The sequence below is a fragment of the Labrenzia sp. THAF82 genome (assembly GCF_009363435.1).
Lineage (GTDB): Bacteria > Pseudomonadota > Alphaproteobacteria > Rhizobiales > Stappiaceae > Roseibium > Roseibium porphyridii.
This window is the reverse complement of sequence record NZ_CP045354.1, coordinates 3,676,081-3,733,751: the sequence shown is the minus strand read 5'-3', so window position 1 is coordinate 3,733,751 and position 57,671 is coordinate 3,676,081. Positions and strand designations below refer to the sequence as shown.

The 57,671-nt window shown below is 53.8% G+C and carries 52 protein-coding genes, 2 tRNA genes and 1 riboswitch (2 of these 55 only partly in view); of the genes, 35 read left to right on the top strand and 19 right to left on the bottom strand.

Going from position 1 to position 57,671, the window contains the following annotated elements; all coding sequences use genetic code 11:
- Both FIV00_RS17245 and FIV00_RS17240 read left to right on the top strand, forming a co-directional pair.
- On the top strand, positions 1–309 hold the end of the coding sequence (locus FIV00_RS17245; protein ID WP_152501904.1) for an ABC transporter permease subunit. It extends 828 nt beyond the left edge of the window; 309 of the gene's 1,137 nt are visible here — the last part of the coding sequence; its start codon lies off the left edge, out of view; the stop codon is at positions 307–309.
- 1 nt (position 310) lies between these two features.
- Positions 311–1,399, top strand: coding sequence for an amino acid ABC transporter permease (locus tag FIV00_RS17240; protein WP_152501903.1), 1,089 nt, complete (start codon positions 311–313; stop codon positions 1,397–1,399).
- 129 nt (positions 1,400–1,528) lie between these two features.
- Here FIV00_RS17240 and FIV00_RS17235 read toward each other — a convergent pair whose 3' ends face one another.
- Together FIV00_RS17235 and FIV00_RS17230 are read right to left on the bottom strand one after the other, a co-directional pair.
- The gene (locus FIV00_RS17235; RefSeq protein ID WP_152501902.1) at positions 1,529–3,265 is read right to left on the bottom strand and encodes a sulfatase-like hydrolase/transferase; all 1,737 of its coding nucleotides are present in this window, start codon (positions 3,263–3,265) and stop codon (positions 1,529–1,531) included.
- Positions 3,266–3,871: 606 nt separating this feature from the next.
- A tRNA-Asn gene (locus tag FIV00_RS17230) sits at positions 3,872–3,947 on the bottom strand.
- A gap of 323 nt (positions 3,948–4,270) precedes the next feature.
- A riboswitch (cobalamin riboswitch) is annotated at positions 4,271–4,483 on the top strand.
- Between the two features lie 33 nt (positions 4,484–4,516).
- Between FIV00_RS17230 and cobU the strand changes: the two genes are divergently transcribed.
- The 7 genes from cobU to FIV00_RS17195 are packed head-to-tail and all read left to right on the top strand — an operon-like array spanning position 4,517 to position 12,869.
- On the top strand, positions 4,517–5,068 hold the full coding sequence (cobU, locus tag FIV00_RS17225; RefSeq protein WP_152501901.1) for a bifunctional adenosylcobinamide kinase/adenosylcobinamide-phosphate guanylyltransferase: 552 nt from the start codon (positions 4,517–4,519) through the stop codon (positions 5,066–5,068).
- Positions 5,065–6,162: a cobalamin biosynthesis protein CobW gene (gene cobW / locus FIV00_RS17220; RefSeq protein ID WP_152501900.1), complete on the top strand. Its 1,098-nt coding sequence runs from the start codon at positions 5,065–5,067 to the stop codon at positions 6,160–6,162. The genes cobU and cobW overlap by 4 nt, the downstream gene beginning before the upstream one ends.
- A 32-nt stretch (positions 6,163–6,194) precedes the next feature.
- Positions 6,195–9,953, top strand: coding sequence for a cobaltochelatase subunit CobN (cobN, locus tag FIV00_RS17215; protein WP_152501899.1), 3,759 nt, complete (start codon positions 6,195–6,197; stop codon positions 9,951–9,953).
- Complete coding sequence (gene cobO, locus FIV00_RS17210; protein ID WP_152501898.1) at positions 9,950–10,588, top strand: cob(I)yrinic acid a,c-diamide adenosyltransferase; 639 nt, start codon at positions 9,950–9,952, stop codon at positions 10,586–10,588. The genes cobN and cobO overlap by 4 nt, the downstream gene beginning before the upstream one ends.
- Positions 10,589–10,600: 12 nt before the next feature.
- Positions 10,601–11,083, top strand: a complete 483-nt coding sequence (locus FIV00_RS17205; RefSeq protein ID WP_152501897.1) for a GNAT family N-acetyltransferase — start codon at positions 10,601–10,603, stop codon at positions 11,081–11,083.
- A gap of 2 nt (positions 11,084–11,085) precedes the next feature.
- Positions 11,086–11,394: a YrhK family protein gene (locus tag FIV00_RS17200; RefSeq protein WP_152501896.1), complete on the top strand. Its 309-nt coding sequence runs from the start codon at positions 11,086–11,088 to the stop codon at positions 11,392–11,394.
- Positions 11,395–11,429: 35 nt separating this feature from the next.
- Entirely contained in the window at positions 11,430–12,869 is a 1,440-nt protein-coding gene (locus tag FIV00_RS17195) for a cobyric acid synthase (protein ID WP_173006031.1), read from the top strand.
- A gap of 22 nt (positions 12,870–12,891) precedes the next feature.
- On the opposite strand, the gene cbiB is transcribed toward FIV00_RS17195, so the two are convergent.
- Both cbiB and cobD read right to left on the bottom strand, forming a co-directional pair.
- A complete protein-coding gene (gene cbiB, locus FIV00_RS17190; RefSeq protein WP_152501894.1) occupies positions 12,892–13,869 on the bottom strand; it encodes an adenosylcobinamide-phosphate synthase CbiB in 978 nt (325 codons plus the stop codon).
- Positions 13,870–13,878: 9 nt separating this feature from the next.
- Entirely contained in the window at positions 13,879–14,880 is a 1,002-nt protein-coding gene (gene cobD, locus FIV00_RS17185) for a threonine-phosphate decarboxylase CobD (RefSeq protein WP_152501893.1), read from the bottom strand.
- A gap of 184 nt (positions 14,881–15,064) precedes the next feature.
- On the opposite strand from cobD, the gene FIV00_RS17180 reads away from it, so the two are divergent.
- A complete protein-coding gene (locus tag FIV00_RS17180; protein WP_152501892.1) occupies positions 15,065–15,316 on the top strand; it encodes a hypothetical protein in 252 nt (83 codons plus the stop codon).
- Positions 15,317–15,348: 32 nt separating this feature from the next.
- Here the strand turns inward: FIV00_RS17180 and FIV00_RS17175 are convergent, their stop codons facing one another.
- From FIV00_RS17175 to FIV00_RS17165, 3 genes are all read right to left on the bottom strand, one after another.
- On the bottom strand, positions 15,349–16,482 hold the full coding sequence (locus FIV00_RS17175; protein ID WP_152501891.1) for a carboxylate-amine ligase: 1,134 nt from the start codon (positions 16,480–16,482) through the stop codon (positions 15,349–15,351).
- Positions 16,483–16,586: 104 nt separating this feature from the next.
- Positions 16,587–17,018, bottom strand: a complete 432-nt coding sequence (locus FIV00_RS17170) for a hypothetical protein (protein WP_152501890.1) — start codon at positions 17,016–17,018, stop codon at positions 16,587–16,589.
- A gap of 116 nt (positions 17,019–17,134) precedes the next feature.
- Positions 17,135–17,208: transfer RNA gene (locus FIV00_RS17165), tRNA-Cys, on the bottom strand.
- Positions 17,209–17,459: 251 nt separating this feature from the next.
- Between FIV00_RS17165 and FIV00_RS17160 the strand changes: the two genes are divergently transcribed.
- The 3 genes from FIV00_RS17160 (at position 17,460) to FIV00_RS17150 (ending at position 20,756) form a co-directional block, all read left to right on the top strand.
- The gene (locus FIV00_RS17160; protein WP_152501889.1) at positions 17,460–18,122 is read left to right on the top strand and encodes a protein-L-isoaspartate O-methyltransferase; all 663 of its coding nucleotides are present in this window, start codon (positions 17,460–17,462) and stop codon (positions 18,120–18,122) included.
- 209 nt (positions 18,123–18,331) lie between these two features.
- Positions 18,332–19,720, top strand: coding sequence for a TolC family outer membrane protein (locus FIV00_RS17155; RefSeq protein WP_371419536.1), 1,389 nt, complete (start codon positions 18,332–18,334; stop codon positions 19,718–19,720).
- A 286-nt stretch (positions 19,721–20,006) separates the two neighbouring features.
- The gene (locus FIV00_RS17150; RefSeq protein WP_152501888.1) at positions 20,007–20,756 is read left to right on the top strand and encodes a PopZ family protein; all 750 of its coding nucleotides are present in this window, start codon (positions 20,007–20,009) and stop codon (positions 20,754–20,756) included.
- A gap of 22 nt (positions 20,757–20,778) precedes the next feature.
- Here FIV00_RS17150 and FIV00_RS17145 read toward each other — a convergent pair whose 3' ends face one another.
- Positions 20,779–21,207 (bottom strand): DUF1284 domain-containing protein, encoded by a 429-nt coding sequence (locus FIV00_RS17145; protein WP_152501887.1) that lies wholly within the window; start codon positions 21,205–21,207, stop codon positions 20,779–20,781.
- Positions 21,208–21,391: 184 nt separating this feature from the next.
- On the opposite strand from FIV00_RS17145, the gene FIV00_RS17140 reads away from it, so the two are divergent.
- Both FIV00_RS17140 and FIV00_RS17135 read left to right on the top strand, forming a co-directional pair.
- Positions 21,392–24,322, top strand: a complete 2,931-nt coding sequence (locus tag FIV00_RS17140) for a valine--tRNA ligase (protein ID WP_152501886.1) — start codon at positions 21,392–21,394, stop codon at positions 24,320–24,322.
- Between the two features lie 107 nt (positions 24,323–24,429).
- Positions 24,430–24,978 carry a DUF2155 domain-containing protein gene (locus FIV00_RS17135; protein WP_173006029.1) on the top strand — a complete coding sequence of 183 codons (549 nt, stop codon included), beginning with the start codon at positions 24,430–24,432 and terminating at the stop codon, positions 24,976–24,978.
- A 22-nt stretch (positions 24,979–25,000) separates the two neighbouring features.
- On the opposite strand, the gene FIV00_RS17130 is transcribed toward FIV00_RS17135, so the two are convergent.
- Together FIV00_RS17130 and FIV00_RS17125 are read right to left on the bottom strand one after the other, a co-directional pair.
- On the bottom strand, positions 25,001–25,549 hold the full coding sequence (locus tag FIV00_RS17130; protein ID WP_152501885.1) for a GNAT family N-acetyltransferase: 549 nt from the start codon (positions 25,547–25,549) through the stop codon (positions 25,001–25,003).
- Entirely contained in the window at positions 25,536–26,204 is a 669-nt protein-coding gene (locus FIV00_RS17125) for an alpha/beta hydrolase (protein ID WP_152501884.1), read from the bottom strand. Before FIV00_RS17125 ends, FIV00_RS17130 begins: the two co-directional genes overlap by 14 nt.
- Before the next feature lie 293 nt (positions 26,205–26,497).
- Between FIV00_RS17125 and FIV00_RS17120 the strand changes: the two genes are divergently transcribed.
- From FIV00_RS17120 to tenA, 8 genes are all read left to right on the top strand, one after another.
- Positions 26,498–27,667: a cysteine desulfurase family protein gene (locus FIV00_RS17120; RefSeq protein ID WP_152501883.1), complete on the top strand. Its 1,170-nt coding sequence runs from the start codon at positions 26,498–26,500 to the stop codon at positions 27,665–27,667.
- A 112-nt stretch (positions 27,668–27,779) separates the two neighbouring features.
- Positions 27,780–29,252 carry a Fe-S cluster assembly protein SufB gene (gene sufB, locus FIV00_RS17115; RefSeq protein WP_152501882.1) on the top strand — a complete coding sequence of 491 codons (1,473 nt, stop codon included), beginning with the start codon at positions 27,780–27,782 and terminating at the stop codon, positions 29,250–29,252.
- A gap of 66 nt (positions 29,253–29,318) precedes the next feature.
- Positions 29,319–30,074, top strand: a complete 756-nt coding sequence (gene sufC, locus FIV00_RS17110) for a Fe-S cluster assembly ATPase SufC (RefSeq protein WP_152501881.1) — start codon at positions 29,319–29,321, stop codon at positions 30,072–30,074.
- A gap of 14 nt (positions 30,075–30,088) precedes the next feature.
- Entirely contained in the window at positions 30,089–31,408 is a 1,320-nt protein-coding gene (gene sufD / locus FIV00_RS17105; protein ID WP_152501880.1) for a Fe-S cluster assembly protein SufD, read from the top strand.
- A gap of 37 nt (positions 31,409–31,445) precedes the next feature.
- The gene (locus FIV00_RS17100) at positions 31,446–32,702 is read left to right on the top strand and encodes a cysteine desulfurase (protein ID WP_152501879.1); all 1,257 of its coding nucleotides are present in this window, start codon (positions 31,446–31,448) and stop codon (positions 32,700–32,702) included.
- A gap of 14 nt (positions 32,703–32,716) precedes the next feature.
- Entirely contained in the window at positions 32,717–33,112 is a 396-nt protein-coding gene (locus tag FIV00_RS17095; protein ID WP_152501878.1) for an SUF system Fe-S cluster assembly protein, read from the top strand.
- 104 nt (positions 33,113–33,216) lie between these two features.
- On the top strand, positions 33,217–33,591 hold the full coding sequence (gene sufA, locus FIV00_RS17090) for a Fe-S cluster assembly scaffold SufA (RefSeq protein ID WP_152501877.1): 375 nt from the start codon (positions 33,217–33,219) through the stop codon (positions 33,589–33,591).
- Between the two features lie 41 nt (positions 33,592–33,632).
- Complete coding sequence (gene tenA / locus FIV00_RS17085; protein ID WP_152501876.1) at positions 33,633–34,295, top strand: thiaminase II; 663 nt, start codon at positions 33,633–33,635, stop codon at positions 34,293–34,295.
- Positions 34,296–34,353: 58 nt separating this feature from the next.
- On the opposite strand, the gene FIV00_RS17080 is transcribed toward tenA, so the two are convergent.
- The 4 genes from FIV00_RS17080 to parE form a co-directional block, all read right to left on the bottom strand.
- Positions 34,354–35,412 (bottom strand): GGDEF domain-containing protein, encoded by a 1,059-nt coding sequence (locus tag FIV00_RS17080; protein ID WP_152501875.1) that lies wholly within the window; start codon positions 35,410–35,412, stop codon positions 34,354–34,356.
- Positions 35,413–35,533: 121 nt separating this feature from the next.
- Positions 35,534–36,982, bottom strand: coding sequence for a DEAD/DEAH box helicase (locus tag FIV00_RS17075; RefSeq protein WP_152501874.1), 1,449 nt, complete (start codon positions 36,980–36,982; stop codon positions 35,534–35,536).
- A 305-nt stretch (positions 36,983–37,287) separates the two neighbouring features.
- On the bottom strand, positions 37,288–38,019 hold the full coding sequence (locus tag FIV00_RS17070) for a sulfotransferase family 2 domain-containing protein (protein WP_152501873.1): 732 nt from the start codon (positions 38,017–38,019) through the stop codon (positions 37,288–37,290).
- Between the two features lie 100 nt (positions 38,020–38,119).
- Entirely contained in the window at positions 38,120–40,168 is a 2,049-nt protein-coding gene (gene parE, locus FIV00_RS17065; protein ID WP_152501872.1) for a DNA topoisomerase IV subunit B, read from the bottom strand.
- Positions 40,169–40,776: 608 nt separating this feature from the next.
- Here parE and FIV00_RS17060 point away from each other — a divergent pair.
- Positions 40,777–41,616 (top strand): tetratricopeptide repeat protein, encoded by an 840-nt coding sequence (locus FIV00_RS17060; RefSeq protein WP_209006590.1) that lies wholly within the window; start codon positions 40,777–40,779, stop codon positions 41,614–41,616.
- Here FIV00_RS17060 and FIV00_RS17055 read toward each other — a convergent pair.
- The 3 genes from FIV00_RS17055 to FIV00_RS17045 all read right to left on the bottom strand — a co-directional run bounded on the left by FIV00_RS17055 (position 41,610) and on the right by FIV00_RS17045 (position 43,313).
- On the bottom strand, positions 41,610–41,801 hold the full coding sequence (locus tag FIV00_RS17055; protein ID WP_152501870.1) for a hypothetical protein: 192 nt from the start codon (positions 41,799–41,801) through the stop codon (positions 41,610–41,612). The genes FIV00_RS17060 and FIV00_RS17055 overlap by 7 nt on opposite strands.
- A gap of 324 nt (positions 41,802–42,125) precedes the next feature.
- Entirely contained in the window at positions 42,126–42,908 is a 783-nt protein-coding gene (gene xth / locus FIV00_RS17050) for an exodeoxyribonuclease III (RefSeq protein WP_152501869.1), read from the bottom strand.
- A 63-nt stretch (positions 42,909–42,971) separates the two neighbouring features.
- Positions 42,972–43,313 (bottom strand): iron-sulfur cluster assembly accessory protein, encoded by a 342-nt coding sequence (locus FIV00_RS17045; RefSeq protein ID WP_152501868.1) that lies wholly within the window; start codon positions 43,311–43,313, stop codon positions 42,972–42,974.
- A gap of 156 nt (positions 43,314–43,469) precedes the next feature.
- On the opposite strand from FIV00_RS17045, the gene FIV00_RS17040 reads away from it, so the two are divergent.
- The 3 genes from FIV00_RS17040 to FIV00_RS17030 all read left to right on the top strand — a co-directional run bounded on the left by FIV00_RS17040 (position 43,470) and on the right by FIV00_RS17030 (position 49,242).
- Positions 43,470–44,687, top strand: coding sequence for a deoxyguanosinetriphosphate triphosphohydrolase (locus tag FIV00_RS17040; protein ID WP_152504305.1), 1,218 nt, complete (start codon positions 43,470–43,472; stop codon positions 44,685–44,687).
- 97 nt (positions 44,688–44,784) lie between these two features.
- Positions 44,785–46,554: an arginine--tRNA ligase gene (argS, locus tag FIV00_RS17035; protein ID WP_152501867.1), complete on the top strand. Its 1,770-nt coding sequence runs from the start codon at positions 44,785–44,787 to the stop codon at positions 46,552–46,554.
- Positions 46,555–46,626: 72 nt separating this feature from the next.
- Entirely contained in the window at positions 46,627–49,242 is a 2,616-nt protein-coding gene (locus FIV00_RS17030; protein WP_152501866.1) for an SPOR domain-containing protein, read from the top strand.
- 58 nt (positions 49,243–49,300) lie between these two features.
- Here FIV00_RS17030 and FIV00_RS17025 read toward each other — a convergent pair whose 3' ends face one another.
- Positions 49,301–50,218 (bottom strand): LysR family transcriptional regulator, encoded by a 918-nt coding sequence (locus FIV00_RS17025; RefSeq protein ID WP_152501865.1) that lies wholly within the window; start codon positions 50,216–50,218, stop codon positions 49,301–49,303.
- Positions 50,219–50,351: 133 nt separating this feature from the next.
- Between FIV00_RS17025 and FIV00_RS17020 the strand changes: the two genes are divergently transcribed.
- Positions 50,352–51,266: a DMT family transporter gene (locus FIV00_RS17020; protein ID WP_152501864.1), complete on the top strand. Its 915-nt coding sequence runs from the start codon at positions 50,352–50,354 to the stop codon at positions 51,264–51,266.
- Positions 51,267–51,289: 23 nt separating this feature from the next.
- On the opposite strand, the gene FIV00_RS17015 is transcribed toward FIV00_RS17020, so the two are convergent.
- Entirely contained in the window at positions 51,290–52,303 is a 1,014-nt protein-coding gene (locus FIV00_RS17015) for an alpha/beta hydrolase family protein (RefSeq protein WP_152501863.1), read from the bottom strand.
- A gap of 116 nt (positions 52,304–52,419) precedes the next feature.
- On the opposite strand from FIV00_RS17015, the gene nagZ reads away from it, so the two are divergent.
- From nagZ to tatC, 7 genes are all read left to right on the top strand, one after another.
- On the top strand, positions 52,420–53,439 hold the full coding sequence (gene nagZ, locus FIV00_RS17010) for a beta-N-acetylhexosaminidase (protein ID WP_152501862.1): 1,020 nt from the start codon (positions 52,420–52,422) through the stop codon (positions 53,437–53,439).
- A gap of 11 nt (positions 53,440–53,450) precedes the next feature.
- Positions 53,451–54,290 (top strand): ScpA family protein, encoded by an 840-nt coding sequence (locus tag FIV00_RS17005; RefSeq protein WP_152501861.1) that lies wholly within the window; start codon positions 53,451–53,453, stop codon positions 54,288–54,290.
- On the top strand, positions 54,280–54,984 hold the full coding sequence (gene scpB, locus FIV00_RS17000) for an SMC-Scp complex subunit ScpB (RefSeq protein ID WP_152501860.1): 705 nt from the start codon (positions 54,280–54,282) through the stop codon (positions 54,982–54,984). The genes FIV00_RS17005 and scpB overlap by 11 nt, the downstream gene beginning before the upstream one ends.
- Positions 54,984–56,117: an ABC transporter ATP-binding protein gene (locus tag FIV00_RS16995; protein WP_152501859.1), complete on the top strand. Its 1,134-nt coding sequence runs from the start codon at positions 54,984–54,986 to the stop codon at positions 56,115–56,117. The genes scpB and FIV00_RS16995 overlap by 1 nt, the downstream gene beginning before the upstream one ends.
- A 129-nt stretch (positions 56,118–56,246) precedes the next feature.
- Entirely contained in the window at positions 56,247–56,471 is a 225-nt protein-coding gene (locus FIV00_RS16990) for a twin-arginine translocase TatA/TatE family subunit (protein ID WP_152501858.1), read from the top strand.
- Between the two features lie 41 nt (positions 56,472–56,512).
- Positions 56,513–56,959, top strand: coding sequence for a Sec-independent protein translocase protein TatB (tatB, locus tag FIV00_RS16985; RefSeq protein ID WP_152501857.1), 447 nt, complete (start codon positions 56,513–56,515; stop codon positions 56,957–56,959).
- Positions 56,956–57,671 carry the 5' portion of a twin-arginine translocase subunit TatC gene (tatC, locus tag FIV00_RS16980; RefSeq protein WP_152501856.1) on the top strand. 79 nt of this gene lie beyond the right edge of the window, so 716 of the gene's 795 nt are visible here — the first part of the coding sequence; it begins with the start codon at positions 56,956–56,958; its stop codon lies beyond the right edge, outside the window. Before tatB ends, tatC begins: the two co-directional genes overlap by 4 nt.

Below are 57,671 nucleotides of genomic sequence, written 5' to 3'. Positions count from 1 at the left end.
CTGACCGAAGCCGGCAAGGCTCTCGGTCTGTCATCTCGTTCCATCTGGTTTCACGTTAAAATGCCGATGGCATTGCGAACAATCATGCCGCCTCTGGGCAACCAGTGGATTTTCATCATGAAGGCGACCACGCTCGGTGTCGCGATTGGTTTCAGCGATCTCTTCTATATCGTGTCAACGTCAATTACCCAGTCCGGACAAACGCTTGAGCTCATGGGATTGTTGATGCTGTCCTTCTTGCTGATCAATTATTCGCTGGCTCAAATCGTCAACTTCATCAATGCGCGCCTTGCGCTGAAAGGGCACTGATATGGCGATCGCGAGCGAAGTCACCGGCACGTCTGACAGATGGGACCAATTGGTCAGAACCTTAAAGAAACGTGCTTTCCGAAGTCCAAGCGACTCGCTAACCAGCGTCTTCATTTTTGGTCTGATGCTTTACATGGCCTGGATGCTGCTGGACTGGGCACTCTTCAGCGCTGTCTGGCGGGCTGAAGACGTTGAACACTGCGCTGAAGCAGGCGGGGCGTGCTGGTCGGTCATTGCCGCGCGACACCGTTTGATACTCTTCGGACTTTATCCTTACGACCTTCATTGGCGTTCGACGCTGGCATGCATAGCAATCGTGGCAACGGTCGTACTGTCTTGCCTGCCTCACTTCTGGAGCACCAGCAAACTGGTTACACTCTGGATTGTTGGTTTTGGAACTTACGTCCTTCTGATGGATGGCAGCCTTCTTGGGCAGGCTCAGGTAACCACCGATCAATGGGGTGGCTTGGCACTCACCCTGTTCATGTTCTCAGCGGTCGTTTTGCTTGGCATGCCGATGGGGCTTTTGTTGGCGCTTGCGAGACGATCACGATTGCCGGCTGTCAAAGGCGCGGCATCGTTGTTGATCGATTTCATTCGCTCGCTGCCTTTGCTGACAACTCTGTTTGCTGCTGCCGTCGTGATACCGCTGCTTCTGCCAGACTGGTTGAATGGCGACAAGATCTGGCGGGTGATCGTCGGTTTTGCGCTGTTTTTCGCGTGTTATCAGGCAGAGGTTTTTCGTGGTGGCTTCCAGGCGATCCCGAAAGGACAGTTTGAGGCAGGCAAAGCGCTTGGACTGACATCGTTTCAGATCCTGTCCCGCATCGTCATGCCGCAGGTTTTCCGCCATGCGTTGCCCTCAACGATCAACATGGTCGTGGTAACGTTCAAGGAGACCGCGATTGTGATCATCATCGGTTTCTTTGATGTCCTGGCATCTGCCAATGCGGCCTTCGGCACCGTCGAATGGGCGCCTTACTATATCGAGGTCTACGCGTTTGTCGGTGCGATCTATTGGATCTTCATCTTCTCGCTCAGCCAATATGGAGAGTATTTGAAGGCACGGATGTCCGTCGCCAAACGCTAGGTCGGCAAAGGACATTCTTCCATTGTCGAATGAAATCTGCAGGGGTCGTACGTTCGATCTCTGCTTTTTTCGTTGTGAAGCGGCCCGAGAAGTGCATTTACGACGGGCGATACCCCGATCTGCATGTGTCTAATTGACGTTTGCCGCTTCGGTCCGCGCATACTCGTGTTTACGCGCGCCGCTTTGTTTGAATTTGACGCGTGCATTGGAGCAGACACGCTGGTTGGCGCGGCAATCATAGTGAGCATCCAGACGCCCCTCGATTCCACATGTTTGAAAGAGACCCATGCACTCGTCGCGCATGTTGCGAAGATCTGTCTGGATAGGCGTCATGGGGAGCCCTGCTGTTTCAAGAAGAGTGACACCAAGAAACTGTAGGTCCAGACGCTCGAAAGACGGTACTGGTGCGGCAAGGTCTGTCTTTAGGGGTCGAACCTGGAAAGAAGTCATGTAGGCACCCGACTCTTTGTTGGCGAGCGGGGCTGGACCTTCCCGGCGACGCCAGAAATCCAAAGTCAGACCAGGCTGGTGATCGCCGAATTCAAGAACGACGGTTGGTTGGCTAAGGGCTTCAACCTGTTCGATGAATTGTCCCAGGTCTTCGCGGCTTATGGCAAGGCGTCTGAAGTACTCATTGATCTCGCTGTCCGGACTAAATGGCTCTCCGGCGACAGTCCGGTCTGGTTCCATTCTGTAGTTCCAAGGTGAATGGGCAGACATGGTCAGAACAAACATAAAGATCGGTCGGTCGTCGTTTTCCCGATGGTCCTTAAGAACGGTGAGCGCTTTGTCATAGTAAAAGGAATCGGATTCTTGCGTCGACGGCGCTTTCATGTCGTGCTGATCGATAAACGTCTCAAATCCAATCGACTCCATAAAACGACCTTCATTGACGAAGGAGTAGTGGAGTGGCGACAGGAAAACCGTGTGGTATCCGCAATCGGAAAGATACTGGACAAGAGACTGCCCGATTCGCCCTTCCAGAATGAAATTTGAGTAGCTGGTCAACCAACCAAGGTCGGTTATCGGCAAGCCGGAAACGAAACCTGCTGTTGTAATCCAGGTCCCACCTGAAAAGGTCTCGACTTTTAGGGGCCGAAGTGTTTCGTCCGGACCGTTGAAGGCTCCTTTCAACTCTTCTGGAATTTTTCCGTCATAAAATATTTCGGGTGGAACGATCGACTCTGACTGAACAACCAGAATGTCGGGCTTCGACACAAATTGTTTGCAAACACCGTGCGTTTCAGCGCTGCTGTCCAAAGCGGCTGTTTCCCGGTCTAGAAGTTCCAGAAGCGGAATTGGGTCTCCCAGGTTTGCCAGATGCTTCATGGATGTGAACACGGAAGTGATGTAGCGAAAGCGCATCAGGTCTTCGACGCCGCTGAAGGTGCGCGGTTGAAATGCGATTGCAAGCGCGACGCACAGGGGAAGCGCAATCAGCGCTCTCCATCTGCTTTTCGAAGAAGGTGTCTCGAACCAACCAAAAACGATAAGTGCTGCCAACGCCCCCAAAAACAACACGATCACGCCGATCACAAGTGGCAGGAAACCATCGAATAGGAATGCCAGTGTGCCGGGATTGAATGCGAAGTAATAGAGATCCACGACATTCGGAGCCACGGACATCCATTTGATTTTGGCGTAGGAGATAAATGCGATCAGTGCCACGACGGCCAAGCCGAAATAGATTGATGTCTTGATCCGCCCGGTCAGCAATACCGAAAAGGCGATGATCGCAAAAGTGATGAAATATGCCATAGGCAGGGTCACGACCATACGTTCTGCCAACGCAACACCTGCCATCCCGAGGAGCAACGTAAGTCCAATAATTCTTCGGTCAAAAAAGAAATCTATTAGCCGTCGCATCTAACCCTCTGCAGGTGATTTTCGTTCTTTTGTTAGCCTGCTAATCGCAACTTAGGAGTTAACTTGAATTGTCAGGTTTTCAATGCCCATTTCAGGCAATTGTTCTCTTAGGGTTAACCGTGTTGTTCGGATCAGGTCGCCTATCACGCGATCCATCTATCAATTGAACTGCTCGTTCGTCTATAAATTAATGTATTAAATTTTCTTAATTAATAAAATGTCGCGTGAAGGAAAACAAAATAATAGTAAAAAATTCGAACGGTAGAAATGTATAACTTGGAGCATCGTAATTATTTTGTTTGTGAACTGCACTTATAGATCGCAAATGCAAAGTAATCGCAACTTGAACGCCACATGGTGGCTCAATTTTTGATTGTCCGGTTTCTCCCGTTAAACATCAAACTCGAGAGGCTAACTGAGAAGTCCCGGTTTCGCGCAGTAAAGTTCACTCGTCGGCAGGTGTTTCTGCCTCCAAATGGAGCAGAGCTTGCAGCTGAGCGAATGACTCTGAAATCGCCTGCATCCATAGCGAGACAAGCCAAGCACCACCTGACCCATGCACAAGTTCGGAAGCTAAAATTGATCTATTTTCAGGAAAAAGGTGGATGGCTCCCCAGGCCGGACTCGAACCAGCGACCCAGCGATTAACAGTCGCTTGCTCTACCAACTGAGCTACTGGGGATCACCACGCTCGGGGCCAGCAACGATGCCCCGTCGGTGGAGATGCGTATATCAAAGGCTTGCTCCGTTTGCCAAGCCCCAAAGGCCTATTTTTTCATCGAGCCGACATTTTTTTGTTGCTCGTGTGGAAAACCTTATATTTTTCAGACAAGTAATCGCTGTAGCCAGCTTTTCATTCTCCAATCTAGGATGGCCTTGCAATGTTCTTTTGGTCCCGTGAAGTCAGCGATGTTCACGAAGGTGGGGACATAAGGTGCCGCGCTGACTGGAATTGATCATTTTGCTGAAGCGATAACACCAGTGCTTGTGCCGTGAACCGGATAAGGTTAGGAAGGATCTGACGGTTCCGGAGAAGGTCAGGCCTGATCCGGATGAAACGGGAATCCGGTGCCGGCTAATTGCCATAAACCGGAGCTGCCCCCGCAACTGTAAGCGGTGAGCGTTTGCGCGAAAACCCACTGGTCGAAGAGACCGGGAAGGGGCGCAAAACGCGCCGAGCCGCAAGCCAGGAGACCGGCCGTCGATCATGCAACCCTTTTGTGCTGTCGGGCGGACGGCTGGGAGACTGGATTGACGCACAAAGATACTTCCCGGGCCACCCTTGTCCTTGGCGGAGCACGCTCTGGAAAAAGCCGATTTGCCGAGCATATTGTGGCAGGCGCGGGCCTGGACAAGATTTATGTCGCGACAGGCGCGGCGTTCGACGCCGAGATGGAAAGCCGGATCGATGCTCATCGTAATCAGCGCGGACCATCTTGGAAAACGATCGAAGAACAGACTGACCTGTCCTCCGTGCTTCAAAGAGAATGCCTCCCGAACACAGTCGTCCTTGTGGATTGCCTGACGCTTTGGCTTTCCAATCTTTATTTTGCTGAAAAAGACGTCGTCGCCGAAACCGCACATTTGTGCGAGGTCGTTGCGTCGCTGCAAGGACCGTGCGTCTTTGTCTCAAATGAAGTCGGCATGGGAATCGTGCCGGAGAACCGACTTTCCAGGTCGTTTCGAGATGCACAAGGCCGTCTCAATCAGGATATGGCGAAAGTCTGTGAAACAGTCGTTTTCGTAGCGGCTGGTTTGCCAATGATATTGAAACCTAACTCTCAACCGGACATCAAACTATGACCGCCTCCTTTGGAACTCCGGGCACAAAAATCCCGGCTACAATCGTCACCGGGTTTCTGGGTGCCGGGAAAACCACGCTTATTCGCAATCTGTTGCAAAATGCTGGCGGCAAGCGAATCGCTCTGATTGTCAATGAGTTTGGCGACATGGGCTTTGATGGGTCGTTGGTGAATGGCTGCGCGGACCCCGATTGTGAGGCTGAAGAAGTGGTCGAGCTGACCAATGGATGTATTTGCTGCACAGTTGCAGACGATTTCCTCCCAACGATGGAAATGTTGCTTGCGCGCGAGACGCCGCCCGAACATATCGTCATCGAGACTTCTGGTCTGGCGTTGCCTCAACCGCTCGTACGGGCGTTTTCCTGGCCAAGTGTGAAGCCAAAGGTGACTGTCGACGGTGTTGTCACCGTGCTTGATGCCGCGGCCTTGGCAGAAGGACGGATTGCGCTGGATGAAGACGCTCTGGAAGCGCAGCGCGCGGCTGATGAGGCCCTCGATCATGAAAGCCCGGTCGAAGAACTCTTTCATGATCAGCTACGTTGCGCGGATCTGGTCGTGCTCAACAAAGCCGACCTCGTTTCTGAAACTGCCTTGGACAGCGTGCATGGTCGAATTGCCAAAGATGTGCGTTCGGCGGTTCACATTGTATCGTCGGAAAAAGGTACTCTTCCGATTGAAGTGCTGCTCGGCCGTGGATCTGCAGCAGAAGATGACATGTCCGGACGACACGAGCATCACCACCATCACCACGACCATGCCCATGACCACGAAGATGGGGACCACCATCATCATGATCATCACCACCATGATGATTTCGAAAGCCATGTCCTCCCGGTTTCCGCATTCGCCAGTTTGAAGCAAGCCGAGGACAAAGTCCTGGAAGCAATGTCGTTGAAGGGTGTACTCAGGATCAAAGGTGCCGTCGAAATTGATGGAAAAGCAGCACCTGCCATGGTGCAAGCCGTTGGGCCAAGGGTTGAGACCTGGTTTGCTGCGGGTGCAGAAAGTTCAGGCCGTCTGGTTGTGATTGGTCTGAAGGGACTGGATCTTGATGCTGTCAGATCTGTTCTCGGTGGTTTGAAGGCCGCCGCCTAAAGGCCAGGAAAGCACAGGCACAGCCAAAAGACATGCATATCTTAGCCAGCCAGACACGCCGGATTGACGACGGTGGAGACGCAGTCGACCTTGGTCAGTCTCCAGCCGATATACTCTTTCTCTCCGCAGCAGATACGGAATTGGGCAGCTTTGCAGCTGCCCACGCAATGCTAGGGACGGACAGGGCAACCTTGCGGCTGGCGAATCTGATGGCGCTGTCGCATCCCTACTCGGTTGATCTTTATGCCGAGCAAACAGTCCGCGACGCGCGCCTTGTTGTCTTGAGAGTCCTGGGTGGTGTCGAATATTGGCGCTATGGTCTTGAAAGGTTTGAAGAAGAAATACGCGCGAGCGGCATTGAACTGATTGTTGTTCCCGGTGACGACAAATGGGATGCCGATCTCAGTGGGCGGTCAACAAGGCCTGTTGAAGACGTTCATCGGTTTTGGCGGTATTGTGTTGAGGGCGGATCTGAAAACTATGCCAATGCTCTGCGCTTTTGTGCATTCCTGATCGGAGATTCTGAAGAACCCGCCCAGCCAGTTCCTCTTCCGCGTGCCGGTCTTTATCTTCCCGGACACGCATCCCCGGATCTGAGCACCTTGAAGTCGACCTGGCATGATCAGGCCAGGCCGCTGGCTGCCATCACCTTCTACCGCGCACTTGTACAAGGTGCCCAGACTGCTCCGGTCGACGCCCTGGTTGATGCCCTGGACAAAGCAGGCGTCAACGCGATGCCGGTTTTTGTTTCGAGCCTGAAGGAAGCAGAATCCGTTGCCGTGCTGGAGAGCCTCTTCGCCGACGCGCGACCGGACGTCGTTCTGAACGGCACAGCATTCGCCGTTTCGAAGGCAGGGGCGCCGCATCAGCCCACGCCATTGGATCGACCGGGCAAGCCCGTATTGCAGGTCGTCTTTTCGTCTTCCTCAAAGGAGGGATGGGAAGAAAGCGATCAAGGTCTTTCCATTCGTGACCTCGCCATGCATGTGGTGTTGCCGGAAATAGACGGGCGTATCTTGAGCCGAGCCGTGTCGTTCAAGGAAGAGGGCGTTTTCGACGAGGCGACGCAATCAACACCCGTCAAATTCACACCCGTGCCTGATCGAATCACCTTTGTTGCGGACTTGGCGGCAAATTGGGCGAAGCTTGGCAAAAAGCCTAAGGCAGAGAAAAAGACCGCACTGATCCTGGCAAATTACCCCAACAAGGACGGTCGTCTTGCCAATGGAGTTGGCCTGGACACACCCGCATCCTGTGTCAAAGTTCTGGAAGCATTGAACAATGCCGGATTTGATACCGGCGAAGCCCCAAAAAGTTCCGCTGCCCTGATGGAGACACTGACAAGTGGGGTCACCAATTCTCTTGATAAACGTTCTGACAAAATGGCGTTTCAGGAAATTGACCTGAACGACTACCAATCGGCCTTTGCGCGGCTGTCTGATGATGTGAGGCGTTCAGTTCTTGAGCGTTGGGGACAACCTGAAGACGACCCACACGTAGCAGACGGCAAATTCCGCTTGGGTCTACACAGGTTTGGCAATCAGGTTGTCGGTATTCAACCGGCGCGTGGTTACAACATTGATCCAAAGGAAACGTATCACGATCCGGACCTTGTACCGCCGCATAACTATTTCGCCTTCTATTTCTGGCTGCGATGTTCCTTTGGCGTGGATGCTGTCATTCATCTGGGCAAACATGGAAATCTGGAATGGTTGCCCGGAAAGGCGCTAGCTCTTTCGGCAAACTGCTTTCCCGAAGCAGTGCTTGGGCCGGTGCCAAACATCTATCCATTCATTGTCAACGATCCGGGTGAGGGGGCGCAGGCAAAAAGACGGGCATCTGCCGTCATTGTCGATCATTTGACGCCAGCTTTGACGCGGGCTGAAAGCCACGGCGTTGCGGAAGAGATGGAGACACTCCTGGATGAGTATTATCTCGCCAGCGGCGTGGATCCGCGCCGCTTGAAAGCACTGACCGGCGACATTCTGGATGCCGCAGCACGTCATGGGCTCGACAAGGATATCGGCCTTTCTGACGAAATGGACGAGGAAACGCGTTTGGCGCGTTTGGACGCGCATTTGTGCGACTTAAAGGAGCTGCAGATCCGAGACGGACTTCATATTCTTGGAGTAAGCCCGGACGGAGAACAGTTGACCGATCTCCTGGCAGCACTTGCAAGAGTGCCACGCGGGGCCAGCCCTGCAGACGAGAGCCTTCAGAGAGCCATCGCAAAAGACCTTGGGTTTGGCGACTTTGATCCCCTCGACTGCGACTTTTCCGAGGCCTGGACCAACTTTAGGCCCAAACTGCTTCAAGATGTGCTTGCCTCCGCCTGGCGTTCCAACGGTGACACTGTCGAGCGAATTGAGGTGCTAGCCCAGCGACTGATATCCGGCAATTCGGATGCGCCAGAAGACTGGATATCGACGAACGCGGCTCTTCGTGAGGTCAATGAAACCCTTCGGCCTTCGGTTTGCGGGTCTGGGAATGCCGAAATCGCCGCGGTGTTAACGTCGCTCTCTGGAGGGTTCGTAGAGCCAGGGCCGTCTGGTGCACCTTCGAGAGGCCGGCCGGACGTTCTGCCGACAGGCAAGAATTTCTACTCCGTCGATGTTCGGGCCGTTCCAACCGAAACTGCCTGGCGGCTTGGTCAGAAGTCCGCTCAGTTGATTGCGGAACGCTATTTTCAGGAGGAGGGCGAGTGGCCCTCATCCCTGGTGTTGACTTGTTGGGGCACTGCGAACATGCGCACCGGAGGAGACGATATCGCGCAGGCATTGGCTCTGATTGGAGCAAAACCCGTTTGGGAGACCGGCTCGGGTCGCGTTACGGGATTTGAAATTCTCAAACTGTCAGAACTCGGGCGTCCACGTATCGATGTGACATTGAGAGTTTCAGGCTTCTTTAGAGACGCATTTCCGCACCAAATGGATCTGTTCGACAGCGCGGTTAGAGCGGTTGGTGCACTCAATGAACCAGAGGTCGCAAACCCCGTCGCTTCGCGTATGAAAGATGAGACGAGACGCCTCGTTGAAGACGGTCTGGACGAGAATACGGCGGCTCAACGAGCGGGCTTCAGAGTGTTCGGGTCCAAACCAGGGGCTTATGGTGCAGGTCTTCAAGCGCTTATTGATGAGGGCATTTGGCAGAAACGAGCAGATTTTGCAGACGTGTTTCTGAGCTGGGGCGGATATGCTTATGGCGGCGGCGCCGAAGGGACAGGCGCGCGCCCAGATTTGGAAAAGCGCCTGCGGTCCGTTGATGCCGTTCTTCACAATCAGGACAACCGGGAGCATGATCTGCTCGACAGCGATGACTATTACCAGTTCGAAGGTGGGCTGGCCGCGACGGTTGAAACGCTGTCTGAAAAAGACCCCAAGATTTATCACAATGATCATTCCCGGCCCGAACGTCCGGTGGTTCGTTCATTGACGGAAGAGTTGGGCCGTGTCGTCCGGGCCCGTGCCGCAAACCCGAAATGGATTCGTGGTGTCATGCGCCACGGTTACAAAGGGGCATTTGAGATGGTTGCCACGCTCGATTATCTCTTCGCGTTCGCAGCCACAACACATGCTGTTGGGGACCATCACTTTGATCAGCTTTACGACGCATACCTGGATGATGAAACCGTTCGAGATTTCCTTAAAGATGCCAATCCTGCAGGTTTCAATGAAATGCTCGACCGATTTCAGGACGCAATTGAGCGCGGCCTCTGGACGCCGCGTCGCAATTCGACCCATTCTGCCTTGAGTGACATGAAATCCAATCTCGTGGAGACACCAGCACCGTGACCGAAGAAAACGACAAGCCAGGGTTGACCGAAGAAGAACTGAATGCCCGTCACGCCGAGAAGATGCGCAAGAAGAAGGCGGCGCGCGACAAGATCATGGCGACCAAGACCATCGAAAAAGGTCTTCTGATTGTGCATACCGGCAAGGGAAAGGGAAAATCGACCGCCGGTTTCGGTATGGTTTTTCGCTCTCTCGGTCATGGCCACAAAGTTGGCGTTGTGCAGTTTGTCAAAGGCCGTATCGAAACTGGCGAGCGTGCAGCACTCGAACGATTTTCAGATCTGGTGACCATAAAGCGCATGGGCGAAGGTTTTACCTGGGAGACACAGGACAGACAGCGCGACATAGACGCCGCCCAACAAGCCTGGGATGCGGCGAAAGAGATGATTACATCCGGTGATTATCGGCTGATCCTTTGCGACGAACTCAACATCGTTTTGCGCTACGACTATCTCGACATTGCTGAAGTGGTCGACTTTCTGAAGAACGAGAAGCCCGATGATGTGCACGTTGTCATCACAGGCCGAAATGCCAAAGACGAACTGATTGAGATTGCCGATCTTGTGACCGAGATGACGCAAATCAAGCACCCGTTCCGATCAGGCGTTAAGCCACAAGAGGGTATAGAGTTCTAAAGGTGAGTTCCGGTGCAGGGTTCATGTGTCGTAACATCGGCACAAGCTGCTGATGTTGAAGAGATTACAAAGGTTCTGAGACGTTCAATCGCGGAACTCTGTGTTGCCGATCATCTCGGCGAAACTTCGAAACTCGAACCGTGGTTGGCCAACAAGACGGCGGAGAATGTGCTTCAATGGATTGAAGGACCGGATCTGGTCGTGGCCGCTCACCTTCAAACAGATAGTACCCGGTTCATAGCTGGTGTCGGGATGGCGTCAAAGGTGGGCGAGGTTTTGTTGAACTATGTGCATCCGGACGCTCGGCTGGGTGGTGTCAGCAAGACAGTCATGCTCTCGCTGGAGGATCATCTTAGAAAGCTTGGCCTCACAAAGGCGCGATTGACGAGCACGGTTACCGCTGAGCGGTTTTACAGATCGATTGGCTATATCGAGACTGGCGGCACCAGATCGCACAGGGGCGTGGTGGTGCGGGATTTTGAGAAGGTGTTTTGATAATGAACAGGCTCTTTGATCATTCGTTACGGTCCGCGTCGGCAGATCATGCCGAGATTGTCCGCAAATATGAACTTTATCGAACCATTGTCGAATTTCTGGCGGCGGTGTTGTTCATCATTGGCAGCATATTTTTCTTCTATGAGCGTCTCGTATTCGCAGGCACCTGGCTGTTTCTGATCGGATCAGTGTTCTTTGCTGTCCGTCCCACCATTCGGCTGTTGCTGGAGCTTCGACTTGCAAATCTGCCGGTGCCAAAGGAATTTCGACCTTACGGAGCCGCTCCCGTGTCAGAAGACACCGCACAATGATTGAAAGCAAGTTCGCCAGGAGTTGCCCGGCGATAATGGTGCAGGGAACCGGCTCAAATGTGGGCAAAAGCCTAATCGTTGCAGGCTTATGCCGTTTGTTCGCCAATCGTGGGCTTTCGGTAAATCCGTTCAAACCGCAAAACATGTCCAACAATGCGGCCGTGACTGTCGATGGCGGTGAAATTGGCCGGGCACAAGCGCTTCAGGCTTTGGGGAGCCGAGTGCCTGCGACGGTCCACATGAATCCCGTGCTGCTTAAACCCGAAACCGATACCGGAGCACAGGTCATCGTGCAGGGAAACAGATTTGGCACGATGCGAGCTCGAGAATATGGAAAACAAAAAAGTGCACTCCTACCGAGGGTTCTTGAGAGTTTTGAAAAAATTACTTCAAGCTCAGACCTTGTGATTGTCGAAGGAGCAGGCAGCCCGGCCGAAATCAACTTGAGGGCAGGAGACATTGCAAATATGGGGTTCGCAGAAGCGGCGAACCTGCCGGTCGTCTTATGCGCAGATATCGACCGTGGTGGCGTCATAGCATCCGTGGTTGGGACCCACGCGGTGCTGCTTCCTGAGGAGAGAAACCGTATCAAGGGCTTCTTCATAAACCGCTTCAGGGGCGATCCGAGCCTTTTTGAGGAGGGCATGCGCGAGATTGAAAGCCGTACAGCATGGCGTGGCCTTGGTGTTGTGCCGTGGTTTTCCGACGCTGCGAAACTGCCGGCGGAGGATGCCCTCGGACTGGCAGACGGCTTCGGCACAGGCAAAGTCAAAATTGTCGTGCCCGTTATGTCCCGGATCGCAAATTTCGACGATCTGGATCCCCTTCGATTGGAACAGGATGTCACCCTTGAACTGGTGCAACCCGGTGCGCCGTTGCCTGCCGACGCGGATATCGTTCTACTTCCAGGCTCCAAATCCACCATCGGCGATCTTGCGTTTTTCCGGGCGCAGGGTTGGGACATCGATCTGAAAGCACACCATCGCCGTGGTGGGCATATTCTTGGCGTCTGTGGAGGATACCAGATGCTCGGCAAGACGATCTCAGATCCGGATGGTATTGAAGGGACACCCGGCACGGTCGAAGGGCTTGGATTTTTGGACGTGACGACGATACTGACACCGCAAAAATCAACGGTATCAGCGTCCGGAAATCACATCGCAAGCGGTGCTGCTGTGAAAGGGTACGAAATCCATATCGGGGTTACATCGGGACCGGATTGCGAGCGACCCATGATGATGCTCGAAGACGATAAGCCTGATGGCGCGATTTCTGCGGACGGGCGCGTCTATGGAACCTATGTGCACGGGCTTTTTACGGGCGATGATTTCCGAACGGCTTATCTCGACGGTTTTGATGCCAGGGCACTGGTTGCGTATGACAGGCGCATCGACGAAATTCTGGACGACCTTGCAAGTCACCTGGGTGAAGTGATGGATATAGATGCGATTTTGGATATTGCACAGCGCAGATGACTGCAGTTGGCGTTCAGATAGGCTAAGCCACAAAAAGGATAGCCAGGCTGACAACCAGCACGGCTTGAAGCCAGCAAGCACCAACCAGTAGGACGAGTGCCTTCGCGATATCATCAGATGACGCTTGCTTGCGTCCGGTTTCGTTCAGATAGCTGTCCTGGGCGGTGTATTCGGCATAAACGCGTGGGCCAGCCAGTGCCAGATTGAGCGCTCCCGCCATGGCTGCTTCCGGCCAACCCGCGTTTGGAGAACGGTGTTTGCCAGCGTCTGAGCGAATGCACTTGAGGCTATCGGCGATGTTTCCCTTTGCCATTGGCGCTGCAAACGCGATGAAGAGGCCCGCAAGGCGCGACGCTGGCAAATTGATCAGGTCGTCAAACCTTGCCGATGCCCAGCCGAACTCGCCGTATTTTTCATTTTTATGGCCGATCATACTGTCTGCGGTGTTGATGGCCTTGTAGGCAAGCAGCCCGGGAAGTCCCAGCACGGCAAACCAGAACGCGGGAGCGACGACCCCGTCCGAGAAGTTTTCAGCGCAAGATTCAATCGCAGCACGCGAAACGCCGGCTTCATCCAGCTTGTCCGGGTCGCGCCCAACGATCATTGAAACCGCTTTTCGCCCGCCGGAAAGGCCATGCTCTTTAAGCCCATCCCGAACCGCGGCAACATGCCGGTAAAGACTGTTTTGTGCCAAGAACACAGCAGCGATGACAACTGTGAGTATGTCTCCAAAAGGCAACTTAGCTGTCAGCGACTGAAGACAAAAACCTGCCACCAACGACAGCAAGATGATTGTGATCAGAACCAGAATGCCATTTTGCTTTCTTTTAACATCCGACAAAGTCGGCTGGTTGAAACGGTGATCGAAGGCTGAAATCAGTTTGCCGAACCAGACGACAGGATGAGGCAAACGGCGCCACAACCAGTCGGGATCACCTACAATCGCGTCCAACAAAAGTGCTGCCACCAACAGCCATAAAGCATTGTCCAACACCAGCATCGTTGTAGATCAACTCTCGGCCTGAATTTCAGTGAGCGCGTCGGAAAGGCGTTCCAGATTTTCTGCGCTTCCCGGCAATCCGAACCGGATCCAGGTTGGAGCATAGTCAAATATCCGCGTCCAGATATGTCGGCGCGCCAGTGCCTGATGCAGTTTCGAAGCGTCCCGCAGTCCTGCCAGCGCGTAAAGCGGCGTTCCACCAAAAACACTCAAGTTGTTCTGGGAGAGGCAAAGCGTCAGATCGGCCATCTCATCTGCCAGTTGACCTGACATTTTTTTCTGCCAGTCGGTGTCTTTGAGCGCAGATGTGCCGATTTCGATCGCTGGACCGCTCAAGCTCCAGCTCTCCAGGATCGACGACATGTTTTCTGTCACGGTCTTGGTACCCGCAAGAAATCCGAGACGAAGTCCGGCGAGGCCGAAAAACTTGCCGAATGATCTTAGCACCACAACGTTTTCGCCAGCGACGTGGGGCAAGATGCTGGAACCGGGCACCACATCCGCAAAGGCTTCATCCACGACCAGGAATCCGCCCTTGTCTGTCAGCGATCTTGCGATCTCCAAGAGGCTCTTCACGTCAATCAGTTGACCATCGGGGTTGTTCGGATTGACCAGCACCACAATTTTAGCGCTTTCCGGAACCGCATAGATGCTGGACAACTCGACCAAATCGCATTTCTCGCGAACCCAGACGGCTTTGTGGCTGGTGTAACTGGGGGAGGTGAGCGCGACGGGTCCGTCCGACAGCACGGATGGCAACAGGGAAATAAGAAGCTGTGTGCCAGGTGCGGCGACGACGCCCAGATGATCCGGAATGGCATAGGCGCGCCGCGCAGCGGTGATCAGTCGTTCCTGACCTGCCCTGGCCGGCAGATCCGTCCATGCCGTCTTGGTGACCGAGCCAGGCAATGGATAGGAATGTGGGTTGATGCCGGTTGACAGATCCAGCCAGTCGGCGCGTGTGCCGCCATACTGTTCCATCGCGCGCGTAAGGTCCCCGCCGTGTTCCATCAAATTGTCCCTCGCCAATCGCTTCGGATTTGAGCATCAGAGCGAAACGCGTAACCGATTTGCAGCGACAGGTCACCGACGGAAACGACATGCCCTTGTCAAAAGCACAGATTGACAGCAAGAACACTCGGTCGCTAAAAAGAACAAATAGCGAACAAATGCATCTCTTTGTCCGGAGAGTTTTATGACGACAGGCCGACGCAGCCAATCAAAAGCCAATGAAATTGAACGAGAAGACCTCTTGTCGGCGCTTTCGGCTGCCAGGGCGTCCTTGATCGAAGCGCAGCGATGCATGCGTCCAAGGTCCGGTTTGGCCAGATCCGCAAAAGCCGTCATTTCCGAAATCGACGAGTTTGCCTTTGTCCTGACTGGAAAGGAGAATTACTTTTACACCAAAGCACATGGCACGCCGCCAAGAAGCGTTTCAACGCGGTGAAGGGAATTGGATTGCACCTGCCACCTGTTGAACTAGGTGAGTCCTGCCTGGGTTTCCTCAATCAGATGATCAACCATCCTGTCCAGTGTTTCCTGAGGCAGTTGGCTGTCTTCTGAAATTTCTCCGGCAAGCGCCAGCTGTTTATCCGCTGATGTTCCCCTGGTCGCAATTTCCCGGATGTGCATGAGGTCGCTCTCGCAGCCAAAATGTTCTGCGTCGGGCCAGACCAGTTCAATCATTTCGTCAATCAGATCAATGAATGGAACGGTTTCGTTGCGGCCGAAGTCGATCAGTCGCACCGCCGTACCGTGACGTTGGGCCTGCCAGCGATTCTCCGACAATAGAAAGCGTGAGTACCTGCGCCAGCTTTGGTTTGCACGGCGAAGCCGAAACAGCATTCTGCACAAGCATCGATAGAGAGCGGCAATGGCAATGGCATCGTCCAAACGCGGGCAGACATCCGTTACGCGCATTTCCAAAGTGGGAAACCGGTCTGACGGGCGAAGGTCCCACCAGATTTTGGTGGCATCCTCGATTACGCCGGCATTCGTCAGAATGTCGACCGTGTGCCGGTACTCGTAGTTGCTCTCAAAACGTGGCGGCAGACCGGTCCTTGGCAACTCGTTGAAAACGGACAGGCGGTAGGACTTCAATCCCGTCCTGCGTCCGCGCCAAAAGGGTGACGAGGTGCTGAGTGCCAGAAGATGTGGCAGAAAATAGGAAAGTTGATTGAACAGTTCGATCCGAAGTTCTTCATCTTCTATCCCGACATGCACGTGCATGCCGCAAATCAACATCCGTTTGGCGACCACCTGCATGGTTCTGGCGATTTCGTTATAGCGTTCCTTGTTGGTGTGCGGCTGATCTGTCCATTCCGCAAACGGGTGCGTGGAAGCGGCAATCGGGGCCAAATTGAATTGGGACGCCTCCTGAGTGATTGTCTTGCGGAAATAGGAAAGTTCAGCACGAACCTCAGCCAGTGTCATGCAAACCGGTGTGCCGACCTCGATCTGGCAGCGCAGAAACTCCGGACTGACCCGGCCCTCCAACGCGCTCTCACAGGCCTGAAAGAGCTCAGGAGGCGGGCTGCTCGCCAGTTTGCGGCTCGACTTGTCTACGAGAAGATATTCTTCTTCGACACCAATGCTGAAACTTGGTTCTTTCATCAAGGAACCTTCCGAATATTTGTTTTGCCTCATCAAGGCAGAAAAACTGCCTATTTGGCAAACAAAGTTTCGGACTTAAGCAATCTGCGATGCATATCAAAAGGTTACCAGATGTTTCCAGCTCCAGGCGTATAGGCAGCTCCCATAACGGTGTTGGCCTTAAGGACGTCGCATTCCACGATGCCGGAAAATTTGGCGATAGCAGTGCTGCTCTCTGAAATTGAAGCCGCGAACTTGAGCTTGCTTCCAGCAGAGATTTCGACTGTATCAAGGCCCTGAATGAGAACGCTTTTCGGCGCGCTGATGATAACGTCCTGATTTTGCAGCGTGATGATGCTTTCAAGCTCGCCCAGCCTGGCTTCGAGATCGTTGACCCGCTGACGAATAGCCTCAACTACCTGATCGCTGTTGCCGGACTGAGATACGACTTGAGGGGTTTTCCTGGGGCGGGGCGGTTCCACGCGTTTCATCGTCGATGTAGTCACAGCGCGAGCGGGCTTTTTCAAAGCGGCGGCTGGATTGGAAGGCGGTTTCATTGGCTTTCCTCAATGTTTGGGAACAGAGGGAAAACGCTAACATGCCGTAAGGGAAATGCACAATCAGCCGCAATGCTGAAGCATTTTGAACCAGCAGGTCGAACAATGAGAATAAATGGAGGCCCCGACCGGAATCGAACCGGTGTACACGGATTTGCAATCCGCTGCGTCACCACTCCGCCACAGGGCCTCTTGGTGGTGTGCCGCGCCTTATCAAACAGTTGTACGCGTTGGTCAAGTCCTGAATTCCGGCAGCAGAAAATATCCACCGGTCGCCGATTTGAAATCTTGGAGGCAAATGTTCACCGTGTGAAAAGCACCCAAAACCTGGAAATGGCGGGGCATCCGCAGTTTCTGATACTTGTCAGGGCGCTTCCGCATCGCTAATGAACGTCACTTGAGAGGCGCCGGACGCTCGGCGAGTCAAATATGAGGGCCGATATGACGGACTTTAGCCAGTCGCGCCGCAAGATGGTGGACAACCAGCTGCGCACGAACGACGTGACCGACCACAGGATCCTGGACGCAATGGAACTGGTTCCTCGGGAGCGTTTTGTACCGGCCTCAAAAAAAGCCGTCGCATATATCGATGAAGACCTGCCAGTCGGTCCGACTGACAGCGGCCGGGTCGTCATGAAACCGCATATTTTTGGCAAGCTGGTGCAGCTGTCTGAAATCCGGGAAGGCGATGTGGTCCTCGTCGTGGGCGCAGGGACAGGCTACAGTGCTGCGGTCGTTTCCAAGCTGGCAGCTTCCGTGGTTGCACTGGAAGAAAATGAAGAACTTGCAAAAACAGCGACTGAAATCCTCGTTGAGCTTGGGATCGAAAACGCCGTGGTGGTTGAAGGCGCACTGAACAAAGGGTTTGCATCCGAAGGACCTTACGATGTCATTCTGATTGATGGCGCTGTTGAGGTTCTGCCCGATGAACTGACCAAGCAGCTGAAGCCCGGTGGGCGGCTGACGGTTGTCGAAGGACAGGGCGGTTCAGGAACTGCCAAGCTCTATCGAAATTCCGACGGTGTTATCGGCAGCGTGTTCGGCTTCAACGCTTCGGTCAGCCTGCTGCCCGGATTTGAGAAAACGGAAGAATTCGAATTCTAGGTTTTTCTGCGCTTCTTAAGTTATTTGGCCCGCCTTTTTTGGCGGGCTTTTTTGTTGCAGAACGAATTGATCAGTCGTTGGACGTCCGACTTGTTGCACCAATGCCTCACTCGTCGAAAAACGGATTTTCTTGATCGCAAACAGTTGAAGAATAACACCCATCAGTTTACTCAACACTGTCGAGTAGGGTGACCCGGAAGGAGTACGGCGTGTCTGGTCGTTCAACACTGAAAGCAGTGGCCATAACTGTTGGGCTTATGGCGAGCGTTTCCAGCGGATCCTTGACGGGGGGCATGTCTGCCGCGCAGGCAGAAACGATTCGCGAATCTTTAGCGCTAGCATATTCCAACAATCCGACGCTGAACGCCGCTCGCGCGCAGCTTCGCGGAGTTGATGAGAATGTGCCTCAAGCGCTGTCGGGGTGGCGTCCGACAATTACCGCGTCAGGTTCTGCCGGACGCCTTGCCAATGGAACAGATGGCAACATCGATTACCGCAACAATGCCTCGATATCTCTGACGATCAGTCAGACATTGTTTCGCGGGTTCCGGACAATCAATTCCACGCGTCAGGCCGAGGCCGTTGTGCGAGCACAGCGCGAAAGCCTGAGTTCAACGGAGCAGGACACGCTTTTGAGCGCTGCAACTGCTTATGTTGACGTCATCCGTGATACCGCGCTCGTGTCGCTTCAACGCAGTGACCTGGCCTTCCTTCAGGAACAGGTGCGCGCGGCACGTGACCGTTTTGACGTAGGCGAGGGAACACGGACCGATGTCAGCCAGGCTGAAGCGCGGGCGGCGGAAGCGCGCGCAAGTCTGAACACCGCACTTGCCAACCTGAACACCAGCCGGGCCATTTATCGTCAGGTCATAGGGATCGAAGCCCGCAGTTTGTCAGCGGATACCTCGATCAACCGTGTTGTGCCGAAGTCGCTTGATCAGGCCATGCAGCTCAGTGAAACGCACCAGCCGCTGATCCGGCAGGCCCAGCATCTGGTTGACGCCGCACTTTTCAACATCAAGGCAATTGAAGGTGAGCTGCTGCCGACAGTGACGTTGGATGGTAGTATTTCAAGAACCTGGAACCCCTCCGCATTTGCGGATGAAAGCGACAACGCACAAATATTCGGAAATGTCAGCATCCCCATCTATCAGGGCGGTGGCGTTTCCTCTCGGGTACGTCAGGCAAAAGAAGAATTGGGGCAGACCCGTCTTCAGCTGGATGTCACCCGAGATCAGGTGCGCGCGAACGTGATTTCAGCCTGGGGCGTCTATCAAGCTGCCGAAGCGTCGATTGTTGCGGCTCAAGCGGCGGTCGAAGCACAGCAGTTGGCTCTTGAAGGTGTCATTGAAGAACAGCGTGTGGGTCAGCGGACGACATTGGACGTTCTGGACGCGCAGCGTGAACTCGTGACACAGCAGTCCAATTTGGTAACCGCGCAGCGCAATCGGATCATCGGCGGATATCAGCTTGTTTCTGCTATCGGGCGTCTCGATGCGGACAGTCTCGGGCTGAGTGTTGCCCGCTACAATCCCAAGCAGCACTACAAGGCGGTTCGTGACCAGTGGATTGGTCTTCGCACACCTGACGGTCGCTAGGCTTTTCGGCAAATCTTATTGATAATGCAGTGAAAGCTGCACTGTAGTTGAAGCGTATGGGCAGACAGCTCATACGCTTCATGTCGTTGAAATTGCGATTTTCAGATGTGAATTTCTTGAGAAATGGTCTCTTGCAACGCCTAAATCCGACTTAAGAGGGGAAAAGGCGTTGGTAATGGGTGCGCTTGCTTTGCGCGTTTCTTATTGACCCGCATAATTTCGATTAACGAATCATTCAGCATTGGCTGAGTGTTCGGTAGCGTAGCCGGCAAGTACGGGGGAAGGCATGGCACAGGCGAAAAAGGCTGACGAGCCGTCGATGGAGGAAATCCTCGCATCGATCCGCCGTATTATATCCGACGAGGATTCCCAAGGTGCTGACTCTGGCGAAGCCGATGCAAGTGAAGAAGTTGAAACCCCAGTAGCAGAAGAGGCGGCTGACGATATGGGCGATGCCTCCGAAATGTCCCAGGACGATCTCGACAAGCTGTTCGATATGAGCAGCGATGACGATGACATTGAAAGTGAAGACGATACTGGCGGTGAAGACGTCGACGACATGGCTGCGGCCATGGAAGCAGACGCAGCCGAAGACGAAGAAGAAGAAGACATTCTTGAACTGACCGAGGAATTGGCGGTTCCAGACGAAATGGAGATGGTCGAGGGACTTGCCGAAGACCTTGAAGGGGCCGAGGGCGACCTATCGTTTGCAGAAGCTCCAGTGGAAGACGCTGAGCCAGAGCCCGAACCGGAAGCTATGCCTGAGCCGGAAATGGCGATGGACATGCCTATCCCGGACGATCTTCCAACGGTCGCCGATGACGCGCCTTTGACTTCCAACAACACGGGTGAAGCCGTACATGCTGCATTCGACAATTTGTCGAACATGTTTGTCGGCTCTCAAGCCCAGACCGTGGAAGAGCTTGTCAAGGAAATGCTCCGTCCAATGCTGAAGGCCTGGCTCGATCAACATTTGCCTGGAATGGTCGAGCAGATGGTGCAAAAGGAAATCCAGCGTGTAACGCGCCGCCGATAGAGTTCCTGTTCAGCTATGACAATCAGTCAGGGGGTGCTAAATGGCACCCCCTATATTTTTTGGATGCGATGCTGGAACACAGATCGTGCCATTCGCAGCCTTCACATCCTGCTCGAATGGACTCGTCTGCGAAAGCGGCCCTTAACGCGGCCACCTGTGATGCCGTAAGACGCAATGCCATTTTGGTTTCAAGGCTGGTTTTGAGAAGAGAGCCAATCTGGCGCGCCGCCATTTCATCCCGAGTTCGAACACTGTCATTGTGACAATGGCAACCGGCTTCGTCCAACATCGGTGTGCAGATATCGTCCGGCCCGGAAACAAGCTGCACAGCTTCACCCTCATTTAAACGCGCGATGATCTGATCATAGTTCTTGACGAAATCGGGTGTGTACCCCCGCCCAAGGTAGGTCAGCATACATAAGAGGTGATGCGGTCGGATCGAGACAGTCATTTATCGCTTATGGCAGGAAATTGCTCAGCGCCAAAGGCGACTTCTCTCAGCTTTGGCCCATCGGCCTGATTTGCCAGCCATTGGACATTGTTTCACATCTATCGGCTGTTGACTTGAGGCTGAGCATCAGATTTACACGGGTGCTCACGAATTTAGACTTTTATCCTCCCAACGAGTGACCCTGATGCTGGATAAGACTTACAATGCGGCCAGCGTTGAGCCGCGGATTTACGAAACCTGGGAAAAGGCCGAGGCATTCAAGGCCGGTGCTGGTGCCAAGGATGGCGCTGATGCTTTTTCCATCGTAATTCCGCCTCCCAATGTGACGGGCTCACTGCACATGGGACACGCGCTTAACAACACGCTCCAGGATATTCTCATTCGCTGGAAGCGCATGCAGGGTTTTGATGTCCTCTGGCAACCGGGAACCGACCATGCCGGCATCGCCACTCAGATGGTTGTCGAGCGCGAGTTGATGGAAACTCAACAGCCTGGACGGCGCGAAATGGGCCGTGAAGCGTTCGTTGAACGAGTCTGGGAGCAAAAGCGTAAATCTGAAGGAACAATTCTCGGTCAGCTGAAACGGTTGGGGGCTTCATGCGATTGGAGCCGAACCGAATTCACGATGTCGCCAAACCTGTCGGCAGCCGTTCTGAAAGTCTTTGTCGACCTTTACAATGAAGGTCTGATTTACAAGTCCAAGCGGCTCGTCAACTGGGATCCGAAATTCGAAACCGCAATTTCGGACCTTGAAGTTGAGAACATCGAAACCGATGGCCACATGTGGCACTTCAAGTACCCTCTGGCCAGCGGTGAAACGTATGAGTACGTCGAAAAGGACGAGGAGGGGAACATTACCCTTCGCGAAACCCGCGACTACATCTCTATCGCGACCACACGCCCGGAAACGATGCTCGGCGACGGTGCGGTTGCTGTTCACCCCGACGATGAGCGCTACAGGCCGATTATCGGCAAGCTCTGTGAAATTCCAGTAGGGCCGAAAGAGCACCGACGCTTGATACCGATCATCACGGACGACTATCCGGACCCGGATTTCGGTTCAGGCGCGGTCAAGATTACCGGCGCGCATGACTTCAACGACAATGGCGTTGCGCAACGCAACAAGATCCCGATGTACCGCCTGATGGACACCAGGGGCGCCATGCGCTCCGACGGGGCTCCGTATGTTGAAGAAGCTGTGAAGGCACAGGCGATCATTGATGGTGCAGAAATGTCCATCAACGAAGTCGATCTCATCAACATCGTTCCAGACGACCTGCGTGGCCTGGATCGCTTCGAGGCGCGCAAGCGGGTTGTAGAGCAAATCACTGCCGAAGGACTGGCGGTCATGGTGCCTAGCGATCACCCTGAGGTCACCTGGATGAAAGGTCAGACACCGGACTGGCATCCGCTTGGCAGGGCAATTGTCCGTCCACTTGGAGAAGACGAGGAAGGGCCGACAGAGTTGCCTTTGGTCGAATCCAAGAAGATCATGCAGCCCTTTGGCGACAGGTCGAAAGTCGTTATCGAACCGATGTTGACCGATCAGTGGTTTGTCGACGCCAAGAAACTGACTGGACCCGCGTTGCAGGCGGTCAAGGACGGCTCGACGAAGCTGATACCAGGCAACGCGGACAAAACGTACTTCAATTGGCTGGATGACATTCAGCCCTGGTGTATTTCGCGCCAACTCTGGTGGGGACACCAGATTCCAGTCTGGTACGACGCTGAGGGCAACGAGTATTGCGCACAGACTGAAGCCGAAGCTATTGAAATGGCCAACGGAAAGGCTTTGACGCGAGATCCGGATGTTCTGGACACATGGTTCTCGTCAGCGCTCTGGCCGTTTTCAACGTTGGGGTGGCCGAATGAAACGCCGGAACTTCAGCGATATTACAAAACGGACGTGTTGGTCACAGGTCTTGATATCATCTTCTTCTGGGTCGCCAGAATGATGATGCAGGGCATTCATTTTATGGGCGAAGTGCCGTTCCACACGGTCTATTTCAACTCGATCGTGGTCGATGGCAAGGGCAAGAAAATGTCCAAATCGACTGGAAATGTTATCGATCCTCTCGATTTGATCGATCGTTTCGGCGCGGATGCGACGCGCTTCGCACTTGCAAGTCAGGAAGTCCAGGCGCGCCGCACTTTGCGAATGTCCGATCAGGCAGCTGAAGGCGGACAACGGTTTGCCACAAAGCTTTGGAATGCGTCCAGGTTTGCTGAAATGAACGGTTGCGCGCGTGTTGAAGGCTTCGATCCTGAAGCAACCCGACATACATTGAACCGCTGGATCGCGACCGAAATGGGCCGCTGCACGGCTGAAGTAACTGCCGCGCTTGAGGACTATCGTTTCAACGATGCCGCCGGGGCCGTTTATCGCTTCACCTGGAACACCTTCTGTGACTGGTATCTGGAGCTGGCCAAACCGATCTTCAACGGTGAGGACGAAGAGGCAAAGACAGAAACCCGAGCAACCACGGCCTGGGCGATCGATGAGATTTTGAAGGTTCTCCATCCCTTTATGCCGTTCCTGACGGAAGAGCTTTGGGAACGTCTTGGCGATGAAGGCGTTAGGGCCGACAACCTGCTGATGCTGACCGCGTGGCCGGAAGCGCTTGTTTCAGACAGCAATGCCGCGGCCGAAATCAATTGGCTGGTGACATTCATTTCTGAAATTCGGTCGGTTCGCGCCGAAATGAACGTGCCGGCAGGGGCAAAGGTCAATATCGTCGTTGCCGGGGCAAGCGATCAGACCAGGTCTCGGCTGTCTACGCATGAAGCTGCCATATTGCGCCTTGCTCGCGGTGAAAGCGTGGAGCTTGCCGATGTTGCACCGTCCGGATCGGCTCAGATTATTGTGGGCGAAGCTACAGTAAGCCTGCCGCTTGCCGGGGTTATCGACCTTGGTGCGGAAAAAGCGCGGCTCGAAAAGGAGATTGGAAAACTCCAGGGCGAGATTTCCAAGATCGAAAAGAAGCTGGCAAATCCGAAGTTCGTTGAAAAGGCGCCGGAAGAAGTTGTTGAAGGCGAACGGGAAAAGGTGGCCGAATCCTCTGAAAAGCTGGAAAAGGTTCAGATCGCCCTGAAACGGCTTTCGGAAATTGGCTAAATGATTTTCGGTCCGGTCAAGCGTCGTCTTTTCCGGGCCGTAATTCGGTGCTAGCGCGGCTGAAGGAAACTTCGTTATGCTGGTCCAAGGGATTCGAAAAGAAGCAGATGGTCACCTTGATTGACGCATTGAAAGCGGCGAAACATCTACTGACTGGTCTTGCGGTCGCTTCTTTGGCCATGTCTGCGTCAGGTGCCGCTGCTCAATCGGAAAAAATTGAAAACCCTGTCGCGGTCTTCTCGGGCCTCGACAAGATTACGGGCCGGATCATCTCGTTCGATGTCTATATTGGCGAAACGGTCCAATTCGGTGCTCTGCAGGTGACACCAAGGGTTTGCCATACGCGTCCACAAACCGAATCGCCCCTGACAACAGGATTTGTACAGGTCGATGAGATAACGCTGAACAACGAAGTTCGGCGCATCTTCTCAGGCTGGATGTATGCTGCAAGCCCTGGGCTTCATGCCGTTGAGCACCCCGTCTATGACATCTGGCTGACCAACTGCAAGCTGGCCTCGACTGTGCCGCCACCGGAAGACTATGACGGGCCTCCGATCAAGGGAGTTGTTGCAGAGGGTGAAGACCCGCTGGCCGGGCCGGATGATGGCGTCGAGAGCGGGCCTGGTGTTCCCCGGCCGAAGCCATTCCAGGGCTGATTGTTTCAGAAAAAAAGTTGTCTCAGGTGAGTTCGCGTTTGGGGTACCCTTCTGCTCTCAGTTCAAAGCCTCTCTTTGAAGTCTTGAAACCGAGGCTTTCATAGAACTTGTGGGCTTTCGCGTTGTCCGCACCGGACATCAGCATGATCTTGAAGCAACCTGCTTGCCAAGCCAGACGAATTGCCTCCGACAGGACCTTCTTTCCAATGCCCAGACCTCGCCGATCTTTATGGGTGACGACATTTTCGATCAGTGCGTAAGGTGCGCAGCCGCGCGTCATGTTTGGAACCACAACAAGTGTGCATGAACCGACCGGGACCGCATCTATCGAGGCAATCAGAACCGTCAGACCCGGGTGTTTGATGAGACGTTCGAAGGTTTTTCGTTTGAGCAGGTCGTCCGCATGAACGTCCTTCGGATTGAGGTAATCGAAGAGCGCGGAAACGGCGTCAAAGTCGCCGAGATCAGCCGGGCGGATCGTCAGATTGCCGTCGCTTGAAACCATTTCAACACCTGAAAAGAAAAGCCCGCCAGGTGGCGGGCCTTGCGAAACGAAATCAGTCGATGTCAACGTAGTCGGCTGGCGTCAGGCCGAGCCGGCCGTCAACATATGTTCCGCATCGATCCATCAGATCGTCCATATCATTTTCAAAGAAGTGATTGGCACCGGGAATTGTCTCGTGATCGATCACGATACCTTTTTGGGTCTTCAACTTGTCGACAAGCGTCTGAACGTCTTTTTGCGGTACTACCTTGTCGTTGTCACCGTGGACAATCAGACCGGAAGACGGGCAGGGGGCAAGAAACGAAAAGTCGTGCAGGTTCGCAGGTGGTGCAACGGAAATGAAGCCTTCCACTTCCGGGCGCCGCATCAGGAGCTGCATGCCGATCCAGGCTCCGAAGGAAAATCCGGCAATCCAGCACGCGCGCGCGTCGGTGTGAACAGTCTGCACCCAGTCAAGTGCCGCTGCGGCGTCGGAAAGTTCGCCCTGTCCGTGATCAAATGTCCCCTGTGACCGTCCGACACCTCTGAAATTGAACCGTAGCACCGCAAAACCGCGCCGGGCGAACATGTAGTACATCTGGTAGACGATCTGGTTGTTCATCGTCCCGCCAAACTGCGGATGAAGATGCAAGACCAGTGCGATAGGTGCGTTGCGTTTTTTCGCGGGATGGAACCGGCCCTCGAGCCGGCCGGCGGGACCGTTAAAGATCACCTCAGGCATGAAGTGCGATGTCCTTGTCATTTGTGGCGCATTTAATGCGATGCGCGGATTGGGGTCAGATACGTGATTACCCGTAAGTCTAAACTTGACTCTTAGCCTCCGAGTTTCTAGAACCTTGTTTAGAATTATTCGAAACTTCGCACCGCCAGCCAATGACGGCAACGCTCGGGTCATCCGATTGGGGGGTGTTATCGTCACCGCAGCGAAAAATATCAAGGTTTTTCGCACATCTGTCTGACGATAAAGCGGAAATTCGAATTCAGAAGAATGCTGATTCAGGCTCTAGAGGTGTCATGCCGCGTCTTTCAGACCCAATCTATCTCGATCATAACGCAGGCGCTCCTATGCGTCCGGCGGTGCGCGAGGCCATGATTGAGGTCATGGGAGAGGTCGGCAATGGTTCATCCGTTCATAGCCATGGTCGCAAGGCGCGGGGCCGTATCGAGGATGCCCGAGAAAAGGTCGCGCAACTTTGCAACGTCAAAACACGCGCTGTGACATTTGTATCCGGCGGTACCGAGGCCAATATGACTGCGCTTGCGCCCGCCTGGCAGGACCAGGGCGTGCCTGTCTATTTGGACAAGCTGTTCATTAGCGCCGTTGAACATCCCTCCGTGATGACGGGTGGGCGCTTTGCTGTGGCCGATCAGGAAGTCGTCCCAGTGACGTCAGATGGCCTGATTGATCTTGGAAAACTTGAAGAGCTGGTTGCGAATGCGGAACCGGGTCTGATTTCCGTCATGGCCGCAAACAACGAAACAGGGGTCATTCAACCGGTCTCCGAAGTGGGTCGGATTGCGCGTGAATACGGGCACTTTTTCCACGTAGATGCTGTGCAGGCCGCCGGGAGATTGGCGATCGATCTCGACGCCTGGCAGACCGATGCCGTCACTTTGTCAGCCCACAAATTCGGCGGGCCCCAGGGTATTGGTGCGATTGTCGTCCGCACAACCGGGCGGGTTCCGTCACCGCTGATGGTTGGCGGAGGTCAGGAAAACTGGCGTCGCGGCGGCACGGAAAATGTGGCTGCGATCGTTGGATTTGGAAATGCTGCGATCGAAGCCCTTGAAGACCTCGAACAGGTGCGCCAGTTCGCTGAGATGAAGACGCGTCTTGAGGCGGGTTTGCAGTCCACATGTTCGAAAACGGTGATCTTCGGCGAACAATCTGATCGTCTGGCAAACACAAGTTGTTTTGCTGTTCCAGGCATTTCAGCTGAAACGGCTTTGATCGCTTTTGATCTGGAGCGCGTATCCCTTTCATCGGGCTCGGCATGTTCGTCCGGAAAAGTGTCTGTTTCCCATGTGCTGACAGCTATGGGCGTGGATGAACACCTGGCTCGTTGCGCGCTGCGCGTGAGTTTCGGCTGGAACACAAGCGAAGCTGACATAGATCGTTTTTTGGTGCTTTGGCCGAAGGTCATCGACCGGTTGGATCCACAAGCCCGCCATCGGGCAGCATGAAGTGATAATTCGGGCTTTGCCCGGCAAGTGAGATGCGGTTCAGGGATCCTGTCCTGAATTGCAGGGAAAACTGCAATGAGCAGACACAGGGTCTGCTAAATGGAGGCACAGTATGCCAGCTGTACAGGAAACCATCGAACAGGTGAAAGCCATCGATGTTGACCAGTATAAATACGGCTTCGTAACGGACATTGAGTCAGAAAAGGGCGCAAAGGGCCTTTCTGAAGAGACTGTTCGATTTCTCTCGGCCAAAAAGAACGAGCCGCAGTGGATGACCGACTGGCGGCTGGATGCGCTGCGTCGTTTTCAGCAGATGGACGAACCGGATTGGGCGCGTGTTTCCTATCCGAAGATCGACTTTGACGATCTTTACTACTGGGCCGCGCCAAAGTCCGTGGAAGGTCCGAAGAGCTTGGATGAAGTCGATCCCGAGCTGCTTGCGACCTACGAAAAACTCGGTATTCCGCTGGCAGAGCAGGAAATTCTCGCCGGTGTTGAGCCAAAGAACCGGGTCGCGGTTGATGCGGTATTCGATTCTGTGTCCGTTGTGACGACCTTCAAGGAAGAGCTGAAAAAAGCTGGCGTTATTTTCTGCTCCATTTCCGAGGCTGTGCGCGAATATCCGGATCTGGTGAAAAAGTATCTCGGGTCCGTTGTTCCGATCACTGACAACTACTACGCGACGCTCAATTCCGCTGTGTTCTCTGACGGGTCGTTTGTTTACATTCCAGAAGGTGTTCGCTGCCCGATGGAACTCTCGACCTACTTCCGCATCAACGAGCAGAACACCGGTCAGTTCGAACGTACCCTGATCATTGCCGAGAAAGGGTCCTACGTCTCCTATCTGGAAGGGTGCACAGCCCCGCAGCGCGATGAAAATCAGCTGCACGCAGCCGTGGTCGAGCTTGTGGCTCTCGACGACGCGGAGATCAAATACTCCACGGTTCAGAACTGGTTCCCGGGCGACAAAGACGGCAAGGGCGGCATCTACAACTTCGTCACCAAGCGTGGCGACTGCCGCGGCAAGAACTCCAAGATCTCATGGACACAAGTCGAAACGGGTTCTGCGATCACCTGGAAGTATCCGTCTTGCATTCTTCGCGGTGAGAATTCACGCGGAGAGTTCTATTCGATTGCGGTATCCAACGGACACCAGCAGATCGACAGCGGCACCAAGATGATCCATTTGGGCAAGAACACCTCCAGTCGGGTGATCTCAAAAGGGATCTCCGCCGGCAAGTCGGAAAACACATACCGTGGTCTGATCTCTGCACACCGCAAAGCGTCGAACGCAAGGAACTTCACTCAGTGTGATTCACTGCTGATCGGCCAGGACTGTGGTGCTCACACCGTGCCTTATATCGAAAGCAAGAATGCGTCGGCACAGTTCGAGCATGAGGCGACAACATCAAAGATTTCAGACGATCAGATGTTCTATTGCCTGCAGCGCGGACTGTCCGAAGAAGAGGCGGTCGCCTTGATCGTCAACGGCTTCGTCAAGGACGTGATCCAGCAGTTGCCGATGGAATTCGCGGTTGAAGCGCAAAAGCTCATCTCCATCAGTCTTGAAGGATCCGTGGGCTAACGAGCCGCTTTCGAATTGAATTTGAATTTGGGGCTGTGAGCCCGTGAGTTACAAGGAAACATCTCAATGCTTGAGATCAAAAACCTGCATGCCCGCATCGCGGAAGACGAAACTGAAATCCTTCGGGGTGTCGACCTGACGGTTAATGCCGGCGAAGTTCACGCCATCATGGGACCGAACGGTTCCGGAAAGTCCACTCTTTCCTACGTGCTGGCCGGTAAGGATGATTATGAGATCACTGAAGGGGAAGTCCTCTTCAATGGTGAGAACATGCTCGATATGGATCCGGACGAGCGCGCCGCCGCTGGCATGTTCCTGGCGTTTCAGTATCCAATCGAGATTCCAGGCGTTGCCACAATGGAATTCTTGAAAACCGCGATGAATGCGCAGCGCAAGGCGCGTGGAGAAGACGTTCTGTCCATTCCGGACTTCATGAAGCGCGTAAAGGCAGCAGCAGCACATCTCAATGTTTCCATGGACATGTTGAAGCGCCCTTTGAATGTCGGCTTTTCGGGTGGTGAGAAGAAGCGTGCGGAAATCCTGCAGATGTCTTTGCTTGAACCAAAGCTCTGTGTATTGGACGAAACAGATTCAGGCCTCGATATCGATGCATTGCGCGTCGTTTCCGACGGCGTCAACAAGCTTCGCTCACCGGAACGGGCAATGGTTGTCATAACGCACTATCAGCGTTTGCTGGACCATATCGTGCCGGATGTTGTCCATGTCCTTTCCAAAGGCAAGATCGTCAAAACGGGTGACAAGGATCTTGCACTTGATCTGGAGAAGCATGGCTACGCCGAATACATCGATACAGCCGCTTGAGGGAGCAGGGCGACATGAATGCAACGGCACTCATCAAACACACACAGGCTGAAAGCAACCTGTTGGACCGTTACCAGAGCTTTAAAGACAGTCTGGAAGGTTCCGTCGCAGTGTCTGCGCTCAGGGAAGCGGCGGTAGAACAGATCCGTGACAGGGGACTGCCTCATCGCCGGGTCGAGGAATATAAGTACTCGGATCTGCGAGCCTTCTTGAAATCGGCAGCACCTCTCGCGGCTGCCGCCGATGAAACAGCCGCCAAAGCAATTTTGGCGGATCAGAACAGCTACGGCGACCTCGACAGATACCAGATTGTAACGATCAATGGCGTGTTTGCTCCTCAGCTCTCTGATCTGGACGGGCTCACCGGCGAAGGAGCCGTCGTTTCTGACTTCAACACCGCGTTGAAAGGAGAAAATGGCGCGCAGTTGCTTCGTTCTCCGAAGTCCGCTGCAAATGATGGCGTTATTGCTCTCAACACAGCCTTTGTACAAGGCGGTGTTGTTATTTCGCTCGCAGCTGGTGTGGAAGTCACCAAGCCGGTAGAACTGATTCAGGTTGCAACCTCTGAAGGCGCGCAGGTTAGCCGACACAAAATAACGCTCGGTGAAGGTGCCAAGCTGCGTTTGTTGGAGACGTTCGTTGGCGAAACCGGAATGGGCGAATTGAACGCCGTTTTCGACTATGACGTCGCCGACAAAGCGTCGTTGGCGACGACCCGCCTGATTGTTGGCAAGGTTGATGCCGCAAGGCTCTTTACAACGATCGCCACGATCGCAGGCGAGGCTGAGTTCAAATCGCTCGGGTTTATGGCTGGACCAAAATTCGCGAGGAACCAGCAGTTTATCGAGTTTACCGGTGAACACTCCGAGGCGAAGATCTACGGCGTGACAATGGCGGGTGGTGAAGATCTGGCTGACCAGACGTTGATCGTTGACCACGCAGTGCCAAACTGTAACAGCCGTGAATTCTTCAAGACCGTTCTCGATGGTCGTGCGCGGGGTGTTTACCAGGGCAGGATCAACGTTGCCCAACATGCCCAGAAAACCGACGGCGAGATGATGACCCAGGCCCTGCTTCTTTCTGAAGAAGCAGAAATGGCAAACAAGCCGGAGCTTGAAATTTTTGCCGATGACGTGATCTGTGCACATGGTGCGACCAGCGGACAGATTGACGAAGACCTGCTCTTTTACCTAAGAGCTCGGGGCATACCTGAAGACGAGGCACGAACCCTGTTGGTTTTGGCTTTCCTTTCAGAAGCTATCGAAGAATACGGCGAAGACGATGTGACCGAAGGGCTTGAGGAGCGGGTGCGTGACTGGCTGGCCGGCCACTGACATCGCTTAAGCTGAGTGGAATAAGGAGCAGCGGCGCATGACGGTCGCAACCGCAGAAACGATCATTGACGATGTTGTATACGACGTCGACGCCATTCGCAGGGACTTCCCGATCTTGTCACGGGAAGTCTATGGCAAGCCTCTGGTTTACCTGGACAACGGTGCATCCGCTCAAAAACCTCAGGCGGTGATAGACGCCGTGACAAAGGCGTATTCCGAAGAATACGCAAATGTCCATCGTGGCCTACATTTCCTCTCCAATACGGCGACCGACAACTATGAGGCGGCGCGCGAAAAAGTTCGCCGATTTCTAAACGCAAAGTCGGTTGACGAAATCGTCTTCACCAAATCGACAACCGAGGCGATCAATCTCGTTTCCTATGGATTGGGACCGGATTTCTTCGGTGAAGGTGATGAGATCGTTCTCTCGATCATGGAGCATCATTCAAACATCGTTCCATGGCACTTTCACAGGGAACGTAGTGGCGCCAAGTTGAAATGGGTTTACGTGCGAGAAGACGGCAGTTTCGATCTCGACGCGTTTGCAGATACGTTAACTGACAAAACAAAACTGGTCGCAATTACACAGATGTCCAATGTCCTGGGCACTGTCGTACCGATAAAGGAGATCTGCCGGATCGCGCACGAGCGCGGGATCCAGGTACTTGTCGATGGCAGTCAGTCCGCGGTGCATTTGCCCGTCGACGTGCAGGACCTCGATTGCGATTATTACGTCTTCACCGGACACAAGGTTTACGGCCCGTCCGGCATTGGTGTGCTTTGGGGAAAATCAGAGCGGTTAAATTCGCTCAGACCATTTAACGGAGGCGGAGAGATGATCCTCGATGTCACCGAAGACATGGTGACATACAACGATCCTCCGCATCGCTTTGAGGCAGGGACCCCACCCATTGTTCAAGCCATTGGCCTTGGCGCAGCGCTTGACTATATGGATGGGATTGGCCGCGAGAACATAGCTCGGCACGAAGCTGATCTAAGGTCTTATGCACATCAGAAACTGAAAGAAATCAACTCGTTGCGAATTTTCGGCGAAGCGCCGGACAAGGGCGCGATCGTTTCCTTTGAAATCAAGGGCGCTCATGCCCATGATGTCGCGACAATCATCGACCGTGCAGGAGTTGCGGTAAGAGCTGGCACACATTGTGCGCAACCGCTCTTGGCAAAATACGGCGTGACGTCTACATGTCGAGCAAGTTTTGGCCTCTACAATACACGCTCTGAAGTGGATGCCCTCTATGAGGCCTTGTTGAAAGCACAGAGCTTTTTCGGGTAAGGACGGACCCAAAGATGGAAAATGCGACGACAATTGACACCAATGCGGATGGTGAAGCCCTGCAGGCCGAGGTCTCCGCAAAGAGTGCTATTTCATCGGACGAACTGGATCGACTGACAACAGACATCGTTGGCGCACTGAAATCGGTCTACGACCCAGAGATTCCGTGTGACATCTATGAACTTGGCCTGATCTACAAGGTCGATATTGAAGATGACAGATCCATCAACATTGACATGACCTTGACTGCACCAGGTTGTCCGGTTGCAGGTGAAATGCCGGGCTGGGTGGAAAACGCTGTTTCAGCGGTTGCAGGCGTCGGGCCCGTCAATGTCGACATGGTCTTCGACCCTCCCTGGACACCAGAACGTATGTCCGATGAGGCAAAAGTCGCACTGAATTGGTACTGAAGCTGCACCGCGTAGTGACAAATACCACTACAGCCAGACCCTTTTTTCTTATAAGCTGAGATCTTATATCAGGTTTTGGACCGCCGGAACTGAATGAGGAAAATATGGCCGCCGGAAATTTTCAGGTCATTTCACTGACCGATGACGCAGCTGATAGAGTGAAAAGCCTTGTCGAGAATTCGGACAAGGATGCCATCGGCTTGCGCGTAGGCATCAAGAAGGGCGGTTGCGCGGGTATGGAATACACCATGGACCTCGTGGAAGAGGCGAGTGCAGGTGACGACGTCGTGGAAGACAAAGGAGCCAAGCTTTTTGTCGACCCCTCGGCAGTGCTCTTTCTGCTTGGAACGGAAATGGACTACGAAGTGACCAAATTCCGGTCTGGTTTTGTGTTCAAAAACCCGAATGAAGTTTCAGCGTGTGGCTGCGGCGAATCTGTGTCTTTGCAGGAAGCCGACCTCAGTGCCTTTGCGCGCTGAGACAACGAACCTTTGTCCGGTTTTTCAAGTAAGCGAAATCAATGAAATTGTTTGAACGGCTCAAGGCCGACGCGGCGCCGCAGTGGGCTGACTACACGCAGCATGACTTTGTCGAGCAATTGGGTGACGGCAAACTCCCCCTGGAGTGCTTCAAGCACTACCTCGTTCAAGACTATCTGTTCCTGATTCAATTCGCGCGGGCCTATGCCTTAGGGATCTACAAGAGCCCGAGAGTTGCGGACATGCGCATGTCGCTGGAAGGTGTGAAGGCCATCCTTGATGTGGAGTTGGAACTGCACATCGAGTTGTGCGGCAAGTGGGGCATGTCCCGCGATGAAATTGAACAGGCCCCGGAAGACACACCGACAATGGCCTACACGCGATTTGTCTTGGATGCGGGTATGTCTGGAGACTTGCTCGATCTTCAGGCCGCGCTAGCTCCCTGTGTCATTGGTTACGCCGAAATAGGCAGGCAACTCAGTGCGAAGGGCTGTGACAACGATACCAACCCTTACCAGCGGTGGATTCAGGAATATTCAAGTGAAGCTTACCAGAGCCTCGCAAATGACTTTTCCAGCTGGATGGATGGGACAGCAGACGACGTCATGACAGAGCGTCGCTATCCAAGGGTACTGTCACTTTTTGAAAAAGCCTGCCGGTTGGAAAGTGATTTCTGGCAGATGGGCTTGAGAGCAAAAGTCTGAAGTTTCGTTTCACCGAACAACCAGAGCCAGAAAGGTCATGCGTATGTCCGAGATTGGACTAGGCGACGCTTTCCTGGCTTTCTGCAGATAGGTCCAGCTCGGTCTTGACGAGATTGCGGCCGGCATTTTTGGCTGCGTAGAGAGCTTCGTCTGCGCGAGCAACGATAGAGTGCCCGCTGTCATCAGAACGGAACGTCGCAATTCCGACAGAGATGGTCACACGACCGAGGTTTTCTCCCGTGGAGCGTTTCACCAGTTCCTTGGACATCACGGCATTGCGGATCCGCTCGCCAATCTCCGATGCCTCTTCGAGACTGGAGTGGGGAAGGATGATACCGAATTCTTCTCCGCCGTAGCGACAGGCAATATCCTGGGCCTTGATATTCTGTTTGACGGACAACGCAACAAGCCGCAGGACCTGGTCTCCGGTCTGGTGACCAAAGGTGTCATTGAACTTCTTGAAGTGGTCAATATCGGTCATCAGAAGAGCAAATCCGCGTCTGCTTTCCTTTGACTGTTCGATCACTCGTTCAAGTGAGTTTTCAAAGTGCTTGCGATTGTTGAGGGTTGTCAGCTCGTCTGTGAGCGATTCGTATCTGATCGCTTCTAACGAGGACTGCAGGTTCTCAATGTGCTTCTTAGATTCCAGCAGCTGGCTTTCCAGCTTTCTGTTGGTGGCAACTGCGTTCTGGGTCGATTTCACCAGGTGAGTCACGTAGATCTGCAGCTTTTCCGCGTCTTCGATGGATTTGATCTTTTCGCCGGCCTGTTCCAGCGCACTACCATAGTCTGACGTGGCGTCTGCACTCAATTTGAGCGTGTCGACAAGCTCTTCAACTTCTCTGGAAACTTTGGATCCAACTTCATCAAGTCGATCGCCGAGCCGTGTGGGGGACAGGAAGCGGCCATATAGCGTCAGCATCTCATCCGTGCTTACGCGCCCGCTCGCTTTGATCGTGTCGTTGATAGCCCGGTTCAGGCCCTGATTGTAGCCAGCAGAATAGGTGTACCAAAGCTCATAGGACCTCGGGTAAGCTGGCAGAACGTTCTTCTTGATGTAACTGATTGCGGATTCTCCATACTGGATTGTCCGCTTATGGTCGTCGTCATCCGCCATCAAGCTTCTCTCACTACACACTCGCGAATCCGCCCCACACGGACGCAAGTTCTAGGATCAAACTCGGATGTAAGATTTAAGGAGGCGTTAAGGTTATGAGGATTCTCACACGAACTTGACGTTAGGACGCTTTTTTTGGTCTTGGTTCGCGCAGAAGGAAAGCAGGAATGTGAACACCGGCACCAAACGCAGGCTCCATTTTGTCGCTGCGAGTCTTTTTCCCGCTAGATTTGTGCGGAATGTTGGAGATTGGCAAAGTGTTCAAGGCGTCCTGTTGCTCCTCATTTCGATTGTCGTTGCCGTCACGATTCTTTTGCTGGGAACGGCGGCGTGAGTTGGCTGGTTTTGGCTGATCTGCCTCGTTGTCGTTGCTTGATGCAGCAGTCTTTGTGGACTTTCCTGCTTTCCGACGCGCTTTCCGCTCTTTTGCAACAGCTTCGAAGTCAATCGCGTCACCGGTCCAGTCGATCGACATCTTGATCAAAGCCTCAATAGCTTCCAGGTACTTCTGGTCTTCACCGGTCACGAGCGTATAGGCAGTTCCTGAGCGACCGGCACGCCCTGTGCGTCCGATCCTGTGAACGTAATCTTCCGCATTGCTGGGAACATCATAATTGAAGACATGGCTGACTTCGGGGATGTCGAGGCCGCGCGCAGCAACATCGCTGGCAACCAGGAGCTTGATGTTACCCTTTCGGAAATTGTCGAGCATCAGCATTCGGGTTCGCTGATCCATATCACCATGCAATGTGCCGACATTGTATTCGTGACGCTCCAGGGAGCGGAACAGTGTCGAGACGTCTCGTTTTCTGTTGCAGAAGACGATCGCGTTCTTGAGGTCTTCAGCGCCTTCTAGAAGCTCACGAAGCGCAGCACGCTTCTCATAGTCTTTCGATGGCGACGCCTTGAGAAGCTGCGTTACGTTTTCCGCTGTCGAAGACGTCGGCGCAACTTCGATCCGCGCGGGGTTCTGAAGAAAAGTCTCAGTCAATCGTTGAATTTCGGGCGGCATGGTCGCGGAAAAGAACAGTGTCTGCCGCGTAAACGGGATCAGTTTGCAGATCCGTTCAATGTCAGGAATGAAACCCATGTCGAGCATCCGGTCGGCCTCATCGATCACCAGGATCTCTACGCCCTGCAACAGAAGCTTGCCGCGTTCGAAATGGTCCAGAAGACGACCGGGCGTCGCGATCAGGACATCGGTACCGCGATCGAGTTTCTTGTCCTGCTCCGCGAAAGATACGCCGCCAATCAGGAGCGCAACGTTGAGCTTGTGATTGGTTCCATACTTTTCGAAATTCTCTTCGACCTGAGCGGCAAGTTCTCGTGTCGGCTCGAGAATGAGCGTCCGTGGCATGCGGGCGCGAGCACGACCCTTTTCGAGCAATGTCAACATGGGCAGAGTAAAACTGGCTGTTTTACCTGTGCCCGTTTGAGCAATGCCAAGAATGTCACGCCGCTCAAGAACCTGAGGTATGGCACCCGCTTGGATTGCCGTTGGTTCTTTATAACCTGCTGCATCAACTGCAGAGAGGACCTTCTCGCTTAAACCGAGAGTATCAAATGCCATGGAGCGGTGTGCCCGAATGTTGTGATGGTTAGAAAACAGTGCCTTGGACGGACCAGGCGCCGATTGGCGCACACCCTACATTTATGCGCTCAGGTGTCAATGCGTCGTTGAGGTAATTTGCAAAGAAACTCGAGTATTTCCATTAAAGTTTTGCCATCTCAGTTAATAAAGGAAATGGACGTGGGTGCGATTTTTGCTGCTTTGATTGATGCAAATTACTCGGATTGAACCTTTCGACCGCGTTTTAGTTGCCTTCAGGTCGTCTCGTGCAAGCTGAAATCAAGGAATGAAAACAAACAGCAATGTCAGGCGTAAGCTGCTTCTTCGGCATAAAAGAGATCGTAGTCAGCATGGTAGCGCCGTTGCAGTTTCCGGCGAATTCCTTCGTCTTCAAACGAGCACAAAGTGCCGTAGGAGACGAAATCTGAAATACGATACCGCGATCTTGGTATATTGCGCATCGCAACCGTGCTTTCAGACAGGAAAGCGGCAAGCGAATGATCAAATTGCTCTACTTGCAGGACGATGTCTGCAGTCAGCGTGCCCTTGTGTGTCAATGCAGCTGATTGGCTGCGGAACAGGTTGTCAGCTTCCAGGTCCGAAATCGACGAAATATGTTCGACGAATTCCTGTGGTGACATAAGCTGGTCAAAGCCGCTTTCGCTGTAATAGGAAGGCAAGGCATTTTGAGACAGAATGACACGCTCATAACAGTAGGACAGACGTTGAGCGGGATCTTGAACCCAGGCGATCACTTTTGTGTCTGGGTACCGTCTCTTTAGCTCTCGAGCTGTGAGCAACTCGACATTGCCATGAAATAGAAGCTGCTCATTCCGTTCGCTGGCATGCGTATCTTGTCTGATCGACTGCAGCGAGTGTTTGTTACCCGCCAGATGATTGAGAACACCGCCAAGGGCCTGAAAAGCAGGCTCGGCTACGCGCGCGTAGGCAATATTGTGCTCTGGAAATACGAGATAAACGTGATTGCGCAGCGGTCGCAGCCGTCGGTCGAAAACTGAATAAACCCGGTTTAACATTATACTTGTCCGGCAGGTGAAAACGGGTTCGATGTCAAAAGGCCAAACCTTCCAAGCAACTCCCGACTAAAAAACTGCTCTAAACTATCCGTTTTTGCCCCTAAATATCAAGGTCCTCTGCAAATTCTGCATTGTCTTGAATGAATCGAAACCTGGCTTCTGGTTTATTGCCCATTAGCCTCTCGACGGCATCATTGGTATCTCCGATTTCACTCTCATCTACGTCCACCTTGAGAAGTGAACGTTTCGAGGGATCCATCGTGGTTTCCTTCAACTGAGCCGGAAGCATTTCTCCAAGCCCTTTAAAACGGCCAATTTCGACCTTGGATCTGCCTTTGAATACAGTTTCCAGCAGTTCATCTTTATGCCCGTCGTCGCGAGCATACAGAGTTTTTCCACCTTGGCTGAGACGGTAGAGAGGCGGAACCGCAAGATAGAGATGGCCTCCGCGAATGAGTTCAGGCATTTCACGGTAAAAGAACGTAATCAAAAGTGAAGCAATGTGCGCGCCATCCACATCGGCATCGGTCATGATTACGATCTTCTCGTATCGAAGATCGGTCTCGCGATACTGAGATCTGCTGCCGCATCCAAGTGCTTGAATAAGATCCGCCAGTTGCTGATTGGCAACGAGTTTGTCACGACCAGCGTTGGCGACGTTCAGAATTTTTCCGCGCAGTGGCAATACGGCCTGGTTGGATCTGTTGCGCGCCTGCTTTGCAGAACCACCCGCCGAGTCGCCCTCGACAATAAAGAGTTCGGTGCCATCTGCCTGGTTGGCTGAACAGTCGGCAAGTTTGCCAGGAAGACGGAGTTTTCGCACGGCGGTTTTACGCGCGACGTCTTTCTCCTGCCGGCGACGAAGCCGCTCCTCCGCGCGATCGATAACCCACTCAAGCAGTTTGTTGGCCTGATTAGGCGATGCGGTCAGCCAATGGTCAAACGCATCACGCACGGCCGCTTCTGCTATTCGAGTTGCCTCATTGGTCGCGAGCTTGTCTTTGGTTTGGCCGACAAACTCTGGTTCGCGGATGAATACGGAGAGCATTCCGCCGGCGGACGTGAGCACGTCATCGCCGGTGATGATGGACGCTTTTTTGTTGTTGGTCAGCTCACCGTAGGCTTTTAATCCGCGAAGCAGTGCATAGCGGAAGCCCGCCTCGTGCGTTCCGCCTTCCGGTGTCGGTACCGTATTACAATAGGAATTGACGAACCCGTCGCCGGCAAACCAGCTGACAGCCCATTCCACCGAACCATGTTTGCCGGCATTGTCTGTTCGTCCGGCGAAGACCTCATCAACGACCCTGCGTTCTTTGGTCAGCCGTTCGGCGAGAAAGTCCTTCAAACCACCTGGAAAGTGGAAAACAGCTTCTGCAGGCGTTTCATCCTTGTCGGACAAGAGGTTTGGCGCACAGTGCCAGCGGATCTCTACGCCGCCGAACAGATAGGCCTTCGACCGCGCCATCTTGAGCAAGCGCGCCGGTTGGAATTTTGCACCTTTTCCGAAAATCTGGTCGTCGGGTTTGAAGCGTACTTGTGTTCCACGGCGGTTCTGGGTGTCTCCCACCAGTTCCAGAGGACCATCCGCCTTACCACGGCGAAAGGTCTGGCGGTAAAGCTTACGGCTGCGGGCAACTTCAACGACCAGTTCTTCAGACAAGGCGTTGACGACTGAAATACCGACACCATGGAGGCCGCCGGAGGTTTCGTAGACCTTACTGTCGAATTTTCCGCCCGCGTGCAGCGTTGTCATGATGACTTCCAGCGCGGACTTGTCCTTGAATTTCGGATGAGGGTCGACGGGGATGCCACGACCATTGTCCGTGATCGTCAGATAGCCGTCGTCCGCAAGCGTTACATCGATCCATGTTGCGTGCCCGGCGACCGCTTCATCCATGGAATTGTCGATCACCTCAGCGAATAGGTGATGCAGTGCCTTTTCATCGGTCCCGCCGATATACATGCCTGGCCGACGGCGAACCGGTTCCAGACCTTCAAGAACTTCAATGTCAGCTGCAGAATAGTCATCAGAAACGGCGGCCACCGCAGGCATGGAGCGAGGTTTCTGTGGTGCGCGAGATGGCGTTTCCTGCTCCACAGGAGTAGAAACTGCGGCATTGCCGGCAAATAAATCGTCTTTCGCACTCATTCCATATCGCCTGATTGGTTTTAGATCTTCATTGTCCGGGTCTTAGCGGGCTTTACCTACACCGAATCGGTTTCCAGTTTGAAGGACAAACATAGAACGGCAAGGCGATTTGGCCAAAAGCCCCCGTTTTCAACAGCTGCGCAAGGCATTTCGCACGCTGGAAACACATCATCAACCAGACTGTGCGCATTATCGTTCCACGTGAGGGATGGGGTGTAAGCTGAAATTGTGCCAATTTCGCAACAGTTGAATAGAGAGTGGCGACGGGAATGCTCGAATGAAGGCATTGCCCATGTTCGGCCATGTTTGCCATTCAACCGTTGCGTTATTATCAGTCCACAAGCCGGTTGTACTTCTTGACGGCAGTGAGGCGGATTGGGACACAAATAATCTGCAAATGGTCTTATTTGGGCGGCAAACGGCCCAACTTAGGCCGAAATGATTGGCCATTTTTGGCCATATCAAAAAACAGGGTCCGGCGAGTACTGCTCGACAGGACACAGTGAAATCAAATGCGCATGGCGCGGATAAAAAACAAGACCGTCCGTCGGAAAAATAAATTCTGTCCGGCGGATAATAGTGTGAATGGGATGCAAAAGAAGAGCTCATTGATTCAACGCCTAGGAAAAACCGGAACTGTGCTCGGTGCGTTGATGATTGCGGGCATGGCAGGTGAGGCGCTGGCGTTTGATGGACAGCCGGCCGCCCCGAGAACCATTGGTCCGCAAGATCTTTCTCCCAGCGAAGCTTTGCGCGCTGGAGCGCGTCAATACTATTCCGGTGACAAAGCTGCAGCGCTCAGCTCTCTGCAATACGCTGCGGAAAACGGTCAGCCTATGGCAGCGTGGAAACTTGGCGAAATGTACTCCAAGGGCGACGGCGTCAAAGAAGACGACCTGAAGGCGTTTGAGTACTACAGCCAGATCGTTCGCGAACATGGTGATGATCGGCCGGACGCGCCTGATGCGCCGTTTGTTTCCAGCGCGTTTGTGGCACTTGGGTCATATTATCTGACCGGAATTGACGGTGCGGTTCCACAAAGTGAAAGCCGTGCACGTCAGATTTTTACTCACGCAGCCTCCTATTTTGGTGACGCGGCCGCTCAGTACGAGCTTGGACGGATGTACCAGAAAAACAACAGCCGCATGGCCGTGCGTTGGTACAATCTGGCAGCCCTCAAAGGACATGTTGGAGCTCAGGCACGCCTGGGCGAGACACTCTACGAGATCGGCAACTCCGAAAAGAAGAAGGCGCGCGGGTTGATGTGGATGACAGTCGCGCGCGCGCAGGCCTCTGGTGTCGATGCGAGCTGGATCAACGCGATGCACGAACAATATTTCGCGGTCTCTCCCGAAACCGTGCGCCAGCAAGCGCGTTCGCTAGCTGATGGATGGATCGAACAAAACCGACCGGACATCCTGGCCTCACAGCAGGTTCCGTCTCAATAAACCGGTGTTAAGAGTGCTTCCGGTTCGACAACGGTAGCGACCGCGTCGGCTGCTTGTCCGTTTCCTTCAACTTCGGTGTCATAAGCTTCGAAAGCGGGCAGGGCGCGCTGCTGAAGTTCCATGACGTATTGTTGAGAACCATCTGACAGGTGGCCAGTCGCATGCCATCCGGGCTTTTCAGGCATATGGATTCGCCGACGCCATAGTCTTCACCCTTGTACCTGCAGGTACAGGAAATGGACTGTGAGTATGAGGGTGCGCTCCACATGAATAGAAAAACAACAAAGAACGCGATGAGAGATTTCAAACGCGCTTGCCCGGCCAATTTGCTCATTGCCGGTAAGAATGGCCCACACTTTTGAAATGCGGACGGATATGTGTTGTCCGTTACCCCATGGCCTCAAAGAGTAGCACGGCGTAAGAACACTGCAAGTCCCTACGTAAGGTGCCGTGTTTTCGGCGCGTTCAGTTCGCCGATACACGAAATCTGAATGGTGGAAAAAAGAGAATCACGCTGCAAGATCTACCCAGACCGGGACATGGTCTGAGGGCTTTTCCCAACCTCGAACGTGTTTGTCGATACCACAGCCGGTCATTCGATCGGTCGCTTGTGCTGACATCAGAATATGGTCGATGCGGATGCCATTGTTCTTTTGCCAAGCTCCTGCCTGATAGTCCCAGAACGTGTAGGTCTCAGGAGCTTCCGTACAGGAACGGACTGCTTCCGTAAGACCTAGGTTCAAAAGTGTTCTGAAGCGCTGACGGCTTTCTGGCTGGTAAAGAGCGTCTCCAACCCATCCTTCCGGGTTTTTTGCGTCGATGGGGTCTGGAATGACGTTGTAGTCGCCAAGCAGCAAAAACGGGACTTCGTCCTTTAGCCGCTCTTTGGCGTGTGCAATAAGCCTGTCCATCCACTCTATTTTATAGGGAAACTTTTCCGTACCCAAAGGATTGCCGTTGGGAAGATAAAGACAGCCGAAGCGAAGAGCGCCGCCTTCCGTCGATACACTTGCCTCGATGTAACGTGCTTGTTCATCAGAATCGTTGCCCGGCAGTCCCCGCTGCACGTCTTCCAGCGGCGATTTGGAAAGCAAGGCGACACCGTTGAAACCTTTTTGCCCGTGGGTTTCTACATTGTACCCAAGGTCTTCAAACGGTTGGCGCGGAAAATTCTCGTCGACCGATTTGATTTCCTGAAAACAGGCAATATCCGGACTCGTTTCTTTCAGCCAATCTTGGACCGTATCAATGCGCGCCTTTACCCCATTGATATTCCAGGTCGCAATTTTCATGGCTGTGTCGCCTCCAATTCGAATAGGTCGGGGCAACAGCCCGGATAGAGTGGCTTGCAGCTTCTAGATAGTAAAGCTGGTGCCGCAGCCGCAGCCGGCCACTGCATTCGGGTTGTTTATCTGAAAGGACTGACCAATCAGATCGTCGACAAAATCAATCTCCGAGCCACTCATATACTGCAAGGAAATCGCATCGATCAAAACCGTCGCGCCCGGGTTCTCAATAACGAAATCATCGTCTTCGCTGTCGCCGACGACGTCGTATTTGTATTGCAGGCCCGAACAGCCGCCGCCTTCCACACTGACCCTGAGCATGCTGCCCGCAGGTTCATTTGATAAAATGGACGCAATTCGCTTGGCTGCGCGCGCGCTGACTGTTACTCGATTTTCAAGTGTTTCGGTCATGTGTTGCCGACTCGCTGGGTTCTTGAAGAGTTCAAGAGCATTAAAGCTGATGTATCGAGATAAGTATGTTTTGAAGTTGCCCGCGTCAATGGAGTGAGTATCTCGCAGCTTCGGCGGATGATACGGGACAACGCAGTGAGCGAAGGTTGGCCACAAATGAATGGGGACATCGGATTTGGAGCGCAATCGCGAGCGGTTTACGCGGAAAACCCGTTTCGCAGTCGCGGTCGTCTGTTTCCCGAATCCGAAAGCCCGACCAGAACGCCCTTTCAACGTGACCGGGATCGGATCATTCATTCCTCGGCCTTCCGCCGTCTGAAGCACAAAACGCAAGTTTTCGTGTATCATGAAGGCGATCATTTCCGCACGAGACTGACGCACACAATCGAAGTGTCACAAATCGCGCGATCACTGGCCCGCGCCCTGCGTCTGGACGAAGACCTGGCAGAGTGTCTGGCCTTGTCGCATGACCTTGGGCACACTCCATTCGGGCATGAAGGTGAAGATGTCATGCATGAATGCATGGCGCCATTTGATGGTTTTGACCACAATGCACAGTCCTTGCGCGTCGTAACAAACCTGGAACAGCGATATGCGGACTTTGATGGACTAAATCTCGCCTGGGAAACTCTCGAAGGTCTCGTCAAACACAACGGACCGTTGCTAGATCAGAACGGGAAACCGGTCGGGAAGTTTAAAGACACAGTATTGCCCTTTGCGATCAGGGACTATGCGGAAAAACAAGACCTTCTGCTCGATACCTGGCCCGGTGGAGAGGCGCAAGCGGCGGCAATAGCAGACGATATTGCCTACGACGCACACGACCTGGATGACGGTCTGAGGGCGGGGCTCTTCGCAATAGAAGATATGCGCGACGTTCCGTTCCTGGCGAATATTCTTACCGAAGTTGACGTTAAATATCCGGGTTTGGAAGAAAGCCGGCGCATTCATGAAATCGTTCGTCGTTCGATAACGAGAATGGTGGAAGACGTTATTCGGGAAGCCATACGCAATCTGTCGGAGCTGGATCCCCAAAACGCACAGGACATCCGCATGGCTGGCAAATGCTTGGTTGGGTTTTCACCCGACATGACCAAGGCGGAACGCGAAGTGAAAGACTTCCTGTTTGCGCGTGTTTATCGGCACGAGGACGTTCTTGCTGTTCGAAAACTCGTGGCACGTGTCGTCCGGGACCTGTTTGGCAAATTCCATTCAGACCCAGGGCTGATGCCTGAACCCTGGAACTTGGGTATGAGCGATCTGAGCCATGCGGAAATTGCACGGCGAATTTGCGACTACATCGCTGGAATGACTGATCGATATGCAATTGAAGAACATCGCAGATTGTTTGACGATACTCCCGATTTGGGGTAGGCGCTGAGGCAATCCAATAGCCAGCGACGCCGAACGTGGAATTCTCTGCAGTGCGACAGTGCTTGGAAACCAAAAATCGAAACCAGATCGGTGCTCTATGAACATCTTCGCTGACTTTACGCAGCGCGTTAAAAAAATCATTCAAACAATTGACCTTAAAGACGCAAACGGCAATGCACCGAATCTGTCTCGAGTCGTTGTAGAAGCGCCACGCGATCGTGCTCACGGTGATCTGGCAACCAATGCAGCAATGGTTCTTGCAAAACCACTTGGATTGAAGCCCAGAGATCTTGCAGAACAGCTTGTTGAAAAACTGAGTGCTGATCAGGACATTGTCGAGGCCACAATTGCAGGGCCAGGTTTTATCAATTTGCGCGTGGCACCGGTTGTCTGGCAGCGAGTTCTCGGCAGCGTTCTGGAACTTGGCAAGAGTTACGGAAGTATCCATCTCGCCGAACCTCGAAAAGTGAACGTCGAGTATGTGTCAGCCAATCCCACTGGCCCGATGCATGTCGGTCATATTCGCGGTGCGGTTCTCGGCGACGCTCTTGCCAACCTTCTGGCTTTCGGCGGGTGCGATATCGTCAAGGAATACTACATCAATGATGCCGGTTCGCAGATTGATACGCTCGCCCGCAGCGCATATTTGCGGTATCGCGAAGCGCTCGGCGAGGATATTGGCGATATTCCAGCTGGACTATATCCTGGCGACTACCTGAAACCGATCGGAGCCCAGCTCAAGGATGAATTCGGCGAGAATTTGAAAGCCATGAATGAAAGCGAGTGGCTTCCACTCGTGAAAGAGCGTGCAATGGCTGCAATGCTCGAACTTATCAGGTCCGACTTGGCTGCGCTTGGTGTCGAACACGAGATTTTCTTCTCTGAAAAAACATTGCATGAGCGGGAAGGGACCAACGCTTCCAAAATCGACTTCATGCTCGAGACATTGCGCGAGAAGGGGCTTGTTTACGAAGGAACGCTGCCACCTCCGAAAGGGCAGGTGCCGGACGATTGGGAAGACCGGGAACAAACTTTGTTCCGCGCAAGTGACTTTGGCGACGACACAGACCGCGCTTTGAAGAAGTCCGACGGCTCTTACACCTATTTTGCCGCAGACGTTGCTTACTTTCAGGACAAGTTCCTGAGAGGGTTCCAAGAGGCAATCTACGTACTGGGCGCTGATCATGGCGGCTATGCCAAGCGGCTTCAGGCGGTTGGAAAGGCTGTGTCAGACGGCAAAACGGATGTGGTCGTAAGGTTCTGCCAACTTGTAAAGCTCATGCGCGATGGTGAGCCGGTCAAGATGTCAAAACGCTCCGGCGAGTTCATTACCCTTCGAGAAGTGGTAGACGAAGTGGGCCCGGACCCAATTCGGTTCATGATGCTGTTCCGCAAAAACGATGCGCCGCTTGATTTTGATTTCAAGAAGGTCACGGAACAATCGAAAGACAATCCGGTCTTCTATGTTCAATACGGACATGCTCGTTGCTGCTCGGTGCTGCGGCAGGCGGCTGATGATCTCAAGGATCTGGATATTGGGGACAGTTCTCATTCAGCCGCCGACTATACGCAACTTGATGATGTCGGTGAGCTGGAATTGATCGCAAAGATGGCAGAGTGGCCAAAAGTGATAGAAGCGGCAGCCGAAACGCATGAACCGCACAGAATCGCTTTTTACCTGCATGAGTTGGCGAGTTCACTGCATGGTCACTGGAATAGAGGCAAGGAAATGCCGCATTTACGCTTTATTGACACTAGTAACGCCAAATTAACCCTAGCACGTCTTGCATTGGTTCGTGCAATATCTTTGGTGCTTGCTTCAGGCTTGTCGATTCTCGGCGTAAATGCCCCTGAAGAAATGCGCTAGATTCTTTCTTGGCCGCTTGACACATAGTGTTGGCTTAACTGCGGCAGAACTGGACCGGTTTTCGTAAGGCTCATGTCAGAAGATTACGAACCAAAGCGAACAGACTTGCATGCGTCCGGGCAGAGTGCGGACGCAGAGCGTCCTGCTGCGGAAGATCCGCTGCTCGAACTGGCTCGCATTGTCCAGAAAAACAAGCAATCGGGGGCAGATGTGAGTAGTGGTCGTGTTGGTAGTACCGACTATTTTGCAGGATTGAACGAATTCGCCGAGGAACCACAGGAAGAGGTGCCGACGCCCCAGTCCTCAGGCCGCATTGAGCCCTCCTTCGTGGCTGTACAGCCAGTTGCAGACAATCAGAACCAAGGCGGCGAACAATCACTGCCAGAAGAACCGCTAGGCGCAGCTTCTGTTTCGCAGGTCGCAGCGCCCGAGCCTGTTGTCTTTTCACCAGCACAACAGCCGCCGATTGACGCTGCTCCTTCGGGCCATGTTTCTTCCTTGTGGCCCAAAGTTCCTGAAACTGAACCATCTGAAGAAGTGGCGCCGGTCATTCCGGCGCAAGAAAGAACGGCCCCCGTTCAGCCGAGTGTGGTCGAACCTCAAACGCCGACTTTCGAGCAGCCCTCAACCCATTCGCTGGGATCTCAGGAATCAGAGACGCAAGCACCTTTGACGTCCTCCGTGGCATTGGATTTGGAACAAAATCTGACCGCGGAACTTGAAGACGAACTAATCGGTGCGCTCCGACAATCCGTTGATGATACCCCGGAGCCTTTTGCTTCGGCAGCCACCGGTTATCCAGCAGCGACCGAAGCAATCGAGCCCCCTCCGCAAGATGTCGCAGCTCCGGCCGTTGAAGCGATTTCGCAGACCGAAGACGCAGTCAGACCGAGAGTTCGCGATCTCGATTTCGAACAGGCAATCGCAGTTGATCCGGAACCTGCTCCTGCGCCGGAAGTTGAAGTGCAGGCAACACCTGCGGCAGTCAGCCGGCCAAGGGATGATTTTTCTGTCAGGCTGTCTGCGAACCCGGCGAGGGAAGCAGAGCAGAATTTCTCACAGCAAGCGCCAGACTTTGGTGCTGCTGCCGTCAGCACGCAAATTGACGACGATAAGCGTCCACGGATCGACGAAAGCGATCTTTTTGCAGCTCTAAATCCGGTAGAGTCTGAGCCTGCGCCTGTTGTCAGGCCTGCTGGTTCTACGCCACAAGGCGATGCAGAGGGTATTGAGGCGCTGTTTGCAGACCTTGAGTTTCCTGATCCAGCGGAACGTAAGGTGCAATCTGTTGTCGAAGAAGCGCCGAAAGAAACACCGGCTCCGGCCAACGAGACTGCGTCTGCAGCAGATATTGACGATATGACATGGCCGGCGGCTGCCGGATCCGTCCCACGTCTTGAGGATGATGAAACCCCGCCTCCGCCTGAAGGATATGACCTCGACGCAGTTGCAAGGGCCATGCAGGAAAGTGACCCAAGCCTCAGCGGCGAGGGCGTGTTGCCGCCCCATCCGGCAGCAGAAAAGCAGGCCGTCCCTCAAGCGCAAGAACGTTCGCGCCGAGGACTGTTTGTTGCCGGAGGTATTCTCGGTGTTGCGGTTTTGGGAGCAGCCGGCTTTTTCCTGATGGATGGAAGTTCGGTTCAGGTGCCAAGCGGACCACCGCCGATTATCAGCGGATTGCAGGAACCGCTCAAGGTTTACCCGGAACAAAGCCAGGCACCAACCGACAATCAGTCGGCCAAGCTCATCTATGACCGGATTGATGGAACAAGTGAAACTGGCCCAGATCAATTGGTGAGACCTGAAAGCCCGCAACCTGCTGAGTTGCCGCCTGCACCGGCCGGTGCCAATGGAAATGCGGATCTTCTGCCGGGTGCTCCAAAACGAGTTCGGACACTCGTTGTGCGTCCGGATGGTTCAATAATATCCGGTGACGAAGCAGGGGCTCCGCCGGTCGCCGCGCCAGAACCGTCAGTTGCCGCGGTTGAGCAGCCCGTGGTTCCCGAGCCCGCAGCACCAACACCTGCGCCAGCTGCGCCTTCGGTTACCGCCAACAGTGAAACTCCGAGGGTTGTTTCAACAACACCCGTAGTTCCTGAATCTGTCCCTGACACCCCGGTTGCAGCTGTGCCATCGCCGGCTCAAGCCACCCAGACGGAGACGCCGGATGCTGCGGCACCAGCCACACCTGCAATTGTTGCAGGAAGTGAAACGCCAGCGGTGAGCGAACCCGCACAGCCTGTCCCAACCGTATTGCCGCGCAAGAAACCGGCAGCGCCCGTTCAAGTGGCGAGCGCACCTGCTGCAGCAACGACGCCTGCGCCAGCCAGTCAAAACGATGGGCCGCTTAATCTGGGTCAGCAAAACGCAGCGGCACCAGCACCTGCAGCGACCACCCCAGCAGCTGCACCGGCAACAACTAATTCTGGGAGCATTCCAGCCGGTACGTACATTGTTCAGGTGACGTCACAACGTTCTGAGCAAGCTGCCAGCAACGCCTATTCCGGCTTGCAACGGCAGTACCCGAGCATCCTTGGAAACCGCAATGCAGTGATTGTGTCTGCAAATGTCCAGGACCGTGGAGTTTTCTACCGCGCTCGTATCCCCACAGGCTCCCGTGAAGAAGCGATTTCACTCTGTGAAAGCCTCAAGGGCGCTGGCGGTGACTGCTTCGTACGCAGGCAATAGAACAAGCCAGAGTTTGAACGATGACGATCGGAATGAAGGCCGGGCATAAACCCGGCCTTCATTCTGCGGCAACAACCGCTGTTTCGTAATTGGTTCCTTCTAGCCGGCAGGCCATGGAGTTGTAGACCGTTGCAATTGCATCAATCGCCCGGCGAACAGCCGGCTCACGGCGCAGATCACGATGCACAATGATATGCTCAGGGTTCGTTAGTTCTGGAATCGGCTTTGTAAGCCGGACAAGATCTTGATGGTCATCGCCCATAAATACTGGCAACAAAGACAATCCAGCCCCGGCAACAGTCATGTTCAACAGAGTTGTCATGGTGTTGGTCCGAAGTAGCGGCGGTGTCGTGAGGCGTTCCTCTAACCACCGAACATGCGTCGGGTACCAAAGATCGTCGGGCGTGAAACCAAGCCAGGAGCAGGATGCATAGGCCACCGGATCAAGGGCTGACGGATTATTTGCAACAAAGGACTTGGATCCATAAACCGCATAGGCAAGTTCACCGACCTTTCGAGCGATCAGTGTATCGGTTTGAGGAAGACAATTGCGGATCTGAAGTTCAATGCTTCGGCTTTGATGGTTGACGGACTGGTGGCTTGAAATCAGTTCAAGTTCCACACCGTCGAGCATAGCAGTGAGTTCACCAAAACTGTCTGTGAGCACGCGAGCGCGAACTTCGTCAACGGCCACCCGCACAACTTTGAGAGCTGAACCCGACAAGTCGGGCAAAATACGGCATGCGGCCTCAGCTTTCTTCCTCATATCCTCGGCAAGCGGTATCAGTCGCAACCCGGCTTCTGTAGGTTTAAGGCCTGTCGGTGTTCTGTCAAAAAGGCGCGCGCCCACTCTGTCCTCAAAGCCCTTGAGCCTGCGACTCAATTGAGGCTGACTGATATCGAGCGCTTTGGCCGCACCTGACAAGGACCGCATTCGCGCTGCGGCATCAACGAGTTTAAGGTCATCCCAATTCATGAAATGAGTATACAGTTTCGCAGAGCAGGCATCAACGCGATGCATATTTGAATACCCGTCATGGCTATTTGGCACCTGACATTTTGCAGATGCATCTCTTATGTAACTTTGAAGAAGCTCAGGATTGATAACGGTGCACACAGCCTACCGAAGAGAACAGCATACGGGATTGGCATTTGTATTGGCCATTGCCGGCATGTCTGCCTTTACGCCGATTTTTGCCGCAGGAAAGATCGCAGATGGCCTGCTTCCGGTGATTGTTCTGGTCTGGCTACGTTACCTTGGCGGAGCCATGACCATCGTGGGTGTGTCGGTTGTAAAGCGGGTGTCGCTCACTGGCGGTTTAAGCCCATTGTGGAAACTGCATGTGTTGCGTGCTTGTTGCGGTATCGGCGGGTTGGGTTGTTCAATTTATGCCGCCAGTGTCCTGCCTTTGGCTGACGCGACGGCGATCGGTCTGACCAAAGGTATCATCGCAATCGGGTTGGCTGGCCTGATTCTGAAGGAAATCGTTACCGGAAGACACTGGATTGCCGGTGCACTCTGTGCCCTGGGGGCTTTGCTTGTGGTTCGCTCCACGGAAGCGACTGGCACGTATGACGGTCTTGCACTCGCTGGTGTTGGAGCCGCCTTGTTGGGGGCGGTGTTCATGGCCCTGGAGACACTCATTATCCGCTTTATTTCTCAACGTGAGAACACGGTAACAATCTTGGCCTACGTCAACGTACTCGCTGCGTGCGTTCTGACTGGTCCAGTTGTCTGGCTGATTATGTACGAGGAAATTTCCCTGGCATCTCTCATGCTTTTCGCCTGGATGGGGCCCCTTGCGATCATTGGTCAGTCTCTGAATGTTTCTGCCTACAGGCGCGCTGGGGCGGCGACGTTGGCGCCGATCTACTATGGAACAGTTCTGTTGTCCGCATTGTTCGGTTTCGCGGTCTGGGGCGAGATACCAACACCAATTGCAGCACTTGGCGCGTTGTTGATCATATTTGGCGGCGCAATCTTGACGCTGCCGCATTCATTTACAATCAAACGCGGTGGGTAGTCATGTGACGCAATCGAAGTTCGCTAGTCCAGCAGACTGTCTACCAGGAACGGCAAGCTTTCATCCAAACGGTAGTCAATGGACGAATGGGTATCGTTGAATTCATGATAGGCGTGCTCAATGCCGGCAGCTTCGAGCTTTCTGTGAAAGCGGCGGGCCCCATAGACGAGATTGTATTGGTCGATATCTCCACACTCGACCCAAAGACCCTTCATTGACTTTAGAGCATCGGCGTAATCGTCAACGATGTGGACAGGGTCCCATTTAAGCCAAGCGTTCCATCTTTCCTCGATGATTTCACACGTTTCAAGGTCGACCGGTAGCCTAATGCCACAAAAGACTTCTGGATCTGGATCTGGATCATAGGTAGCGGCCATCGCAAACGTCATCAGGTCATGAAGGGCGTTTCCTGGAAATTTTGGCCCTTTTTCGAAGTTCCTGACGAATGCTTCAATCGAACCAGCTTTTGCGATTGCGCGAAGCGCGCTCGGCATTTCGGGCAGGTAGCAAAGCTCGAATGCCATATCGCCCGAATGACAGGCCGCAGCTGACCAGACATCCGGATACTTCATTGCGTGAATGATTGCGCCATAGCCGCCGGAAGATTTTCCGAAAAGGCCGCGTTTTCCTTTACCTCCGCAGTGAAAGCGGTTTTCAACTTCTTCCAGCATCTCTGTCGTTAGCCACGTGCCCCAAGGTCCCATGACTGAACTGTCGATATACTGGTTGCCTCCAAGGCGCGTAAAACAGTCTGGAAAGGCCACGACAACTGGCTTGAGGGCACCGTCGAAAATCAGTCTGTCTAAGCGTTCGGGAACGTTTTCTCCGAAGTTCTTCCAGTTGACATGTGCAGGGCCACCCGCAGTGAAGCCGACGATATCCACCAAAAGCGGCAGGCCGTCCCCGTCATGTCCGTGCGGCGTATAGACAATGATGTCTCGCGTTGCGGTATCGCCAAGCCGGTTGCTGCCAAGAATTTCAGATCTATGGGAAATCCGGTGCAGCTGGCCGGCCGGAATATCAAGTCGCGCGCGCATGCGGGGCTCCAATCTTGGCGGTGTGGGTTGGGACAGTTTGCAAGTTCGCCGATCAGGTGCAAGAGCAACTAACAGCCTTTCTTGACGGACTTGAGGTGGACCGCTAATCCGGTTCCATGACCAAAGCCTTTGTTTCCGGCTGTTCCGGGCCGACGCTCACACCAGATGAAACGTCTTTCTTCAGGAAAGAAAACCCCTGGGGATTGATATTATTCGCCCGAAACATTGAAACGCCGGATCAAGTGCGCGCTTTGACGTCAGCATTCAGAGAAGCAACGGGCAGAAAAACGGCACCGGTTCTTATCGATCAGGAAGGTGGTCGCGTCCAGCGCATGAAGCCTCCGCACTGGCCGAAATATCCAGCCCCCAAACTTTTCGGCGACTTGTTTGAGACCAACGAAAAGGCGGCTACAAGAGCGGCTTGGCTTGGAGCAAGGCTGATCGCTTATGATCTTGAGGCTGTCGGCATTACGATCGGTTGTTTACCGTGCCTCGATATTCGTTTTCCTGAGACCGTTGACGCGATCGGTGATCGGGCAATTTCAGGAGATCCCGAAATTGTCGCCAAACTTGGAAACGAGATGGTCAAGGGTGCTGTCGCGGGAGGTATTCTCCCCGTCATAAAACACATACCTGGCCACGGCAGGGCACAGGTTGACAGTCATTTTGAGCTTCCAAGGGTCTCAGCAAGCAAATCAGCGTTGGAAAGCGTGGATTTTCGCCCGTTTAAGACACTTTCCCACGTGTCATTGGGGATGACAGCTCATATTGTATACGAAGGCATCGATGCCGCGAAAGCGGGAACCCAGAGTGCAGCGGTTATTCAGGATGTCATCCGTAAAGAGCTTGGCTTCAATGGGTGTTTGATGAGCGACGACCTATCGATGAAAGCACTTGGCGGTGACTATGAAAGCCGGTCACGGAAGGTCATTGAAGCAGGCTGTGACATCGTTCTTCATTGCAATGGAGACATGGATGAGATGCTTGCTGTGGCCAAGGCGGTTCCCGAGCTGAAAGGCGATGCCCGGGCCCGGTGCGAAACAGCATTGAATGGCTTGAAAGCTCCGGAACCCGGATTTGATCGGGACGAAGCCTTGAACGAGTTTTTGGAACTGACCGGCCGGCAGGCCGTTTGACCGGAGCGGGAATGGCGGAATTGGAAACCACGGAAAAGATCGCCGATGATGGATCTTTTGATCTTCTGAGTTCGGTCCATTCCGCCGAGGAGAGAGCCTCGTCCGATCCGCAGTTGGTTGTGGATGTCGAAGGCTTTGAGGGGCCACTCGATTTGCTGCTGGGTCTGGCGCGAACCCAAAAAGTGGATCTGGCCCGTATTTCGATCCTTGAACTTGTCGAGCAATATCTTGAATTTGTTGCCGAAGCGCGCCGGATGCGTCTTGAACTGGCAGCGGACTATCTTGTCATGGCTGCTTGGTTGGCGTTCCTCAAATCCAAATTGTTGTTACCGGAACAGCGAGATGAAGACGAGCCGACTGGCGAAGAGCTTGCTGCTGCTCTCGCCTTTAGGCTACGCCGGCTTGAAGCCATGCGCGAAGTTTCCGAAAAGCTCATGATACGCAGCCGTCAGGGGCGAGAGGTGTTTCATCGTGGTGAACCAGAGACAATGTCGGTTCAGCACAACAGCATCTGGGAAGCATCGGTTTATGATCTCCTGTCAGCTTACGCGACCCAGAGACAACGGCAGTCCGTCACGTCTGTCAGGGTTTTACGGCGTACCGTCTGGTCATTGCAGGAAGCCAGAGAGTTGCTGACCAAGCTGGTCGGCAGAATTAGCGAGTGGGCGCCGTTGAACGGTTACCTGCGTGAATATCTTTACGACAACAAGGATTGGGCGACGATTGTTGCCAGCACATTCTCCGCCAGCCTTGAAATGGTGCGCGAAGGGCAAGTAGAGATCCGCCAGGGAGAACCATTTTCGCCTGTCTATATCCGCTCGGTCACCAAGGAGCCCGAGCATGGCAGCTGAAACAGATCGTCTGGATCTGGAACCCTTGGAGCAAAAGGGGAAGGGGACAACGGTAGATCTTGCGGGCCTTCGCATGATCGAGGCACTGCTGTTTGCCTCATCGGAACCATTGTCGCTGGAGGAGTTGACGCTCCGGTTGCCGGAAGGGTCTGACGTTTTGTCCTTGTTGGAAGACCTTCAGCAGACCTACGCACCTCGCGGCGTGAATCTGGTTCGTGTGGCGGGAAAGTGGTGTTTCAGAACTGCAGAGGATCTTGCCTATCTGATGCATCGAAACGTCGAGGAACAACGCAAGCTTTCGCGCGCTGCGTTGGAAACGCTCGCTATCATTGCCTATCACCAACCGGTCACGCGGGCAGAAATCGAAGAAATTCGGGGAGTGTCTACCTCGAAGGGTACTCTTGACGTGCTTCTTGAAACCACCTGGATCCGTATGCGCGGCCGCCGTCGTACACCCGGCAGGCCTGTGACATATGGCACCACTGAACAATTCCTGGTTCACTTCGGCCTAGAGAATGTCAAGGATCTACCCGGACTTGAAGAACTCAAAGGGGCCGGACTTCTTGACAGCGCGGTCCCCGCGTCGTTCATGGTGCCAACACCAAATGATGATGCGGCATTGACAGAGGATGAGGATCCTCTTGAAGACGGTTCGCTCTTTGATGGAGATACGGACGAAACCGCCGAAACCTGATGTCTCGACAAGATCCAACCCTATTTGAAAATGGCCGTCCACGGAATTGGGGCGCGCCGGGAACGGCCGGTGCGACGATCGCAGCCGGTCTCGTATTTGAAAACGTGTCTCACGACTATGACGGTGTTGTTTCAGTGAGAGACATGAACCTGTCGATAGCTCCAGGGGAAATTCTGTGTTTGCTCGGCCACTCAGGCTGCGGCAAAACCACATTGATGCGTATTGCGGCCGGCGTTGAACGTCAAAGCCATGGCAAGGTGCTCATCAACGGACATGAAATTGCAGGCGACACTGCGTTCCTCCCTCCGGAAAAACGCGGTGTCGGCTTGATGTTCCAGGATTATGCGCTCTTTCCGCATATGAGCATTCTCGCCAATGTCATGTTCGGCTTGACACAGTTGCCAAAATCCGAGGCCAAGACTGCTGCACTAAGTGCACTGGGTCGCGTCGGTCTCGCCGACTATGCAGAAGACTATCCGCACGCCTTGTCTGGCGGTGAACAACAACGTGTTGCTCTTGCAAGAGCGCTTGTCCCGCGCCCGGGCATTTTGCTTATGGATGAGCCATTTTCAGGTCTCGACAAGCGACTGAGAGATAGTGTTCGCGATGAAACCCTGGCGGTTATCCGGGAAACGCGGGCAACATGCATCATCGTCACCCATGACCCGGAAGAGGCCATGCGCATGGGAGACAAGATTGCCTTGATGCGACAAGGACGGCTGATTCAGCACGGCACGGCAGCCGAGCTTTATAACAGTCCTGCCGATCTCTTTTCGGCTCGGTTCTTTTCTGAATTGAACCAGCTACAGGGGCGCGTCACATCATCTGGTGTTGAAACACCGCTTGGGGTCTTGCCGTCTGAAGAACTTGAAACAGGGCAGCAAGTCGATGTTTGCGTGAGGCCACAGGGGGTCATCCTGAACACGGCTGGACTGTGCGGAGTTCCAGGACGCATCCGCTCAAAACGATTCGTCGGAGAGGTGGATTTGCTGTCCGTCGTTGTCGAAGGCATCGACCAACCACTTCAGGCGCGTGTGCGCGCTGGCAGTAAATGGGAGATGGGAATGGACGTGGCAGTAACCACTGATCCGAAAGACGTGCTTGTTTTTCCTCGGCCTGCGCCCCAAGTCTAGGGAATGAGGATCCGATTAATCATTGTGTCTAAGTGCATTAAATGATCATGTCGGACATGTTGCAGGGAGGTGGCCCTTTTTGTAAGAAGGGCCTAAGGGCTTTAAAGCCGATTATCAGGAGTTTGGCGTATGGGCATTAGTATTTGGCAGATCTTGATCATAGCAGTGGTCGTGGTTCTGCTGTTCGGACGTGGCAAGATTTCCGAACTCATGGGCGATGTTGCCAAAGGCATCAAGAGCTTCAAAAAAGGCATGGCAGAAGACGACACAGCCGATGCCCCGAAGACCATCGACCATCAGAACAGCGAAGCGGCCCCAACGGCCAAAGCTGAAGATCAGACAAAAGCGAGCTGATCTTAATCTGCATCGCGTCTCCTTAAGGGACGAGACATCTCATGTTCGATATCGGCTGGACCGAACTCTTGGTGATTGCCAGCGTGGCAATCATCGTTGTGGGGCCAAAAGACCTGCCGCGCATGCTGCGCACGCTCGGGCAGACGATGGGCAAAATGCGTCGTATGTCACGCGAATTTCAGTCCACGTTCAATGAAGCGCTGCGAGAGGCTGAGCAACAGGCCGATATAGCGGACATGAAGAAACAGGTCGAAGACGCTGCCAACTTCAACCCGTTGGGCGACCTGAAGAAATCCATCGAAGAAGATGTTGCTCAGGCAACTGGCAAGTCCAAGGCGGAAGCGCCCGCGAAAAAGCCTGAGAGCGAAATGCCGAAGGCCGAAGTGAAAACACCGGCCGCACCTGCAGAGGTAACCAGCGATTCGCCGGCGGCCGAAGCGACCGCGCAGTCGGACAGCAAGCCCGCGACGGAAGATGTGAAGGCATGAGCCAGGAAGATATCGACTCCTCAAAAGCGCCCCTGATCGAGCATCTTATCGAACTGCGTCAACGCTTGATGTGGTCGATCGCCGCCATTCTCGTGATGTTTGTCGTTTGCTTTTATTTTGCGACAGACATCTACAACATCCTCACCATTCCATATATCCGGGCCGCTGGTGAAGGGCATCCGGTGGAGATGATTTTCACCGCGCCTCAGGAATGGTTCTTCACGCAATTGAAGCTGGCGCTTTTCGGCGCCTTGTTTCTGGCATTTCCCGTTGTTGCCAGTCAGATCTACATGTTTGTGGCGCCAGGCCTTTACAAGAACGAACGCGGCGCGTTTCTGCCGTTCCTGATCGCGACACCAATTCTGTTTCTGATCGGTGCCTGTTTGGTCTATTTCCTCATCATGCCGATGGCGATGGGCTTTTTCCTCTCCCAGGAGCAACTGGCACGAGAGGGACAGGTTGCCATTCAGCACCTTGCCAAGGTCAGTGAGTATCTTGGTCTGATCATGATCTTGATCTTTGCGTTTGGCCTTGTCTTTCAGTTGCCGGTGGTTCTGACGCTGCTTGGTAGGGCGGGGCTGGTGTCTTCTGCTTCGCTGAAGACGAAGCGCAAATACGCGATAGTTGGTGCGTTCGCCGCCGCGGCAATTTTGACGCCTCCGGACCCGATCTCGCAGATCGGTCTTGCGCTGCCAACGTTGCTTCTCTACGA

Bases quoted from the DNA above. Each gene is read 5' to 3' on its own strand.
- FIV00_RS17240 (WP_152501903.1), top strand. From the start codon at position 311: ATGGCGATCGCGAGCGAAGTCACCGGCACGTCTGACAGATGGGACCAA.
- FIV00_RS17235 (WP_152501902.1), bottom strand. From the start codon at position 3,265: ATGCGACGGCTAATAGATTTCTTTTTTGACCGAAGAATTATTGGACTT.
- cobW (WP_152501900.1), top strand. From the start codon at position 5,065: ATGACCGCCTCCTTTGGAACTCCGGGCACAAAAATCCCGGCTACAATC.
- cobN (WP_152501899.1), top strand. From the start codon at position 6,195: ATGCATATCTTAGCCAGCCAGACACGCCGGATTGACGACGGTGGAGAC.
- FIV00_RS17200 (WP_152501896.1), top strand. From the start codon at position 11,086: ATGAACAGGCTCTTTGATCATTCGTTACGGTCCGCGTCGGCAGATCAT.
- FIV00_RS17195 (WP_173006031.1), top strand. From the start codon at position 11,430: ATGGTGCAGGGAACCGGCTCAAATGTGGGCAAAAGCCTAATCGTTGCA.
- cbiB (WP_152501894.1), bottom strand. From the start codon at position 13,869: ATGCTGGTGTTGGACAATGCTTTATGGCTGTTGGTGGCAGCACTTTTG.
- cobD (WP_152501893.1), bottom strand. From the start codon at position 14,880: ATGGAACACGGCGGGGACCTTACGCGCGCGATGGAACAGTATGGCGGC.
- FIV00_RS17180 (WP_152501892.1), top strand. From the start codon at position 15,065: ATGACGACAGGCCGACGCAGCCAATCAAAAGCCAATGAAATTGAACGA.
- FIV00_RS17175 (WP_152501891.1), bottom strand. From the start codon at position 16,482: ATGAAAGAACCAAGTTTCAGCATTGGTGTCGAAGAAGAATATCTTCTC.
- FIV00_RS17170 (WP_152501890.1), bottom strand. From the start codon at position 17,018: ATGAAACCGCCTTCCAATCCAGCCGCCGCTTTGAAAAAGCCCGCTCGC.
- FIV00_RS17160 (WP_152501889.1), top strand. From the start codon at position 17,460: ATGACGGACTTTAGCCAGTCGCGCCGCAAGATGGTGGACAACCAGCTG.
- FIV00_RS17150 (WP_152501888.1), top strand. From the start codon at position 20,007: ATGGCACAGGCGAAAAAGGCTGACGAGCCGTCGATGGAGGAAATCCTC.
- FIV00_RS17145 (WP_152501887.1), bottom strand. From the start codon at position 21,207: ATGACTGTCTCGATCCGACCGCATCACCTCTTATGTATGCTGACCTAC.
- FIV00_RS17140 (WP_152501886.1), top strand. From the start codon at position 21,392: ATGCTGGATAAGACTTACAATGCGGCCAGCGTTGAGCCGCGGATTTAC.
- FIV00_RS17135 (WP_173006029.1), top strand. From the start codon at position 24,430: ATGGTCACCTTGATTGACGCATTGAAAGCGGCGAAACATCTACTGACT.
- FIV00_RS17125 (WP_152501884.1), bottom strand. From the start codon at position 26,204: ATGCCTGAGGTGATCTTTAACGGTCCCGCCGGCCGGCTCGAGGGCCGG.
- FIV00_RS17120 (WP_152501883.1), top strand. From the start codon at position 26,498: ATGCCGCGTCTTTCAGACCCAATCTATCTCGATCATAACGCAGGCGCT.
- sufB (WP_152501882.1), top strand. From the start codon at position 27,780: ATGCCAGCTGTACAGGAAACCATCGAACAGGTGAAAGCCATCGATGTT.
- sufC (WP_152501881.1), top strand. From the start codon at position 29,319: ATGCTTGAGATCAAAAACCTGCATGCCCGCATCGCGGAAGACGAAACT.
- sufD (WP_152501880.1), top strand. From the start codon at position 30,089: ATGAATGCAACGGCACTCATCAAACACACACAGGCTGAAAGCAACCTG.
- FIV00_RS17100 (WP_152501879.1), top strand. From the start codon at position 31,446: ATGACGGTCGCAACCGCAGAAACGATCATTGACGATGTTGTATACGAC.
- FIV00_RS17095 (WP_152501878.1), top strand. From the start codon at position 32,717: ATGGAAAATGCGACGACAATTGACACCAATGCGGATGGTGAAGCCCTG.
- sufA (WP_152501877.1), top strand. From the start codon at position 33,217: ATGGCCGCCGGAAATTTTCAGGTCATTTCACTGACCGATGACGCAGCT.
- tenA (WP_152501876.1), top strand. From the start codon at position 33,633: ATGAAATTGTTTGAACGGCTCAAGGCCGACGCGGCGCCGCAGTGGGCT.
- FIV00_RS17080 (WP_152501875.1), bottom strand. From the start codon at position 35,412: ATGGCGGATGACGACGACCATAAGCGGACAATCCAGTATGGAGAATCC.
- FIV00_RS17075 (WP_152501874.1), bottom strand. From the start codon at position 36,982: ATGGCATTTGATACTCTCGGTTTAAGCGAGAAGGTCCTCTCTGCAGTT.
- FIV00_RS17070 (WP_152501873.1), bottom strand. From the start codon at position 38,019: ATGTTAAACCGGGTTTATTCAGTTTTCGACCGACGGCTGCGACCGCTG.
- parE (WP_152501872.1), bottom strand. From the start codon at position 40,168: ATGAGTGCGAAAGACGATTTATTTGCCGGCAATGCCGCAGTTTCTACT.
- FIV00_RS17055 (WP_152501870.1), bottom strand. From the start codon at position 41,801: ATGCCTGAAAAGCCCGGATGGCATGCGACTGGCCACCTGTCAGATGGT.
- xth (WP_152501869.1), bottom strand. From the start codon at position 42,908: ATGAAAATTGCGACCTGGAATATCAATGGGGTAAAGGCGCGCATTGAT.
- FIV00_RS17045 (WP_152501868.1), bottom strand. From the start codon at position 43,313: ATGACCGAAACACTTGAAAATCGAGTAACAGTCAGCGCGCGCGCAGCC.
- FIV00_RS17040 (WP_152504305.1), top strand. From the start codon at position 43,470: ATGAATGGGGACATCGGATTTGGAGCGCAATCGCGAGCGGTTTACGCG.
- argS (WP_152501867.1), top strand. From the start codon at position 44,785: ATGAACATCTTCGCTGACTTTACGCAGCGCGTTAAAAAAATCATTCAA.
- FIV00_RS17030 (WP_152501866.1), top strand. From the start codon at position 46,627: ATGTCAGAAGATTACGAACCAAAGCGAACAGACTTGCATGCGTCCGGG.
- FIV00_RS17025 (WP_152501865.1), bottom strand. From the start codon at position 50,218: ATGAATTGGGATGACCTTAAACTCGTTGATGCCGCAGCGCGAATGCGG.
- FIV00_RS17015 (WP_152501863.1), bottom strand. From the start codon at position 52,303: ATGCGCGCGCGACTTGATATTCCGGCCGGCCAGCTGCACCGGATTTCC.
- nagZ (WP_152501862.1), top strand. From the start codon at position 52,420: ATGACCAAAGCCTTTGTTTCCGGCTGTTCCGGGCCGACGCTCACACCA.
- FIV00_RS17005 (WP_152501861.1), top strand. From the start codon at position 53,451: ATGGCGGAATTGGAAACCACGGAAAAGATCGCCGATGATGGATCTTTT.
- scpB (WP_152501860.1), top strand. From the start codon at position 54,280: ATGGCAGCTGAAACAGATCGTCTGGATCTGGAACCCTTGGAGCAAAAG.
- FIV00_RS16995 (WP_152501859.1), top strand. From the start codon at position 54,984: ATGTCTCGACAAGATCCAACCCTATTTGAAAATGGCCGTCCACGGAAT.
- FIV00_RS16990 (WP_152501858.1), top strand. From the start codon at position 56,247: ATGGGCATTAGTATTTGGCAGATCTTGATCATAGCAGTGGTCGTGGTT.
- tatB (WP_152501857.1), top strand. From the start codon at position 56,513: ATGTTCGATATCGGCTGGACCGAACTCTTGGTGATTGCCAGCGTGGCA.